Source organism: Microbulbifer mixtoriginis (SeqCode), assembly GCF_052467705.1.
In genome coordinates this window covers 3,108,703-3,162,340 of sequence record NZ_CP174322.1, presented here as the reverse complement: position 1 = coordinate 3,162,340, position 53,638 = coordinate 3,108,703, and the positions used below count along the sequence as shown (strand labels likewise).

Annotated in this window: 70 protein-coding genes, 3 tRNA genes and 2 pseudogenes (2 of these 75 running past the window's edge); 62 read left to right on the top strand and 13 right to left on the bottom strand. The window is 48.5% G+C overall.

Annotated elements, in window-relative coordinates; genetic code table 11:
• Nucleotides 1-51, bottom strand: partial view of a bifunctional methylenetetrahydrofolate dehydrogenase/methenyltetrahydrofolate cyclohydrolase FolD gene (gene folD / locus ACJJIB_RS13905; RefSeq protein ID WP_152453122.1) — the beginning only. Its footprint begins 795 nt before the window's first position; the window shows 51 of its 846 coding nt (coding positions 1-51); its start codon is at nt 49-51; its stop codon lies off the left edge, out of view.
• Nucleotides 52-391: 340 nt separating this feature from the next.
• On the opposite strand from folD, the gene ACJJIB_RS13900 reads away from it, so the two are divergent.
• From ACJJIB_RS13900 to ACJJIB_RS13885, 4 genes are all read left to right on the top strand, one after another.
• Nucleotides 392-468 (top strand) — tRNA-Pro (locus tag ACJJIB_RS13900).
• Between the two features lie 18 nt (nt 469-486).
• A tRNA-Arg gene (locus ACJJIB_RS13895) sits at nt 487-563 on the top strand.
• Between the two features lie 115 nt (nt 564-678).
• Nucleotides 679-754, top strand: a tRNA-His gene (locus ACJJIB_RS13890).
• Nucleotides 755-909: 155 nt separating this feature from the next.
• A complete protein-coding gene (locus ACJJIB_RS13885; protein ID WP_444886507.1) occupies nt 910-1,734 on the top strand; it encodes a hypothetical protein in 825 nt (274 codons plus the stop codon).
• A 1-nt stretch (nt 1,735) separates the two neighbouring features.
• Here ACJJIB_RS13885 and ACJJIB_RS13880 read toward each other — a convergent pair whose 3' ends face one another.
• The 8 genes and pseudogenes from ACJJIB_RS13880 to ACJJIB_RS13845 form a co-directional block, all read right to left on the bottom strand.
• Complete coding sequence (locus tag ACJJIB_RS13880) at nt 1,736-2,737, bottom strand: tyrosine-type recombinase/integrase (protein WP_444886506.1); 1,002 nt, start codon at nt 2,735-2,737, stop codon at nt 1,736-1,738.
• Nucleotides 2,738-2,769: 32 nt separating this feature from the next.
• The gene (locus ACJJIB_RS13875) at nt 2,770-3,009 is read right to left on the bottom strand and encodes a DUF4224 domain-containing protein (protein ID WP_252082084.1); all 240 of its coding nucleotides are present in this window, start codon (nt 3,007-3,009) and stop codon (nt 2,770-2,772) included.
• 77 nt (nt 3,010-3,086) lie between these two features.
• Complete coding sequence (locus ACJJIB_RS13870) at nt 3,087-3,359, bottom strand: hypothetical protein (protein WP_444886505.1); 273 nt, start codon at nt 3,357-3,359, stop codon at nt 3,087-3,089.
• Between the two features lie 89 nt (nt 3,360-3,448).
• On the bottom strand, nt 3,449-3,736 hold the full coding sequence (locus tag ACJJIB_RS13865; RefSeq protein WP_444886504.1) for a phage antirepressor KilAC domain-containing protein: 288 nt from the start codon (nt 3,734-3,736) through the stop codon (nt 3,449-3,451).
• The gene (locus ACJJIB_RS13860; protein ID WP_444884490.1) at nt 3,733-3,897 is read right to left on the bottom strand and encodes a hypothetical protein; all 165 of its coding nucleotides are present in this window, start codon (nt 3,895-3,897) and stop codon (nt 3,733-3,735) included. The genes ACJJIB_RS13865 and ACJJIB_RS13860 overlap by 4 nt, the downstream gene beginning before the upstream one ends.
• 168 nt (nt 3,898-4,065) lie before the next feature.
• Complete coding sequence (locus ACJJIB_RS13855) at nt 4,066-4,368, bottom strand: DUF7673 family protein (RefSeq protein WP_444886503.1); 303 nt, start codon at nt 4,366-4,368, stop codon at nt 4,066-4,068.
• On the bottom strand, nt 4,365-4,550 hold the full coding sequence (locus tag ACJJIB_RS13850) for a hypothetical protein (RefSeq protein ID WP_444886502.1): 186 nt from the start codon (nt 4,548-4,550) through the stop codon (nt 4,365-4,367). The genes ACJJIB_RS13855 and ACJJIB_RS13850 overlap by 4 nt, the downstream gene beginning before the upstream one ends.
• Nucleotides 4,547-4,807 (bottom strand): annotated as a pseudogene (locus ACJJIB_RS13845) (DNA-binding response regulator); the annotation flags it as partial. The gene ACJJIB_RS13850 and the pseudogene ACJJIB_RS13845, both read right to left, overlap by 4 nt.
• Nucleotides 4,808-5,013: 206 nt before the next feature.
• Here ACJJIB_RS13845 and ACJJIB_RS13840 point away from each other — a divergent pair.
• The gene (locus tag ACJJIB_RS13840; protein ID WP_444886501.1) at nt 5,014-5,244 is read left to right on the top strand and encodes a hypothetical protein; all 231 of its coding nucleotides are present in this window, start codon (nt 5,014-5,016) and stop codon (nt 5,242-5,244) included.
• A gap of 279 nt (nt 5,245-5,523) precedes the next feature.
• Here the strand turns inward: ACJJIB_RS13840 and ACJJIB_RS13835 are convergent, their stop codons facing one another.
• On the bottom strand, nt 5,524-5,775 hold the full coding sequence (locus tag ACJJIB_RS13835) for a LexA family protein (protein WP_444886500.1): 252 nt from the start codon (nt 5,773-5,775) through the stop codon (nt 5,524-5,526).
• Between the two features lie 136 nt (nt 5,776-5,911).
• Between ACJJIB_RS13835 and ACJJIB_RS13830 the strand changes: the two genes are divergently transcribed.
• The 38 genes from ACJJIB_RS13830 (at nt 5,912) to ACJJIB_RS13645 (ending at nt 38,601) form a co-directional block, all read left to right on the top strand.
• Nucleotides 5,912-6,625, top strand: a complete 714-nt coding sequence (locus ACJJIB_RS13830) for a helix-turn-helix domain-containing protein (RefSeq protein ID WP_444886499.1) — start codon at nt 5,912-5,914, stop codon at nt 6,623-6,625.
• Nucleotides 6,626-6,651: 26 nt separating this feature from the next.
• Nucleotides 6,652-6,897 carry a hypothetical protein gene (locus tag ACJJIB_RS13825; protein WP_444886498.1) on the top strand — a complete coding sequence of 82 codons (246 nt, stop codon included), beginning with the start codon at nt 6,652-6,654 and terminating at the stop codon, nt 6,895-6,897.
• A 49-nt stretch (nt 6,898-6,946) separates the two neighbouring features.
• Nucleotides 6,947-7,333, top strand: coding sequence for a hypothetical protein (locus ACJJIB_RS13820; RefSeq protein WP_444886497.1), 387 nt, complete (start codon nt 6,947-6,949; stop codon nt 7,331-7,333).
• Between the two features lie 210 nt (nt 7,334-7,543).
• Nucleotides 7,544-8,308 (top strand): substrate-binding periplasmic protein, encoded by a 765-nt coding sequence (locus ACJJIB_RS13815; protein ID WP_444886496.1) that lies wholly within the window; start codon nt 7,544-7,546, stop codon nt 8,306-8,308.
• A 503-nt stretch (nt 8,309-8,811) separates the two neighbouring features.
• Complete coding sequence (locus ACJJIB_RS13810) at nt 8,812-9,540, top strand: hypothetical protein (RefSeq protein ID WP_444886495.1); 729 nt, start codon at nt 8,812-8,814, stop codon at nt 9,538-9,540.
• Nucleotides 9,541-9,613: 73 nt separating this feature from the next.
• Nucleotides 9,614-10,006: a DUF5675 family protein gene (locus tag ACJJIB_RS13805; protein WP_444886494.1), complete on the top strand. Its 393-nt coding sequence runs from the start codon at nt 9,614-9,616 to the stop codon at nt 10,004-10,006.
• Nucleotides 10,006-10,362, top strand: a complete 357-nt coding sequence (locus ACJJIB_RS13800) for a hypothetical protein (protein ID WP_252084500.1) — start codon at nt 10,006-10,008, stop codon at nt 10,360-10,362. Before ACJJIB_RS13805 ends, ACJJIB_RS13800 begins: the two co-directional genes overlap by 1 nt.
• Nucleotides 10,359-10,586: a holin gene (locus ACJJIB_RS13795; protein WP_444886493.1), complete on the top strand. Its 228-nt coding sequence runs from the start codon at nt 10,359-10,361 to the stop codon at nt 10,584-10,586. The genes ACJJIB_RS13800 and ACJJIB_RS13795 overlap by 4 nt, the downstream gene beginning before the upstream one ends.
• Nucleotides 10,576-11,295 carry a hypothetical protein gene (locus ACJJIB_RS13790; protein ID WP_444886492.1) on the top strand — a complete coding sequence of 240 codons (720 nt, stop codon included), beginning with the start codon at nt 10,576-10,578 and terminating at the stop codon, nt 11,293-11,295. The genes ACJJIB_RS13795 and ACJJIB_RS13790 overlap by 11 nt, the downstream gene beginning before the upstream one ends.
• 59 nt (nt 11,296-11,354) lie before the next feature.
• On the top strand, nt 11,355-12,056 hold the full coding sequence (locus tag ACJJIB_RS13785; RefSeq protein WP_444886491.1) for a phage terminase large subunit family protein: 702 nt from the start codon (nt 11,355-11,357) through the stop codon (nt 12,054-12,056).
• 186 nt (nt 12,057-12,242) lie between these two features.
• Nucleotides 12,243-13,352 (top strand): terminase gpA endonuclease subunit, encoded by a 1,110-nt coding sequence (locus tag ACJJIB_RS13780; protein ID WP_444886490.1) that lies wholly within the window; start codon nt 12,243-12,245, stop codon nt 13,350-13,352.
• Complete coding sequence (locus tag ACJJIB_RS13775) at nt 13,353-13,571, top strand: DUF6148 family protein (protein WP_444886489.1); 219 nt, start codon at nt 13,353-13,355, stop codon at nt 13,569-13,571. It begins immediately after the preceding gene.
• On the top strand, nt 13,568-15,058 hold the full coding sequence (locus ACJJIB_RS13770; protein ID WP_444886488.1) for a phage portal protein: 1,491 nt from the start codon (nt 13,568-13,570) through the stop codon (nt 15,056-15,058). Before ACJJIB_RS13775 ends, ACJJIB_RS13770 begins: the two co-directional genes overlap by 4 nt.
• A 3-nt stretch (nt 15,059-15,061) precedes the next feature.
• A complete protein-coding gene (locus ACJJIB_RS13765) occupies nt 15,062-17,185 on the top strand; it encodes a ClpP-like prohead protease/major capsid protein fusion protein (protein WP_444886487.1) in 2,124 nt (707 codons plus the stop codon).
• A gap of 100 nt (nt 17,186-17,285) precedes the next feature.
• On the top strand, nt 17,286-17,657 hold the full coding sequence (locus ACJJIB_RS13760; protein WP_444886486.1) for a capsid cement protein: 372 nt from the start codon (nt 17,286-17,288) through the stop codon (nt 17,655-17,657).
• 7 nt (nt 17,658-17,664) lie between these two features.
• Nucleotides 17,665-17,961, top strand: coding sequence for a head-tail joining protein (locus tag ACJJIB_RS13755; protein ID WP_444886485.1), 297 nt, complete (start codon nt 17,665-17,667; stop codon nt 17,959-17,961).
• 440 nt (nt 17,962-18,401) lie between these two features.
• Nucleotides 18,402-18,953 carry a DUF4365 domain-containing protein gene (locus tag ACJJIB_RS13750; protein ID WP_444886484.1) on the top strand — a complete coding sequence of 184 codons (552 nt, stop codon included), beginning with the start codon at nt 18,402-18,404 and terminating at the stop codon, nt 18,951-18,953.
• Nucleotides 18,950-20,095, top strand: a complete 1,146-nt coding sequence (locus ACJJIB_RS13745; RefSeq protein ID WP_444886483.1) for a hypothetical protein — start codon at nt 18,950-18,952, stop codon at nt 20,093-20,095. Before ACJJIB_RS13750 ends, ACJJIB_RS13745 begins: the two co-directional genes overlap by 4 nt.
• A 189-nt stretch (nt 20,096-20,284) precedes the next feature.
• Complete coding sequence (locus ACJJIB_RS13740) at nt 20,285-20,515, top strand: hypothetical protein (RefSeq protein WP_444886482.1); 231 nt, start codon at nt 20,285-20,287, stop codon at nt 20,513-20,515.
• Between the two features lie 237 nt (nt 20,516-20,752).
• Nucleotides 20,753-21,187 carry a hypothetical protein gene (locus tag ACJJIB_RS13735; RefSeq protein WP_444886481.1) on the top strand — a complete coding sequence of 145 codons (435 nt, stop codon included), beginning with the start codon at nt 20,753-20,755 and terminating at the stop codon, nt 21,185-21,187.
• 29 nt (nt 21,188-21,216) lie between these two features.
• Complete coding sequence (locus ACJJIB_RS13730) at nt 21,217-21,561, top strand: hypothetical protein (protein WP_444886480.1); 345 nt, start codon at nt 21,217-21,219, stop codon at nt 21,559-21,561.
• A gap of 119 nt (nt 21,562-21,680) precedes the next feature.
• A complete protein-coding gene (locus tag ACJJIB_RS13725; protein ID WP_444886479.1) occupies nt 21,681-22,142 on the top strand; it encodes a hypothetical protein in 462 nt (153 codons plus the stop codon).
• 78 nt (nt 22,143-22,220) lie between these two features.
• The gene (gpU, locus tag ACJJIB_RS13720; protein ID WP_444886478.1) at nt 22,221-22,628 is read left to right on the top strand and encodes a phage tail terminator protein; all 408 of its coding nucleotides are present in this window, start codon (nt 22,221-22,223) and stop codon (nt 22,626-22,628) included.
• A gap of 26 nt (nt 22,629-22,654) precedes the next feature.
• Nucleotides 22,655-23,068 (top strand): phage tail tube protein, encoded by a 414-nt coding sequence (locus ACJJIB_RS13715; RefSeq protein WP_444886477.1) that lies wholly within the window; start codon nt 22,655-22,657, stop codon nt 23,066-23,068.
• A 2-nt stretch (nt 23,069-23,070) separates the two neighbouring features.
• A complete protein-coding gene (locus ACJJIB_RS13710; RefSeq protein WP_444886476.1) occupies nt 23,071-23,496 on the top strand; it encodes a phage minor tail protein domain-containing protein in 426 nt (141 codons plus the stop codon).
• The gene (locus tag ACJJIB_RS13705) at nt 23,496-23,762 is read left to right on the top strand and encodes a phage tail assembly protein T (RefSeq protein WP_252084517.1); all 267 of its coding nucleotides are present in this window, start codon (nt 23,496-23,498) and stop codon (nt 23,760-23,762) included. Before ACJJIB_RS13710 ends, ACJJIB_RS13705 begins: the two co-directional genes overlap by 1 nt.
• 3 nt (nt 23,763-23,765) lie before the next feature.
• Nucleotides 23,766-25,982: a hypothetical protein gene (locus ACJJIB_RS13700; protein ID WP_444886475.1), complete on the top strand. Its 2,217-nt coding sequence runs from the start codon at nt 23,766-23,768 to the stop codon at nt 25,980-25,982.
• Between the two features lie 2 nt (nt 25,983-25,984).
• Nucleotides 25,985-26,455 (top strand): hypothetical protein, encoded by a 471-nt coding sequence (locus ACJJIB_RS13695; protein WP_444886474.1) that lies wholly within the window; start codon nt 25,985-25,987, stop codon nt 26,453-26,455.
• 2 nt (nt 26,456-26,457) lie between these two features.
• Nucleotides 26,458-30,015, top strand: a complete 3,558-nt coding sequence (locus ACJJIB_RS13690) for an SGNH/GDSL hydrolase family protein (protein ID WP_444886473.1) — start codon at nt 26,458-26,460, stop codon at nt 30,013-30,015.
• The gene (locus tag ACJJIB_RS13685) at nt 30,012-30,509 is read left to right on the top strand and encodes a DUF1833 family protein (protein ID WP_444886472.1); all 498 of its coding nucleotides are present in this window, start codon (nt 30,012-30,014) and stop codon (nt 30,507-30,509) included. Before ACJJIB_RS13690 ends, ACJJIB_RS13685 begins: the two co-directional genes overlap by 4 nt.
• Nucleotides 30,510-30,514: 5 nt before the next feature.
• On the top strand, nt 30,515-30,937 hold the full coding sequence (locus tag ACJJIB_RS13680; protein ID WP_444886471.1) for an NlpC/P60 family protein: 423 nt from the start codon (nt 30,515-30,517) through the stop codon (nt 30,935-30,937).
• Nucleotides 30,900-33,359 (top strand): host specificity factor TipJ family phage tail protein, encoded by a 2,460-nt coding sequence (locus ACJJIB_RS13675; protein WP_444886470.1) that lies wholly within the window; start codon nt 30,900-30,902, stop codon nt 33,357-33,359. The genes ACJJIB_RS13680 and ACJJIB_RS13675 overlap by 38 nt, the downstream gene beginning before the upstream one ends.
• Nucleotides 33,360-33,733: 374 nt before the next feature.
• Nucleotides 33,734-34,138 (top strand): hypothetical protein, encoded by a 405-nt coding sequence (locus ACJJIB_RS13670; protein WP_444886469.1) that lies wholly within the window; start codon nt 33,734-33,736, stop codon nt 34,136-34,138.
• 523 nt (nt 34,139-34,661) lie between these two features.
• Nucleotides 34,662-35,201 carry a class I SAM-dependent methyltransferase gene (locus tag ACJJIB_RS13665; RefSeq protein WP_444886468.1) on the top strand — a complete coding sequence of 180 codons (540 nt, stop codon included), beginning with the start codon at nt 34,662-34,664 and terminating at the stop codon, nt 35,199-35,201.
• Between the two features lie 1,030 nt (nt 35,202-36,231).
• A complete protein-coding gene (locus tag ACJJIB_RS13660) occupies nt 36,232-36,684 on the top strand; it encodes a hypothetical protein (protein WP_444886467.1) in 453 nt (150 codons plus the stop codon).
• Between the two features lie 68 nt (nt 36,685-36,752).
• Entirely contained in the window at nt 36,753-37,055 is a 303-nt protein-coding gene (locus tag ACJJIB_RS13655) for a hypothetical protein (protein WP_444886466.1), read from the top strand.
• Nucleotides 37,056-37,148: 93 nt separating this feature from the next.
• Nucleotides 37,149-37,448: a hypothetical protein gene (locus tag ACJJIB_RS13650; protein WP_252082806.1), complete on the top strand. Its 300-nt coding sequence runs from the start codon at nt 37,149-37,151 to the stop codon at nt 37,446-37,448.
• Nucleotides 37,449-37,554: 106 nt separating this feature from the next.
• Nucleotides 37,555-38,601 carry a leucine-rich repeat domain-containing protein gene (locus tag ACJJIB_RS13645; protein WP_444886465.1) on the top strand — a complete coding sequence of 349 codons (1,047 nt, stop codon included), beginning with the start codon at nt 37,555-37,557 and terminating at the stop codon, nt 38,599-38,601.
• 548 nt (nt 38,602-39,149) lie between these two features.
• On the opposite strand, the gene ACJJIB_RS13640 is transcribed toward ACJJIB_RS13645, so the two are convergent.
• On the bottom strand, nt 39,150-39,431 hold the full coding sequence (locus ACJJIB_RS13640; RefSeq protein ID WP_444886464.1) for a helix-turn-helix domain-containing protein: 282 nt from the start codon (nt 39,429-39,431) through the stop codon (nt 39,150-39,152).
• Nucleotides 39,432-39,497: 66 nt separating this feature from the next.
• Between ACJJIB_RS13640 and ACJJIB_RS13635 the strand changes: the two genes are divergently transcribed.
• The gene (locus tag ACJJIB_RS13635) at nt 39,498-39,887 is read left to right on the top strand and encodes a LexA family protein (protein ID WP_444886463.1); all 390 of its coding nucleotides are present in this window, start codon (nt 39,498-39,500) and stop codon (nt 39,885-39,887) included.
• Nucleotides 39,888-41,141 (top strand): Y-family DNA polymerase, encoded by a 1,254-nt coding sequence (locus tag ACJJIB_RS13630; RefSeq protein WP_444886462.1) that lies wholly within the window; start codon nt 39,888-39,890, stop codon nt 41,139-41,141. It abuts the gene before it with no gap.
• 37 nt (nt 41,142-41,178) lie between these two features.
• Here the strand turns inward: ACJJIB_RS13630 and ACJJIB_RS13625 are convergent, their stop codons facing one another.
• On the bottom strand, nt 41,179-41,517 hold the full coding sequence (locus tag ACJJIB_RS13625; RefSeq protein WP_444886461.1) for a hypothetical protein: 339 nt from the start codon (nt 41,515-41,517) through the stop codon (nt 41,179-41,181).
• 172 nt (nt 41,518-41,689) lie between these two features.
• On the opposite strand from ACJJIB_RS13625, the gene ACJJIB_RS13620 reads away from it, so the two are divergent.
• From ACJJIB_RS13620 to ACJJIB_RS13545, 16 genes and pseudogenes are all read left to right on the top strand, one after another.
• A complete protein-coding gene (locus tag ACJJIB_RS13620) occupies nt 41,690-41,896 on the top strand; it encodes a hypothetical protein (RefSeq protein ID WP_444886460.1) in 207 nt (68 codons plus the stop codon).
• Nucleotides 41,897-41,921: 25 nt separating this feature from the next.
• Nucleotides 41,922-42,059 carry a DUF4113 domain-containing protein gene (locus ACJJIB_RS13615; protein ID WP_444886459.1) on the top strand — a complete coding sequence of 46 codons (138 nt, stop codon included), beginning with the start codon at nt 41,922-41,924 and terminating at the stop codon, nt 42,057-42,059.
• 6 nt (nt 42,060-42,065) lie between these two features.
• On the top strand, nt 42,066-42,968 hold the full coding sequence (locus tag ACJJIB_RS13610; protein WP_444886458.1) for a host specificity factor TipJ family phage tail protein: 903 nt from the start codon (nt 42,066-42,068) through the stop codon (nt 42,966-42,968).
• Nucleotides 42,969-43,865: 897 nt separating this feature from the next.
• Nucleotides 43,866-44,246, top strand: a complete 381-nt coding sequence (locus ACJJIB_RS13605) for a DUF7674 family protein (protein WP_252085139.1) — start codon at nt 43,866-43,868, stop codon at nt 44,244-44,246.
• Nucleotides 44,247-44,345: 99 nt separating this feature from the next.
• The gene (locus ACJJIB_RS13600; protein ID WP_444886457.1) at nt 44,346-44,795 is read left to right on the top strand and encodes a hypothetical protein; all 450 of its coding nucleotides are present in this window, start codon (nt 44,346-44,348) and stop codon (nt 44,793-44,795) included.
• Between the two features lie 96 nt (nt 44,796-44,891).
• Nucleotides 44,892-45,245 carry a transposase gene (locus tag ACJJIB_RS13595; protein ID WP_444886456.1) on the top strand — a complete coding sequence of 118 codons (354 nt, stop codon included), beginning with the start codon at nt 44,892-44,894 and terminating at the stop codon, nt 45,243-45,245.
• Complete coding sequence (locus ACJJIB_RS13590; RefSeq protein ID WP_444886455.1) at nt 45,197-46,084, top strand: IS3 family transposase; 888 nt, start codon at nt 45,197-45,199, stop codon at nt 46,082-46,084. The genes ACJJIB_RS13595 and ACJJIB_RS13590 overlap by 49 nt, the downstream gene beginning before the upstream one ends.
• A 12-nt stretch (nt 46,085-46,096) precedes the next feature.
• Complete coding sequence (locus ACJJIB_RS13585) at nt 46,097-46,621, top strand: hypothetical protein (RefSeq protein WP_444886454.1); 525 nt, start codon at nt 46,097-46,099, stop codon at nt 46,619-46,621.
• 81 nt (nt 46,622-46,702) lie between these two features.
• Entirely contained in the window at nt 46,703-47,014 is a 312-nt protein-coding gene (locus tag ACJJIB_RS13580; RefSeq protein WP_444886453.1) for a hypothetical protein, read from the top strand.
• 89 nt (nt 47,015-47,103) lie between these two features.
• Entirely contained in the window at nt 47,104-47,433 is a 330-nt protein-coding gene (locus ACJJIB_RS13575; protein WP_444886452.1) for a hypothetical protein, read from the top strand.
• 120 nt (nt 47,434-47,553) lie between these two features.
• Nucleotides 47,554-47,895: a hypothetical protein gene (locus tag ACJJIB_RS13570; protein ID WP_444886451.1), complete on the top strand. Its 342-nt coding sequence runs from the start codon at nt 47,554-47,556 to the stop codon at nt 47,893-47,895.
• Between the two features lie 119 nt (nt 47,896-48,014).
• Nucleotides 48,015-48,479 (top strand): hypothetical protein, encoded by a 465-nt coding sequence (locus tag ACJJIB_RS13565; RefSeq protein WP_444886450.1) that lies wholly within the window; start codon nt 48,015-48,017, stop codon nt 48,477-48,479.
• Nucleotides 48,480-48,544: 65 nt separating this feature from the next.
• Nucleotides 48,545-49,390 (top strand): CPBP family intramembrane glutamic endopeptidase, encoded by an 846-nt coding sequence (locus ACJJIB_RS13560; protein WP_444886449.1) that lies wholly within the window; start codon nt 48,545-48,547, stop codon nt 49,388-49,390.
• 78 nt (nt 49,391-49,468) lie between these two features.
• Complete coding sequence (locus ACJJIB_RS13555) at nt 49,469-49,906, top strand: LexA family protein (protein WP_444886448.1); 438 nt, start codon at nt 49,469-49,471, stop codon at nt 49,904-49,906.
• Nucleotides 49,907-50,470 (top strand): annotated as a pseudogene (locus tag ACJJIB_RS13550) (Y-family DNA polymerase). It begins immediately after the preceding gene.
• Nucleotides 50,471-50,710: 240 nt separating this feature from the next.
• A complete protein-coding gene (locus tag ACJJIB_RS13545; RefSeq protein WP_444886447.1) occupies nt 50,711-51,103 on the top strand; it encodes a hypothetical protein in 393 nt (130 codons plus the stop codon).
• 327 nt (nt 51,104-51,430) lie between these two features.
• Here the strand turns inward: ACJJIB_RS13545 and ACJJIB_RS13540 are convergent, their stop codons facing one another.
• Nucleotides 51,431-51,877, bottom strand: a complete 447-nt coding sequence (locus tag ACJJIB_RS13540; RefSeq protein ID WP_444886446.1) for a hypothetical protein — start codon at nt 51,875-51,877, stop codon at nt 51,431-51,433.
• A gap of 1,662 nt (nt 51,878-53,539) precedes the next feature.
• Between ACJJIB_RS13540 and ACJJIB_RS13535 the strand changes: the two genes are divergently transcribed.
• On the top strand, nt 53,540-53,638 hold the beginning of the coding sequence (locus tag ACJJIB_RS13535; RefSeq protein WP_444886445.1) for a glycerophosphodiester phosphodiesterase family protein. The gene runs 732 nt beyond the window's last position; 99 of the gene's 831 nt are visible here — the first part of the coding sequence; its start codon is at nt 53,540-53,542; its stop codon lies beyond the right edge, outside the window.

Here is a 53,638-nt window from a genome sequence, read left to right as displayed (position 1 = left end):
TTCTTCAGTTTTCTGTGCCAGGGCCTTGCCGTCCAGAACCAGTGCAGACATAGATGCTATCTCTAACAATAAAAAATCGATGGCTAATAGACCGGAGTCTGCTCCAGCACCTACTGTATATAGAAGGGCGGAAGCAGGCGATTTTTAAAAACGCTTACTTTTTATCCGGTCGGATTCGCGAAGTGCGCCATTTTCGCACAGGTTGGAAATAATTTCGCCACTTCTGGGCCCAGATAGGCAAAAGGATAAACTTCTTTAAAAATAATAGCTTAGAAGCGTTGACATGGGCCGGGGGTATCATTACTATGCACGCACTTCGCAGCTACAGCGACTTACACAACCACCTACGGGGCGGTTAACAGAGTCAAAGAGGTGCGAATGATTGGAAAAACGGGGCATAGCGCAGTCTGGTAGCGCGCCTGCTTTGGGAGCAGGATGTCGGGGGTTCGAATCCCTCTGCCCCGACCAATTTTCCGGGTTCACCTTGCGCCCGTAGCTCAGCTGGATAGAGCATCCGCCTTCTAAGCGGATGGTCGCAGGTTCGAGTCCTGCCGGGCGTGCCATCTTCACAAGATGGTGCTGGTTTGGCAAAAAGGACTTAGTCTGAAGCCAGATTGGCTGCAAGAGATATCCGGCAATCAGTACTGCCACAAGGTGCTGAAGTATATCACTTTTATGGTGGCCGTAGCTCAGTTGGTAGAGCACAGGATTGTGGCTCCTGAGGTCGCGGGTTCGATCCCCGTCGGCCACCCCAGATTCTTCCTTGTTTATCAAGGACTTAAAACCTCGCCTAGTGCGGGGTTTTTTCGTTTCTGATTCCAGTGTGGTAATTTGGTGTGGTAATTATGGCCTCAATCCATGTTGAGGTTTTATGTTTTTAAGGATGTAAGGCATAGGGGCTGGAGCAATATGGATGTTAAGTTAGATAAAATTAAAAAAGCTCTTGCTGTCGGTTATGAATTCACTGAGCTGCAAGAAAGGTCCAATCAAATAGAACAGAGGCTATCCCAGAGTGATGAGTCAGGCGTGGAGGTGGCTCTCTCTGAATATAGGAGCTGGAAAGGGGCGCTGCAGTGCGATCGCCAAGCCCTGAATGGTGTTGCTGAAGACTTGGAGGCTCTTTCTGTGGAGCCCGGAGTGAATTCTGGTTTGTATCAACAGCTGAAGAGTAGGCAAAATAAAGTGACAAGGGTCATTGATTCATTCTTGCCTATTATCGAGAGGCGAATCGAAAACCTTGAAAGGTTGGGTCGTGATAGATTGGAGCGAAATCAGGCCGAACTCTCGAGACGTGCAGTGCATGCTGCTGAACTTGCAAATACAATTGCTGCTGATAGTTCGACGGCGGCGAAGGTGAGTGCAAGTGCAGCCAAGCAAAGTGCTCAAGTTGCAGGGGATGGCGTCAAGCTTACAAAAAAGATGTTCTGGGCAGCAGTTGTTTCGGCCTTGGTAGCTGTTGGTGCGCTCATAGGTCAGATCTACTCTCAAAATAAAGATGTTTCTGTAAATCTAAACTCCCCTGTGGCCTTACAACCAGTTACCCTCTCTGATGAATCAATAAGTAACCTAACTCACGCAATTGCAGTTGAGTTATCTAAAGCACAAGGTGAGCAGGTCACTTTATCGCCTGAATCAATTGAAGGCTTGAGAGCTGTGTTGAGGCTTGAGCTTGAAAAAGATGTTCGTGTTGAAGTTGTAGAAACCAAAGGGGATGTGGAGCAAAAGGCAAACTAAATTATTTGTCTTTCTTTGGGCGCTTCCGGTCTAGGCTGACAACTTTATCTGCTGTTCGATTATATCGCTCCGCCATAGAGCGGGTTTTGTGTCCTGTAAATTTCTGCACGTCACCGTCAAAATCACTGGCGGCTTTAATTTTCAGATCGTGAAACCGAAAACGCTCCTTAATAATTCCCGCTTCCAAGGCGGCTCGCTGCTCTCTTAGCCAGGTAGCATTAAAGCCCATCCGGGTAAAAGGTCGCCCGGTACGGCTGCGAATAATATGAGCTGTTTGAATTTGTGCATCAACATTGCTCGCAAGTGCGCGTTCCACAGCTTCCCTTAGTGCTGGGCTCCAGAGTTTTATCTGTGCTTTTCCGGTTTTGCTTTGAATAACAAGCAGACCATCTTCTTTCATATCTGCTCGCGTAAGTGCCAATACATCCTGCTGTCGGGCTGCACAAAGATAACTAATCTCCATGGCGCATTGGTGCATAATGTGGCCGCGCTCACCAAGCCATTGCCAAAAGGCTTCATACTCCCAGTCTTCCAAATAGCGACCGCCAGCTTTTTCCTTGAGTGCTTTAACTACCGTTGTTGGGTCTTCGATTTTTACAAACCCTCTTGCCTTACCCCATTTCATCACAATGCCTAGAAAGGTTTTTTCTCGGTTTGCTGCGGTAGGGTGTTCTGCCCCGCGGGCATCCAAAAACATCTGTACCAGTGGTGAAGTGATTGAATCAGGTGTCATCTCTCCAAACACTGTCAATATACGTTGGCTGTAGCGGTAGTAGTCTTTTTGAGTTTGTGGCTTGATGTGCTTGGTGTACTGAGGTGATGCGAAGTACAACTCAATTAGGTCTTTAAGAGTGAATTCTTTCTCGACTAGGCCTGCAAGGTAGCGTTCATATGCCGTCCAAACTTCTGCTTTGCTGGCATCCTGTTTAGCTAAGTGCTTAGTTGGGTAGCCCCTTCGGTTTACTCGAAAGCCATTCTTGTACCGCTCAACATGTGGTGGCATCCATGCATTTTCGGGGTTACGCCTTCTGCCCATCAGCTTGCTGCTCCAAGGTTAAAGCCTGGGGGTAGATTAACACCAGCTAAGTCGGGTTTTGAGGCCCCTCGGGCTAGAATGGCTTGATTAACCATTTCCCAGGTGAGAGCGGGGGATCGATCCTTTTTCAGCACATAGGGAATCCGATTGGCATCGAGAATACGCTTTTGCTCCTCGGCATTCTCGGCGCCAGCGCCCGTTAGTCGGGCTATCTCATGCTTGGTTAGCAAGTTACCCATCGCACATCCCTCGCGTTGTTGTCTTCTACCTAAAAAGCCCGCACTTGGCGGGCTGAGAACACTATTTTTAATTGGGCTCAGGCGTATTGCGGTTCTGCCTGGGGTTTTGATTCTGGGTGAGGGCAGTCTTTGGGTTTATCTTCAATGATTTTCTTATCGACTATGCGATAAATTTTTGCCTTGTCGGTTTTCTTATCGAATATCTGCGCCCAGTCGGTAAATAGGTCATTTTGAGCGATGCGCTGCACTTCTTCGAAGGCCTCCTCTTCTGTGGCGTAGGAGCGCTTGAAATCTTTGATGCCGCCCATTAATAGGTTGTAGGAGCCAGTAAGCAGTGCGTATCTTTTCATTAGATTTTCCCATGTTTAAAAATGGGCTCCATGCCGGCAGCCCAAGGACGGTTACCTCTGACTGAATGCGTCGGGGCGCGGTTAAATTTCTAGCTGGCTTGGGAGATGGAAGTCTTTTCGATCAGATCCCGAATCCACACCATGCCTTTCGATGTCACCTTGGTATTGATATACGGCACCTTCACCGGGCCACGGCTATATTCGGCATTCTCTGCAACCAGTAACCCCTGTTGTACGGCAGCCTTTGTCGGTGAGTTGCGCATAGGTTCACGGCTATGCAAAAGGTCGCTATTTCTTAGTAGCTTCAGCAGGTTGTTTCTACCCATTTCTAAAGTTCGGGCGGCCTGGGTGATGGTGAACAGTTTTTCCTTTTTCACGCTGCCTCCTGGTCCTTCAAATTTTGTTCTGATGGTTGGCCCTGGATGGCTTCGGAGAGTGCGGCGATTTGCTCTTGCATGCCGTTTATTTGTAACTGCTGAGTTTCTACCGTGGCCATTAGGTCTTGAGTGATTTTTAGTAGTTGGGAGAATTCATTCATGGTCCGCCCCTACTATTTTTTTGAACTTCCGCTCCCTGCCAATTGCCGGCTCCCAGTATTTGCAAAGCTGACAATTCCAGCCGCGTAATAACAGCTTCCCGTTGAATACTGGCCCTGCGGGTTTTCCGCAAAGGGCGCAATGTATCCGTGGCAGCTGCTGCGGTTTGTTCATGCTGCACCTTTCCTCTGGGTTTCGAGGTGAGACCACTCGACACAAAGGGTGCGAAATTTTTTTTCGCCCTGTGCGATTACGCTTTGGGGCTCCTTGCCTTGATAGCGAAGTGTCATCACGTTGAGAGCGTGCTGATAGTTCTCCCCATCAAGTAGTGATAACTCGGCAACGGGAACCGTAAAGTCGTTGCTGTTCCAAGCCGAAAGCAACACCTGTGCGGCAATTGCACTAGCACCGGAATATCCGTTGGCTACAGTGAGCAGGGTTTCCACACTCTGGGTTGGGCTGAAAGTATTCATGCTGCATCACCTCCAAAAGGTGGCCAATCATTTTGGTGCAGTGGCCGAGCAAAAGTGGGTTTTGGCTGTACGAACCGGATGAGCGTTTTGCGATCCGCGTTGGCGATATCGGTGCGCTGCTTGAGGCGATCTACGTCGTTTTTGCTCATAGCCGCTGGATGTACAAACACGGTGGTGGTCATGCGATTCCCTCCCGGTTGTTGCGGATGCGAATGGTTCGAACTGTGGGGCGGCGCTGGAAGCGGGTGCGTAATTGGTCTTGAGCATCAACTCCCATGCCGCTGAGTACGCAGGCGAGCAGAGCGAATTGAATCAACCCGTGCTTTACAGCCTTGGCCACTGCGTCTGTGCTGTTGCGGGCGTGGGGTTTATAAAAGCACTCGGCCAGCAGGTTGGTGACGTTCGTTACTGAGCACTGCATGGCTTCGGCAGTCTCTTTGTTGGAGAACCCATGAGCTCTAAGTGTTAGAGCTTCAGCTTGGCGCCAATGGCCTTAGATTGCTGGCTGTGTGCATTTTGATGCCCTGTCCTTGGTTAATAATTGCAGTAGCCGAAAGTAAATTATCTGGCCAATAGTCATAAGTTAATTTCTTAAAAGGTCCTCTCCTTGATATGCTCAGAGAGCGCTTATCACGGAGGATAAGAATGAAAAAAATAAGACATGCAGTAGTAGGAGTTCTGCTAGCGACTGGCCTTGGTGGCTGTACTGCAACGAACCAGACGCCAGTGTTTATTAGTGAGTACTTTGCTTTAGAGCACCTTTCAACAAAGCAAGAGATATTGAGTAAGGCGAGGCAAGCTTTGTTGAGAGATGGGTTTCAGATTTTATCCTCTGATTTAGAGGCTGGTTATATCTCTACAACCCTAAAAAACTAGAAACTTACGCCGGAGCAGGCCAATTGTGGTGCTAACGAGGGCAGAGATTATTTAGAGGATAATTACACCAAGACAGAAGTTGCCTTTAATGTGGTTGTTGATGATAGGGATGTGATTGTTCGTTCAAACATTCAGGGCGAATACTTACCGGGGAAGCCGGCACAGGATCTCACTTTGAACTGTGTTTCTCGCGGTGTTATTGAAGTTGAGATGGTCAAAAAAATTCTATTGTGACTCTCAGCATTCAGAAAGGCCCACTAATGCGGGCTTTTTTTTGTCCTACTCAGGGGTGTAGGAGCCAATAATTACGTCACAAAAGGATATATTTTTGCCTGTAACTTCCATCGGGGAGTAGGTTGGGTTGATGGGGCGTAGATAAATATGGCCCATGTCTTCTGCATAGCTTTTGAAGGTGACCTCACCATTTATTTTGGCGATAACTCGGCAGCCATTGGTCAGAGGTTTGTCGGGGTCGACAAATATTGTTTTCCCCTCTGGATAAGAGCGCTGGGCTGGGTAAGGGCTAGTCATGCTATTGCCATTCACTCGTAATGCGTAAGCGCGGCCTGAGTGAGTACCGGGGCAGGGCAACCAAGCTTCGGCTTCCCCAGGCTCTAATAGATCTACTGCGCTATATGGGAATTTATACAGGAGGTGGGTGTGAGCTTTGAAGCTGCGGCATGGGCCATTAAACGCAGGACCCAGAACACCAGCAGCAAAGCTAGTTTTAATCGCGGTGGCCGATTGCCATAACAGTGACACGGGGCAGTGTGACCAGGGTAATGCCTACCTGGCCGATGTTGCGCAATGCACAAAGCGCTCGGTGATTAATGCCATCGAAGAGTTGGAAGAGCTGGGCTACCTGAGCGCCGAAAAATCCAACGGACGTAGGACCAATTATGACCTCTTTCTACACGTAAACCGGTGCAATGATTTCACCGGTGAAAAATCTTCACCGGTGAAAATAAAACACGAACCGGTGAAATCTGTGCACCCAACCGGTGAAAATGACAACACGTCCTTCTCTATAGAACCAGTAAGAACCAATAAGAAACCAGTAGAGAGAGGCGCAGTTCCAAATCGCGCCAACCCCAAACGCGGCACACGCTTGCCTGGAAACTGGATTCTCACGGACAAATTCCGTACCGAAGCCCAACGCCTCCGCCCAGATCTGATCCCCCGAATCCACGACATTGCCGAAAGCTTCCGCGATTACTGGATATCCCAACCCGGCCAGCGGGGCGTAAAACTCGATTGGCTCGCCACCTGGCGCAACTGGCTAAAACGCGAGAAATACATCACTCCGCAACCTCGGGCGTCAGGGCAGCGGCTAACGCGAAACCTCAGCGCAGTCGAAATCGCAACGGATACCAACTGGTAAAACCCAATCACCAAGGAGAGCTCACCATGTGCACAGTCACCATCCCAGAAGCCATCGAAAGGATTTCCACAACCAACCCCAGCAGCCCCCTAGCCGTATTCCGCACCAAGTACGCTCACCTCGTGGAGGTTGTGTTCGCGAATACGGTGGTTACCCAATTCTGGATAAACCAGGGTCACATAAATTACCTGGGCACCTATCACCGAGACAATTTGCATGCAGCCGAAAGGCGACTTCAGGATTATTTCGAGAGTATGCCGCAGGCTGCTTGATGGGGTGCTTGGCTGGTTTTGGCTTTAAAGATTCGAAGGGGGAGGGGCAATGTCCGAATTAGGTGTACGTGAACTGTTGTGGGAGTGGTCCCGAGCCTACCAGGAGAGAGCAGGAGATTCAGTATCCTGGCCCCGTATGTCCTCCTTTGCTAGGAATATGAAGTCAAATTATCGAGAGAACCCAGAACCGGTGAACGAAGGAAGGGCGGAGGAAACTGATCAAGTTGTTGGTATGTACCTTCGAGCGGTAAAGGGGCGCAATAACCAAGATAAAGCCAGAGTTGAGTTAACAGTATTTTGGCTCCGTTACTTCCGAAGATGGGAATTGCAAGAGGTGGCAAAGGTGGCAAAAAAATCGGTAGCTAGCATTAAGATTCTATGCCAAATCATTGAGTCCAGCATAGAAGTGGGCTACAAGATGCGAGAGAGGCTTTAGCAGGGATGAGGAAAGGCCCTTTCCCTTCCAATTAATTAAGTACAATTTTTTATTATATCAATTTGCTCTGGCCATTGGTGCCTTAATTATTAAGCCTTATTAACAGTTAAGGTCGATTGTGTTCGATATCGTATTTTTACATAGTATCTATGTTTTGGCCTAACCTGCTATTTAAGTATTAAGAATTTCCTGCTATTAAGGAGTTTTACTATGCGAAACAAGACCTTAAAGCTGCTAGTCTTGTTCCCATTGCTGCTTGGGTTACCTTTATTTGCTAATACGTCGGAGTTAAAAGTCGCTATAGCTAATGATGCACCTCCTTATGTTGCTGATAATGCGAAGAGTGGGCTTGAAGTCGAAATAATCCAGCAGGCATTGCCTGGGTATTCAATAAAATTCTTGCAGATGGGTTGGGGGGATATTCAAAATGCTATTAAAAATGGCATAGCAGATGCTGAGACGAATGTGTATGAGCATGGCGAGACGGGTGGCCATTATTTCTCAAATAACTATGTTGGGTTTGTTAATTACGCAATTAGCCGCAAGAGTGAAGATATTAAAATAGATAATGTGAACGATCTTGTAGGGCACCATGTCATTGCCTGGAAGGGGGCTCACCTGGATCTAGGGCCAGAATTTGAGCGCCTTTTCTCGCCTGGAGGGGCAGGTAGCAAAAATTATGTCGAGATACAAGATTCACGAGATCAGGTCCGGGATTTCTGGAAGAACGAAGATTCTATTGCCATTATCGATAAGAGTATTTTTTCTCACTTCTCCATGAATCAGGGGCACTCAATGGATGAGGTGGATACTCACAAGGTCTTTTTACCGGTATCGAAATTTAAAATGGCGTTTAAGGATGAAAAGACCAGAGATGAGTTCAATAAAGGACTGGCCCGTCTTTGTTCTACAGGTGAATATGCAAAGCTTCTTAGGAAACATGGCATTCAGGAAAAGGCAAATATCTGCGAATGAGCTGGTGATCTAGATGCTATTAGAGGCTTTTAGGATTTACTGGTACGCTAATTTCTAATCTGTGCATACATACATACAAACTGTATTTATTGACAGCTAGCCATCAAAAGAATAATCTTGGGCAAGCTGTCGAGCTGTATGCATAGCGACCGATCATCCTTTCTTAAGCCGGCCCCTAAGCCGGTTTTTTTGTGCCTAAAATATCTGGCCGTCCTGATGGTTAGCTCTTTTTATTCTGAATTTATTAAATGTTTAAAAGTTAAAATCCATTAATGGATTAACCGACATTAATGATTGTATACATATTTTGTTCTGCCAGGTTGGTCAGGTTAGTCAGGTTTTTTTTGTGAAGATGTTCTAAATGAGATGATCTGAATCTCATGATTCTTGTTTGTAGTGAAATTAATTTGTAATGTATTGCGCGCCAACCATTTGAAATATTTAAATTGAATGCTAATGAAGGTTGGGTTACTAGTTAAAAAGAATCTCAAGGAAAATTTTGAATGAGAAAGGTAGTTTTGTCATTTGCTTTGGCTGTTGCTTCGGTTTTTGCTACATCTGCTGCATTTGCAGCAACTCCATATAAGTATGACTATTGCACTTCTTTAGGGCTTGGTGGAGATACGAGCAAGGTTAAGGGGGATAGGTACGTTATAGCTGGCTCTACTAAAACCTATGAGCATGAAGGTGGTTCGGCATTCTATAAAGAAACTGCTTTATTTAACACTAAGGAAGGTTATGTTGGTGCTGATGATTACAGTTACCAAGACTTCAAGTGGGTGGCGAAAAAGAATATCAACTTCCCAACCCGTGGCTCAAATTATGTATCGATAGGGATACCGGTTCCGGCTGAGGTTGGCGGTAAAACTAATCTGTGTAAAAACATTAATGTTCAGTCTGCCCCCACTATCTCGGTAAAAGCGTTGAATGCTAATGCTGGAATATATGCAGCAGTAAACAGTTCTTACGATACTTCATACTCCAAGGCAGCTCTTGAGGGAGCGAAGGTTACTTATACTTGGTATTTTTCAAATATGACTTACCCTGGTACTAATTACCAGAAGGTTACTTCAACCCCATACACAACTCTTTATACTGATTTTGGTGGCACCTATATGGTGATGGCTACCATTAATGATGGCGCACATTCAAAGAGTGTAAATTTAGGGCAAGTGCGAGTTGCAGGCGGTGCAACGCCATGTGATCCCTTCTGCACCAATCCAGCGGATTAATTAATTTCGCTACTTTCAAGGAGCCCGCTTTATGCGGGCTTTTTTGTGCCCGAAATCCGGGAGCTAATACCTCATGTTTGAATTAACGCGATTCGCCTATGGGCCTGATGCCACATTGGGGCGGCTGAGAGTGCGTGACTGTGTGTTTCATACGGTAGAGCGCCCGTGGTTGGGGAATCGTCCGTTCGAGAGCTGTATTCCTGAAGGGGTGTATTCCTGTAATCCCTATAACTCACCAAGGTTCCCCAATGTGTGGGAGCTACAGGAAGTCCCTGGCCGCAGAAAAATATTGATCCACACCGCTAATTATTCGGCGGATGTGCAGGGCTGTATTGGTATTGGTTCTGGCCTGGCTCCCGGTGGCTGGTGGGTGATGCAATCCCGCAAGGCAATGCAGCAGCTGCGAGAGCTGCTCCCGCCTGAGTTTGATCTGACAATTACGCACTATGTGCCGGAGTATCCGTGATGGGTATTTGGTCTGGAGTAAAGGGTTTATTTGCTGGCCCAGAATCTGCGGGCAAGGTGCTGGATGCCACTGTGAATACCGTGGATGCGGTGTGGTTTACCAATGAGGAAAAATCCCGTTGGTATCTCAAATACCTAGAAGCCACGCAGCCGCAGAATCGGGCACGACGATTAATTGCCTTTCTGGTGACATTGGTTTGGGCGCTGCTGGTTTTATTTATTGCGGCGGCCATGGCTTTTAAAGCGCCTTTTGTAGCAGACCTGAAGGGCCTGCTGGTGGATGTGGTTGTGCAGCCTTACAGCATCATCATCGGCTTCTATTTCGTGAAGTCGTGGGTGAGTGAGGTTAAGCGGTGAACACTGTAGCTCAAGAGGCAGCGAGGGAAGCCATGGTTCAAAAGATCGCCAGTGCAACCACTACGGTTGCTGCGGGTACAGCGGTAGTCGGTGGGTATGCAGCACAAGAGTTATTGGCGGTGGGTGGTTTCTTGATTGCTTTGAGTGGATTCATTGTGAATTGGTATTACAACCACAAGCGCTCGAAGCTGCAAGAGCAGCAGGGCGGGGACGATGGACGTTAGTGTGAAGCTGGATACTTCAAAGTTTGATCAAGCATCTGCTGAATTAAAAAAGCAATTGCCTTATGCCAGCTCGGTTGCCCTAAATAACGTGGCCTTTCGTATACGGGGAGAAGAGCGCTCAGCGATGGGGCGTGTATTTACAAACCCTGCAAAGTTAACGCTGAACTCTGTATTGGTAAAGAAAGCCACGAAGCGTTCTGGCATTGCCAAAGTCTTTATCCGTGATCAGGTTTCCAACGGAACTGCACCGAGTAAATATCTGGCCCTGTCGATTATGGATGTGAACCGGAACGATAAGCGCTTTGAGCGAGCCCTTCGGCATATGAGTGTCCTGCCTGTTGGTATGTATGTGGTGCATGGTGAAGCGGCGAGATTAAACAAGCATGGGAATATCTCGGTAGGAACCTATAAAAAAATCCTGGCTGAATTGCGGGGCAACCCTGGCTCTACAAGTGGTAGAGGTAGTGCGCAGGGTAAGAAGGGCAAATATTTCGTTGGCAAAGTTAATGGTGTCTTAGGCGTTTGGAAGAGGGCAGGCGGTAAGAGCCGGCCAACGGTTAAGCCCATTCTGATATTCCTCAAGGGGAAGCCAGACTACCGCAAGCGATTCCCATTTATCCGCATTGCCGAAGGCATAGCGCGGCGGCACCTGCCGATTGAACTGGATAAGGCCATGGATCATGCGATTGCGACCGCAAAAAGACGTTGAACGGGTCCTCCTGAGGGGGCCAACACACGGGTGATTCGGACCCCGCTTTTTTAGAGGAGGTGCGCCAGGCCTGGATACCGCAGCCTAAAATCCCGCTGATTGAGTGGTTGCCGGACAATATCAAACTGCCCTCGGAGGATAGCGATAACGCCGGCTATTACCGCAACGATTATGTGCCCTATTTCTTGGGCGTAATGCACGCACTGGATAATCCAGTGTCGTGGATGGTGGTAATGCAGAAGGCCGCGCAGATCGGTTGGACGGTTCTGCTGGCCACCGATATTTGTAAGGTCGCCGTCACCGAACCGGCCCGCATCCTGATGCTGTTTCCCAAGGATGAAAAAGGCCGGCTGTTTATGGATGAAAAGCTGGTGCCGATTATCGAAGGCTCACCAGCGGTGAATCGGGTGATCGATGTCACCACCAGCCGCAAGGGCGGCAGCCGCTCGACGCGTAAGAAATTCCCCGGTGGTGAAGTGCGCACCATTGGCTCCAACTCGATTTCCAATGTGAAATCCACCACGGCCCGCCGGGGCTATGTGGAGGAGCCGGACGATACCAACAAAGACGTTGGTGATCAGGACGATTCCATTCGCCACCTGCGCGAACGCCTCAAGCGCATGCGCAATAAAAAATTAATTATTGGTGGCACACCTGCGGTAGCAGATCTCTCCCAGGTAGAGCACTACACCAAGCTCGGCACCATGCGCGTGCTGCCGGTGACCTGTCACGACTGCGGTGAGTCCCATGTATTGGATTAGGAAAACGTCAGCTGGCTGAAGAAAGAAGAGGGCATACCGCACCCCGTATTCGGCCTACATCAGCCTGATACGGCTATCTATGGCTGCCCGGAATGTGGCAGCGAATGGGATGACTACCGCCGCCAGGCCAATATTCTGCAGACCTGTAAAACGGCGCGAGAAAATGGCGATGACTTTGCCGGCTGGATGAAAACCCAATGCGGTGAAGATTTTGCAGAGGAAGAAATCGAACCGGTAGAAACCTTTATGGAGCTCTCAGAGCTCTATGTGTGTATCCCCGGCACTGGCCTCGCCGATGTGGTGCGGGATTTTCTCGAAGCCGAACACGAAGCCAAAAGCGGCGATGAATCCGCACGTATCGTATTCCAGAACAACAAACTGGGCCGGCCTTACCAGTACGCCGCCAGTCGCTTGCTAGACCACGAAGAGTTGCAGAAAGCCGCAGAGGACTACCCGGAATTATTCTGCCCCGCTGGCGGCCTGCTGGTAACGGTGGGCATCGATGTGCAACACGACCGCCTGGCGATCACTATCCGCGCCTTCGGGCGCAATGAAGAAAGCTGGCAGATGTTCTGGGGCGAGATCGATGGCGATACTGCGGACAAGCGTGATAGCTGCTGGGACGCCCTGGACAAGTTGGTATTCCAGCCTTTTAAGCACGAACGCTTTGGTGAGATCCGCGCAGCCGCGGTAAGCATCGATTCCTCCGATGGGGGCACCAGCAACGCGGTCTATCACTGGGTGAGAACCCGCGATAAGAAACACCGCGGTATCTTGGTGATGGCCATTAAGGGTGACAGTAACGACTTCGGCACCAAGGAAATCTTTTCCCAACCCAGACAGGTGGATTACAACAATCCCAAGCGCCGTACCAAGGCCGACCGCTACGGAGTGCGGGTGTATATCGTGGGTACTCACAAGGCGAAAGACCTGATCGCCAAGCGCTTGCTTGGCACTAGTGCCTATATGCACAGCTGCAAACATGTACGGCAGGACTACTGGGAACAGGTGACTGCCGAAGTGAAAGCCCCCAGTAAAAAAAATAAAGGTCGGGAAACCTGGCAGCAGCGCCCCGGCAGACCCAACGAGGGCACCGATACCGAGGTCTATGCCCTACACGCAGCCCACGCCAAGGGCATGCATAAATACAACGAAAAAAAATGGTCCAGCATTGAATCACAGCTGGGCCAGCGCACCCTGTTTAGCGAACCGGAAATATCACCGGATCAATCTCAGCCAGCCCCGAAAAAACTACACCGGCCAGCACAGCCGGTGGGCTCCCTACTGGATAGTTAAATGTCGAAAACCGCACAAGCCATGGTCGACCTCTATATCGAGGCCGAGCTAGATGTGCTCGCCGGTAAAACCACGGTGATTAACGGCCGCCAATTTACTGCAGAGAACCTGCAGGAAATCCGCGCTGGTCGTCAGGAGTGGGAGCGCCGCGCACAGCAAGAAAAACTCAAGGCTGTCGGCAAACGCCGCGGACCCGCCAACGCGAACTTTTACTCATGAACAAACTGGATTCTGTTATCGGGTTCTTTGCGCCCGAGGCCGCCCTGCGCCGTGTGCAAGCCCGCCGCGCCCTGGAGATCGCCGCCGCCTATGAAGCGGCACGGCCAAGCCGGCTGAGGAAAAACCCCGGTGATAACCGCAGTGGGGATTTAGTCATTGAAGGCAGTGTGGAAACACTGCGCGGCCAAGCCCGGCACCTGGAGCAAAACCACGATTTTGCCTTTGGCATTCTCACCACCCTGGTCAACAACATTGTCGGCCCGCGCGGTATCGATGTGGAATTCCAACCTAAAACCTGGGATGGCGATATTCACGAAGGTCTCGCCAGCCAAATGAATGAGGCTCACAAGGAATGGGCGCGGCGCCCGGAATGCACCCGGCAATTCAGTTGGGGCAAATCTCAGCGGCTGTTGTGCAATACCTGGCTGCGCGATGGCGAAACCCTGTTGCGGCACCTACAGGGCACAGTGCCTGGCTTAAAGCACCGTACCAATGTGCCCTACACCATTGAATGCCTGGAGCCGGACTTCCTTCCGGTGGATTACAACGATCCCAGCAAACGCATAGTGCAGGGTATTGAGAAATCCGCCTGGGGCGAAGCCAAGGCCTTCTGGCTCTATGACGAGCACTCTGGAGCCTCTTTTAACTGGCGGATAAAGCGCAGGCGCCACAGTGCGGAAAATATCGAGCACCTGAAATTTGTGCGCCGTCTGCACCAAACCCGAGGGGTTTCCATCTTTGCCGCAGTAATGAATCGCCTCAACGATATTAAAGACTATGAAGAAAACGAGCGTGTTGCCGCCAAGATTGCCTCGGCCATGGTGGGTTTTATTCAGAAGGGCAGCCCTGATACTTATGAGCATGATGATGCTTGGGATAGTGAAGGAAAGCGTATTCTCGACATCCGTGCCGGTGCCATCTATGACGATCTCCGCCCCGGGGAATCTGTCGGCACCATCCAGAGCAATCGCCCCAGTGGCCTGCTAACCCCATTCTTGGAAACCATGCACCGCATGGCCGCCGCCGGCACCATGGCCAGCTTTAGCAGTATCAGCAAAAACTACAACGGGACTTATAGTGCGCAGCGCCAGGAACTAGTGGAGCAGTGGACCAATTACGAAACCCTCAGCCTGGAATTTTGCGAGGAGATCGTGGAACCGGTCACCCGGCGTTGGGTGCAAATGGGGTTACTGGCAGATGCCTTTCAAGTACCGGCTGATGTCAATCCGGCCACCCTGATGCATGTCGACTTTATTACCCCGGTGATGCCCTGGATTAATCCAGCCCACGAAGCCAGCGCCGATGAAACCCTTCTGGAAAATGTATTGGTCAGCCCACAGCAGACCATCCGTCGCCGTGGCAAAAAACCTGATGACGTTATTAAGCAAACCGCTGCTTGGCAGAGAAAGCTGAAAGAAAACGACATCACCACCCCAAGCAAACGCGCTGCGGTCCCCGTGCAAGAAACTGAATCCGAGAAGGAGTGACTTATGCCTGATCAATCCTGGTACGACATGAAGGCCCAGGCCAATGGCGTAGCTGAAGTTTTTATTTATGACGAGATCGGAGCCTGGGGAATCCCTGCAAGTGTATTTGCTAGGGATCTACGCACACTGGGTAACATCAGCAAGATTAATCTACGTTTCAATTCGCCCGGTGGTAGCGTGTACGACGGTACTGCTATGTATACCTTACTGAAGGAACATCCAGCCGAAATTGAATGCTGGATTGATGGGCTCTGTGCAAGCATGGCAACCATTCTGTTCCTCACAGCAAAGCCTGAAAAAAGGCACATTGCCGCAAACGGCTACTTCATGATCCATAACCCAGCCCGTAGTGCGTCGGGAGATTATCGGGCTATGGAAAAGGCTCGCGATTTACTGGCCAGAGTACGCGATGTGATGGCCCGTGAATATTCTGATGCAACCGGGTTAGATACTGAACGGCTCTTACCATTAATGGATGAGGAGACTTGGTATATCGGCGAGGAAGCGGTAGCTGCTGGATTTGCCAGTGACACCACCGAAGCAATAGAGATGCAGGCCTGCGCCAGCAAATCCTTGGTATCGGCTTTCAAAAACACACCTGAAGCGATCCGCACTCAAAGCGCTGCGGAAGTAACCCACAGCGTATTGGTAAATGGTTCAGGGGATTCCTCTGAACTTACCGCTGCTATCACAAAATATATTTCAGCTTCCAATAATTCATCTACTCAGTCTGCGGTTGCAGACAACCCACACCAGACCAAGGAGGCGCAAGCCATGACTACAACCACCTCCACTACGCCAGCTGCAACCGCTGCGACTGAGGTTACCCCAGAAATGAAAGCGCAGATTGTTGCCGATGCCAGAGCACAATTTGCAGCGGATGAGCAAAAGCGCAAAGACACTATCAAAGCCGTTTTTAAGGGCTTCGAAGCGCACAGCACGGTAATGCAATCCTGCCTGGATGATATGGACTGCACCGCGGAAAAGGCCAAAGACCAGTTGCTCACTGCCCTGGGTAATCAAACTCCAACTCCAGTGCAAAGCTACAGCGTGGTGGTGCAGGAAGGCGAGGGCATCAAACGCATCAAGGCAGACGCTGAAAACGCGATTGCCATGCGCGCCTTTGGCGAGAAGCGCACCGAAGGGAATAGTATGGCCGGCTATACCATGCTGGAAATTGCCCGCATGTTGATGCACGCCCACGGACAGAATTTAGCGGGCCTGGATAAAATGGGCGTGGTTGCCGCAGCGTTTACCCATAGCTCTGGTGACTTCGCGACGGTCCTCGGCAATATTGCTAATAAATCGATGCTGAAGGGGTACTCTGAAGCGGCAGAGGTGTTTCCGCAGTTTACCGCCACTGGAAATTTAAGCGATTTCAAGATAGCTACTCGCACGGATCTTGGCACCTTCCCCTCACTGCGCCAAGTGGCCCCCGGGGCAGAATTTAAATATGTGAGTATCGGCGAGCGCGCCGAGACTGCCGCACTGGCCACTTACGGTGAGCTCTTCTCCATTACTCGCCAGGCGATTATCAATGACGACCTGGGGGCCTTCACCCGAATCCCACAAAAAATGGGTCTCGCTGCTATTCGCACCGTGGGGGATCTGGTGTTCAGTATCCTGATCAACAATCCCAAAATGGCCGATGGCAAGACCTTATTCCATACCGACCATGGCAACCTAGCTACTAAGGCAGGCATTAACACAGCCAGTATCGATGCCGCGCGGGTATTGATGGGCAAACAGAAGGACGGCACCGCTTTCCTAAATATCCGCCCCAAATTCCTGCTGTGTGATATTGCCGACGAGGGTGCCGCAAAGGTTGCGTTGGAGTCAGAGTTTGAAGTTGGAGCTTCTGAGAAATCCAACACTGTACCGAACAGTGTGCGCAATATTGCCAGCGTGATCTCCGATGGTCGCCTCAGCGGGCACAATGGTTGGTACCTCAATGCCGACCCGGTAGCGCATGACACCATCGAAGTGCTTTACCTGGATGGCCAGCAAGCCCCAGTACTGGAACAGCAAAACGGCTGGAATATCGATGGGGTGGAATTCAAAGTCCGCCTCGACGCAGCCGCGAAAGCCTGGGATGCAAAAGGCATGGTGAAAACGCCCAAGACCTAATACCCAGCTTAAACCGAACCAAACCTTAGAGAATCCGAAAAGGGCCGCACATCGCGGCCTTTTTTATTGAGACAGTTTTAACCCAATCGAGAGAAAGACAATGGCTACTAATTTTGTGCAAGACGGGCGCATGCTGGATTACACCAATAGCACCAGCGCGGATTTTACCTCTGGCCAGGTAGTACCGGTCGGCGCAGTGCTGGGTGTAGCGATGGATGATATCGCCGTGGGCACATCTGGTGTGATTGCTATTGATGGCGTCTTCACCGTGCCCAAGGTATCCGGTGCAGTGATAGCCCAGGGCGAATCGCTCACTTGGGATGTATCCGTAGCAGCCTTTGATAACAGCGCCGCAACAGCCGCAACTGGCGATATCACCGGCCCCACCGCCTTTGCCGCAGAGGCTGCCGGCGATGGTGTTACCAGCCTAGCGGTAAAATTTACCGGCGTACCGGGCACAGTGAAGGCTTAGGTGATCCATGGATCTGGACCAAAGAGCTGCAGAGCGCGCGTTCCGCAAATGGGGCAAGCCCGCTACCTATACAGACGGTAGCGGGGCTGAGCCTGTAGATTGCCGTGTGATTAAAGATCAAGAGATCGACGAGTTCGATGAGGATGAGCGCGTGCGGGTGCCGCGTATCGAGTTGAGTCTGTTGGTGAGTGAAGTAGGGGCTTACAACTCAGCAGCGGTGATTACCCTTGGTGGCGTGGAGTATAGGGTGCGCAAGCGGCTGTCGGATGATGGGGTTGTTTGGCGGGTGCTGGTGGATGGGTAGATAGATGGTACATCTACTTATCGTCAGTTTTGGGGAGTTATCAGAATAGCGCTTATTAGGGTCTTCGATTGTTAGAGATGCCCGGGGAATAAAAAAACATACGAAGAAGTTGAATTAATAAAAAAGATTAACCCAGCTTAATCTATCCATTTATACAAATTAGAAATTTATCGGTTTTTAGAATGGAGGCAAAGGTAGGCAAAAGAGTAAAGATGCTGTGTATTTAATAAGCTGGTCTATATCCCATTTTTCTCACTTTTGTACCAACTATGGATAACTGAACGATTCGCATAATTTTTTCCTGCAGTATGAAGCGCAAGCAGTTTAGGAATATAGAGGAGAGTGATATAAAGATGCTGCTTTTGAGTTAACCATTGTGGCTTTAGGTCGCGCATTTTTAGTAGTAAGGTTTCTATCAAATTATTATGCTAAAAAATTTGATGAAGGAGTATCAACCAACCCTGCCCCCAGTAACACAGGGGGGGTTGGATATAGCTGCTGCAAAAGAGCAGTATAGTTATGCTTATGTGAAAGCTATGTGCGCTGCTGCGGGTGTTAACTATAGTGAAATGCGAACAGATAATGAAAGCATTGATATTGAATTGATTGGCTCCGGGTTTTCGGGTAAGTGGAAGAGGCCAAGAGTTCTTGCGCAACTAAAATGTACATCTCGATTCGAATATTTTGATTCGAAAATGCAAAGTATTAGGTACCCACTATCGATCAAGAATTACAACGACCTTCGAGAAACTGACGATCTACCTAAAATACTGATTGTTGTTTTTTGTCCCGTGGCGAGTAATGAATGGGTTCAGTGGAATCCGATTTCATCTCAGCTTAGATTTTCAGGTTACTGGACTAGACTGGTAGGTGAGCCCGAAGTTCCAAATAAGAGTACCATAAGCGTAGAAGTTCCATTTTCTCAGCCGTTTAACAATGTCACATTAATTGACTTATTGAAGAACCTGAGTGAGGGAGGCAGAACCTTATGATTTCTATGGAGGATGTTTCGCTTGCTGACTTAGAGCGCTACCTAACTTCGAAAGGTTGGTTAAAGGTAGATGCTTTAGGAACGTCGTTTGAAATCTGGGTTTTCCCAGGCCTCTCGATGTATGAAATTACTCTGCCAGTCAATGAGGGGCATAAGCGCTTTCGGACGTTGGTTGATGACGCATTATCACAATTATGCTCGAAAGAAAGCCTTGGTTATGAGGAGCTAATACGAAAAATTATATCTCCTACTTTTGACCGTATGCTCGTACGTGTGGTTGCGGGAGATGTGAGTAAAGGTCGTATACCTTTTAACGAGGGCATTGATCTCTATTCATCTACGTTTGATCTATTGAAAGATAGTGCACGCTGCTTGCATAAGTTTAAAGACAAGCAGAAACACATATTGGCGTTCAAAAGTGAAGTTATGATGGGGCAGACCCAGGTAGGAAGTTACATCATCAGTCTAGATTCACCGTTATATGAAATCGGGGATAGTGAAGTATCTGGGATGTTTGACCAAGGAAAATCCTTAGGAAGATTAATCAATGAAAAGACCTTTGATAAGGTCAGATTTATATCAGAGTTTCTTGATGATTGTGAGTTAAATGCTGATGAATCCAAGTTTGATGAGTTTGAACTTCACGAACTTACATCAAAAGGGATTACCAATACGGTATGTGACTCGCTACTCAAGTTGTTTGGTGTAAAATCCCATAGGGATTTAGAGCTTACTTTCGAATGGTCGCCAAAAGAAGATATTGATGAAAGCTACAAGAAGTCGGTGTTTTTGAGTTCGAAGAGTTCTACCAAAATTAGAACTTTAGGTGAACTTCTTAAGAATAGAAGGAAAGAGGCATCAGTTACTTTGGTAGGAAATATCGAAGATCTTCATAGAAGATACAAAGACGAAGATGGTCGTGCCAAATTGAAAACAAAATATAAAAATAGAGAGGTTGGTATAACCTTTGACGTTGCGAAAGAAATTTATGATGAGATCGTTGGGGCTCATTCAAAGAAGTATGCCGTACAGATTACAGGTGAAGTTCATTCATTTCTTTCATCGAAAAAAATGATTGCAAAATTCAATTCAATTGAAGATATACAGATAAAAAAGAATGGTGATCTTGATTATGTTACTTAAAAATAAATACATTGAATATTCCTGCTGTGAAGAGTTACTAAAGGTTTTATGTAAATAAAATAATTATATCCAGTTTATGAGTTCTTGGGATTTCAAAAGGTGAATGTAGAAAAGGCTCTTTCACGCAATAAGCCAAGAAACCCGCACTAGCGGGTTTTTTTACGCCCAAAACTCCTGGAGCACTACCCCATGACCCAACGCATAACAATCCGCGATGCCGTACTAAACAAGCAGAAAACCCTGTCCGGCTACAACTTTCCCTCAGCGGGAACCACTGAAGGCATTGAACGGGAAAAGCTGCCGGCCATCCTTGTCGGCTTTGCTACGGAACAAACAGAACAGGAACTCTCGGGTACTACCCGCCAGCTGGATCTTGTGGTTTCGGTGATGGTGCATAGTCGGGGGATATTTATGAGCTGATGGATTGGGCTGCGGCGGATGTTGAGGGCGTATTCAGTGCGCAAGCGGCTGTCGGATGATGGGGTGGTTTGGCGGGTGTTGGTGGAAGGGTAGGGGGGTGTTTTGTTCGCTCTTCTTAAAATGTTATAAATAAGCTTCCTTGTGTGTATTGGACTCACAATAAGTTGCCAGCCGGTGTGGTGGGCGTTATGTGTGTTCAAGTTTTAAACGTTTTAAATGTGGTAACTTACTGTCGATATGAAAAGTTTTTTTCTTATTCTCATTTCACTCATCATTGTGGGTTGTAATTCTGTCCTTGTAACGTATAAGCCGCCTCAAACTGGTAATTTGACTAAATTAAAATTGCCAAAAGATGACAACGCTTTATACAAACTAGGTGAGCTAAACGAAAAAGGTTGTGCGGTCAACTTTAGAACTGTAAGGGCTGAAAGCTATTCGGATAGCGAAAATGTATATGTTCAAGCTAACAAAAGTATTGTGCTTCACGTGAATAATTCGGGTAGAACAACCTGTAGAGGCACTGAGGCTATGAGCCTAGAGAGTAATAAACACTATGAAGCGGATATATTTCCAGTTCGTCATTTTTGCCTCGTCTCCATCTACGATATTACTGATGGTAAGAAAGGCGAAAAGGTAGAGCCTGAGGATCTTAACGGTTGTGTGAAAGAGTAAAGGTTACTAATCACAGTTCAATATGTTTTATGAAAAAATTTATCAGCAAAGCCTGTAGTTTGATAGCAGCATTGCTTTTATTGGGTGTTTTGTGGGTTCACATTTTGTCTAAGGATGCTTTTTTAGCCAATTTTGACAAATGGTATTTCTACTCAACTGCTGTTTTGATGTTTGGGTGGGTAGTATCTATGGCAGGCCTTTTTGTAAACAAGCACTGGGCGTATTTTTTAGCCATAGCTGTACTGGTTTTACATCAAGTCACGCTAGTTATTTCGGGGGCGTGGCAATTAAACAAAGTGCCAATGCTTGTATTGCCAGTGTTAATTTTGTGGTGGTTTAAAGGCAGTTCACCTTTAATAAGACGTTCAGTCTAGCGATATTTTCTAGACGTTGGGCTGCTTCTGAGTTCCTGGTAAATGGTACTGAAAACCCATTATAAACTGAAGTAGCGATTAGCTTCTTCTGAATGAACTGTTATGCATCTGAGAAAAATATGAAGAGTGTTCTAACAATTTTTTTCGCTTTTTTGTTGGCGAGCTGTGCTACCCAAAACACAGAAAATGCCGACATTTTCGATTTTAAATTTGGGCTTCTTGTTGGTGGTTCAATGAACACACTTGATGTAGTTGAAAACCAATTTATTATTCCACACAGAGTGGCCACGAAACTTCCATATTTTGGTTTCAAAATTAATTCTGGTCACTATGAACTGTACAGTGTGCAAACTATTATTTATTTTCCGTCAGCGCCTAAATCTATATCCGGAAATCTTGAAGGTTCACCGGAGGACTATGCAGAAGGTATCAAATCTCGAGTTAATTTATATCAGGGTCGCTCAGTAGTTGGCTATCGCCTCGAACCCGGCGACCCTTACGGAGACTATAAGTTAGTCGTTTTAGTAAATGGCAGGCCTTGGCAAGAAGTTGATTACAAGATCGTGCCAGAAAGCGCTTAACAAACGAAGCCACTACATCGTAAATACTAAACCCGCTTCGGCGGGTTTTTTATGCCCAAAATTCCTAGAGGCTCTCCAATGACCCAACGCATCACCATCCGCGATGCCGTTTTAAGCAAGCTGCAAACTCTTTCCGATTACACATTCCCACCCCCTGGCACTACAGAAGAAATTGACTCAAAAAAGCTACCAGCCATTGTGGTGGGTTTTACAACTGAAAACACGGACCACGAAATGTATGGCGGTTCAGATCGGCAACTGGATTTAACTGTTGCCGCCGTAGTGAAGAGTCGCGGCGATGTCTATGCCGCACTGGATCAAGCCGCTGAAGAGATCGAGCATGCACTACAGGATGCCACTTTAGATAACACCTGTGACTTATTCCTACTCAGCCAAACCCAGTTTGCCCTGGATCAGGATCACCCGCTGGGCGAGGTTCGATTGACCTATAGGGCTCAATATTCCACCGAACCCTCAGCCCTTTAACTCAACAACTCAATAAGGTCTTAGCTATGGCACAAGGTTATAAAACAAAATTTTCCCGCAGCGATGATGGCACTTCCTATACACCAGTGGCGGGCATGCTGGATATCGACCCCGGTGAGGAGTCACGCGGTTCTGTTGAAATGACGCCGATTGATGGCACCAGTGGGTATATGGACTATGACCCCTCCGGCTTACGTGATGCCGGCGAGGTTTCCATTACTTTGATCTGGAAAGAGACAGATAGCGGCCAGCAGGCACTGCGGGCAGATTACGACTCCGATACCAATAAGTATTACCAGATTGAATATCCTGAAGGTACTAAGGTGGAATTCACCGGCCATATTACCGGCTGGGGTAAGGCGGTGCCCAAGGATGACAAGATCACCCGTACAGTGAAGTTCAAAATCTCCGGTAAACCCACTGTAACCGCAGGCAGCTAACAATGAATTTAGTTCCTACCCCTATTTTAGAATCCGAAACTGTTTTATTTGGCCAGCAGGAAGTGGAGTTATTTGAGCTGAGCGCCTACCACCGCTGTGAATATCTGCAGAAGACTACTGAAGATATTCCATTGCCGCAGGATGAAGAGGTGCCGGAAACTGAGCTGGAAAACTTTGGCCAGCTTTGGGCGTTTCGTGTAGGCGAGGTGAGCAAAAAATTGCTGCTGGTAGCCTATGCCATCTGGATGAAGCCGGATTGCCAGGATTCACTGGAGCAGATCCATCAGGGCTTAATCCGAAGCGTGACCCCCAAGTTGATAGATGTGCTCTATGTACCTGCGGCTAAGTTATCCGGTCTCTATGTGGAGGTTAAAACTGAAGAAGCGGATAGCGAAAACGAAAGCGAGGAAGCCGAAAAAAAAGGCTAGTGCCGGGTTTTCACTTTGCCCGGCAGCTCGCACGGGATTTTAACCGTCCCGACTATTTCAATATGTTGCGCTCCATGAGTTCTACCGAGTTCGACCACTGGTATGAATATCACTCTGAACGCCCTCTAAACACCGAAGTCCAGCAGTGGCAGCTAGCCCACATTGCCGCCGGCACCTTGGGGGGCAAAGTCTCTAACTTCCTACCTCAGCCGCACAAGCCAAAAACCGTGCAGCAACAAATCGCAATCTGGAACTCCATGAGCTGAGCAATGGCAAAACAAACTTCCATGGCCACCATGGTGGCAAACCTGGAGCTGCGCTCCACGCAATACAAACGGGAGATGGCCCAGGCGGCCGCGCGCAATAAGCAGCTCACCCGGGAAATGAAATCCACCAGCGCCGCCGGCAATATGTTCGGTCGCTCTATGCGTGGTGCAGCCCAAGGTGTTGCCGCCATTGATGGTCCCCTAGGTGGGGTGGCCGGTCGCCTCAGTGCTGTTAATGGCCTTGTCACTGGCGGTAGCTTGGCCTGGGCGGGGCTGGGGGTTGCAGTCGCCGGTGCCACAGCGCTGATGTACAAGAGTGTCCGCGCCGCCGAAGAAATGGAGCGGGGCCAGCTCAAGATCGAGGCGTTGTTAAAAGCCACCGGTAATGCCAGTGGCCGCACGGCAGCCGAATTGGATGAGCAGGCCCGTTCGGTTGCTCGCAATACCCTGGCCAGTATTTCCGGCATACGCGATGCACAGGGAGTGCTACTGACATTTAAATCGGTGCAGACCGGTGTATTTGATCAGGCCATTGTGCTGTCGCAAGACCTGGCGGCGGTCATGGGTGGCGATGCCAAGAGTGCGGCACTGCAGCTAGGTAAAGCGCTAGAAGATCCGGCAACCGGATTAACGGCATTAAAGCGTTCTGGGGTTTCTTTTACCGAAGTGGAAAAGGAACAGATCAGGACCATGCAGGAAAGCGGCCGCGTAGCCGAAGCGCAGCGCTTTATTCTCGCCAAGTTGGCCCAGCAGGTGGGCGGCGCCGGTTCTGCCGAGGCGGGCGGCCTAGCAGGCCAAGTCGATACCCTGAGCCAGAACTGGCAAGAGTTCCTGGAAGCCATGGGCAGGACCGAGGAAGCCTCCAAGAGTGTCGGTTTTGTCGCGGATGCGGTGAGCTGGTGGCGCACTGTTTTAATGCCCACTGAGGCGGAGCAGAGCGCGGATAAATATTTCGAGCTGCAAGAGAAATATCTCTATCACCAAAAGCAGCTGCAGAAAGCCACTCGGGAAGGGGGGCAATTCCAGATTAAATTCCAAGGCAACTTGGTTGAAAAATACCGCGCGCAGCTGCAGGAGATGAAAGGCGCCGACCTGAAAGTGGCGATGGCGCAGCGGGAAGAGCGCAAGAAAGCCGCGCAGGCAGCGGCCGAGGTCCGCGCGCAGGCAGAACGGGATCGGGCTGCAGCGGAGCTAAAACTTCAGCAGGAAGCGGGTTCCGCTCAGTTGATACAACTGGACCAATTTCTGGCAGATCGCCAGGGGAAAATCCAGCTCGATCACGAACAGCGCTTGCGTCAGATCGCCTCTCTGCACGTTGGTGAGCAGGATTTAACCCGGCGAGGTTTTGAGTCCCTTGAAGCCCTGCGCCGGGAATATGCCGAGCGGGAAATACAGCGCTATAACGATGCCATTGCTGGTCAGCAATCCAAAGAGCGTGGTGAAGATGGCCTGACCGAAGCCGAGCGCGAGGGTATCGCCGCGCGGGTGGAAACCCTGCAGCAATCCTGGCTCAACGAGATGGAGCAGTTGCAGCTTCAGCAGGATGCAGAAATGCAGCTGCTGGATCAGGCCTATCTCAGCAAGATCATTGCCCGCGATGAATACGAACGCAGCCTAACTCAGCTGGAGAAAAAGCATCAGCAGCAGCGCCAGGCGATTGAGGAGACGGCCGAAAAGGCCAGGCTGAGCAGTTACGTTGGCGGCGCCAAGCAGTTACTGGCTGCGGTTGGCACCCACAATAAAAAGCTGGCGGCACTGCAAATGGGGATGGCTGTCTATACGGCGGGTACTGCCATGGTGCAAAACATTGCCGAAGCGTCGAAGGTCGGCTTCCCGCAAAACATCCCATTTATTATCGGCGCGACCACTCAGGGCATCCAGATAGCCAACCAGTTGAGCAGTATCAAAGAACCTGCCGGCATCGCCCATGGCGGCCTCGACTATGTGCCGAAAGAATCCACCTATCTGCTGGATAAAGGCGAGCGGGTTTTATCCCCAAATCAAAATGCCGATTTAACCAAGGCCCTAAAAGGCGGCACCCTGCAGGGAAATATCACGGTCAACCTAATCGAAGACGCCTCTAAAGCCGGTCAAGTCGAGCGCTCTCAAGGTGCTGGCGAGTCCGATGTGATTGATATTTTTGTGGCCAATATTCGTGAGGGCGGCGACGCGGCTGCCGCTATCGAGTCCACCTATAGTCTTTCCCGCACCGGAAATTAACCATGGCCTTAATTAAATACCCTGCGGAGCTCCCGGCTCCGCAGCTGGACGGCTATGCGCTGAAAAAAGTGGATAACCGCATACGCACCGAAATGGCCAGTGGTCGCGCACGGCAGCGGCGCAGGTTTGCCAGGGTCCCCACTGAGCTTTCCGTTAAATGGAAATTGTTAGCGAGTGAGGCCGCTATTTTCGAGGGCTTTATAACCCACGGGCTTTCCGATGCGCTTGCCTGGTTTAGTGCCGAGGTGCTCACGCCCCAAGGATTACTCCCACACAAGATGCGTTTTATTACCGACCCACTCAGTAACTGTCAGCCAGTTAGTTCGAATACCTGGGAATACAGCGCGCGCATAGAAATAGAAGACCGGATTGTGCTCACCGAAGAGCAGACCGTTGCGGGCCTGCTGGCCCCGAACACCATTCAACAATTTAGCCGGGGCGTGGACCGCGCTGTCGATAGTTATCAGGAGTGATGATGAGCAATTATTTCTCGGAAGTGACTCGTTTACAGAATGATATTAATGCATTGGATGCAATTCTGGCCGGTGGCGAAGACGAAACGGTTTTAGTCAACGGTCAGACCAAAGACACCATTTCCAAAGCGATTAAAGCGCGTTTCGAGCAACTACAGGCGCAGGTGCAAGGCAGACGCGCCTATACCACCAAGGCACTAATGACGGCGGATACTGGGCAGCCCGTCAACACCTTAGCCGAAGTGTGGAACGATTCAGAAGATAACAATGGCCTCTATGGCTGGGACGGCGGAACCTGGGTTAAATCTCCCTATGACATTAAAGCTTATGTCAACGCTCAGCAGCATATAGCCACGGAGGAAAACGCCTCTGCACAAGCGGTGGGTCTGAGTGCTGCCGAGTTGGAATACCCGGTAACCGAAGTGGCTGAGGCTGATTTTCGCCCTATGGTTCCGTCCTGGTTGCCCTCTGTTGGGCTCAAGGGATGGGCGCCAGTATTCCGCGTATCGGTAGCGCGCAATATCTCTGATATTAAATTGCGCCTCACCGGCACCAATGACATGGTGAAGCTGCATGTGCGAGTTATTCGTCGCGCCGTGGACAGTCCCAATACAGGGCCAACGGCAAACAATTACAGCAGTGACTCAGTGCTAGTAAATACCAGTTACGATCTCAGCAGCTATGACGGAGTGGCGTCGGGGGAATGGGAGGAGTTTTCTCTGGGACTCCAATTTACGGCTATTCCGGGCTATTACTATTTCGTCGAATATACCTGTGATACCGCGGCGGCACTGAATGCACCGATTGGGGCGCAATCAGGCTGGACCCGTGCGCCGTTCGAATCGAGTACAGACGCTCAGCTAGCGGGCTTTTACCAGAAAGTGGATGGCAACTGGATAGCGTACAACCCCGGCAACAATAAGTGTCTCGGTCTGGTTGTGCTGACCAGCGGTGCTGAGGCCAATGTCCTGGCGGATGCTGGGCGTAATGGGGTGGCGACACAAAAGATCCGCTCGGCCCTCGGCCTGGGGAATCGTGCCGCCATTAGTGCTGATCCCCTGAATGAAGCAGAGCGGGTCAATATTAACAGCTGGAAGGGGGCCGACTTTACCGGCTGGATGACTTTTCGGGCATTCGATAAAACCGCTTATGTCGATGCGCTCCGCTGCACCCTCAATAATGCCAACTCTACAAACTCTCCAGATGCCAATTTAGATACCCGTTATGTGCGTATAGAAATTTTTGAGGATGCGTCTGGGGTGATGACTCTCAGTAATTTTTATCAGCGCCCGCGTTACTACAAGCGCGAGCATCCGGTGGCACTTTCTTCGGCAGGTGTCGATATAGAGTTGCCCCTGGGCATTACCTTTAAGGAAGGCCGAGAGTATGCCATCACCTTAACCGGGTTGGATATTCATCGGCAGCGCTCAGGGTTGGGAATTGCTGGTGCCATGCATCCCGATATTCTGAGCGGTGATCGCCGTTTGGGCGGTTATCAATTGGATGATCACTCGGAAATGACCTTTGCTCTTCCGAATAGCAACTTTATGCCGCAGATCGAAACGGTTGCGTTAAAGCCCTATGTCACCAAGGAAAAGCTGGATCAGATAACCTCGGGGATGGCGTTAGTCGGCGTGCCGGTTTATGAGCGCCCGCGCGCGGGCCTGGGCTGGCAGCATGAAACCAACGATGGCCGCTTCTTTGACCGCTGGGCCGTGGGTTATCAGCCGCTGGCAACCACTAAAGTGGATGAACTGGAATTCCTCACCAGTGGCATGGCGTCTTTACCGGGATTTAATTTTCGGATTTACCGGCGGCCAGACAGCTTGGATTTAAATAGCACCCCCGGCTCTCTGGAAGAGGACGAAGTATTTTTCGAAAAAGATTTCAAAAATGCCGATTTTGCCGCTCCAGATGATGGTTGGTTTGAGCTATCCATCAATACCGATGACGTGGGAGAGCTGGAGGCCGGCTATCTGTACATTTTTGCCTTTGATACTGAAGCATACCCCGGCTATGGCATCGGCATGGGTCGCTCCACCGATGAATACTCCAATGACGATATCTGGCAGCGGGGTTGGTATGGCGTCAGCAACAGCACCACCTGGAACCCGATAGCCGGCACCTCCAGTATTGGTTTTCGCGTAATGGTGAACCGCTATCAAATGGCGGGGCAAGAGCCGATTGCTCCGACGCATACCGAAGTGCGGGTCGGCCAGTCAAAAGTATCCGGTGTTACGGTGACGCTCACCGGTTTGGAATTACAGCGCCTTAACCTGCCGATCAAATTGACCAGCACAGAGCTGGTGCTCAGACAGCCCATTAAAACTTTTGCAAAAACCGAAACCTATTCCTTGCTTTACGATATCGATGAGCGGTTGTTTTACCATCCGGGGGCCTATCTGCCGTACCGTTTTATTCGCAATGTCTCGATGGTGCGCACCTCTGATAACCAACCCCTGGTGGAGGGTGTGGATTACAGCGTGTGGTATGACGGCGGCAAGGTGCAAGGGCTGCAGGATGTACCGGCCTTTGATGTGGAGATCACCTATGACGGTTACGACTCGCGCTACGACTTGATTGAATACGACCCTTTCACCGGAGCCGTCAGCGTTAAAGAGGGGACCAGTCGCAGCTATGACCCAGAAGAGTATATACCGACCCCAAGCACTGATAAGCGGCCACTTTACTTGGCCTATGTGTATGGCAATAACTGTGAATTGATCCCCCTGTACCCCTGGGAATATGGGCTTTTTGAAGGCAACGAGCGGGAAGTACTCCGGCGCTCCGCGTTCAATCGCCGCGCCCTACAGAAGACTCTGGGCAAATTGCGCAAGGGCAACCCGTTGACCTTTGCAGGGTACGGCGATTCGATCACTGCGCAGGGCGGCGGCACCTGGCAAACCCCGAACGGCACTACCCGCGACACAGAATCCTATTACGGCGATTACCCGCAAGACACTAAGGATCTATGGCCCCGCTATGACCACGGTGACGGCGCGGGCCAGGTGCATCAGCATCTGGGTTGGAACTGGTATCTCAAGGCACAGTTGGAAGAGGCTTTCGGTTCTGCGGTCACCTATGACAACTGGGGCATCGGTGGCACAACCAGTGCGGACCATACCGACCCGGATGGCGTGCGCCATGGGGGCCTGCACCCGGATCGTCTCAACACCATGCTGGCAAGCTCTCCAGACTTGGTGGTGATTGGTTTTGGGATGAATGAAATAGGGCAGAGCAGCACCTCCACCAACGTGGCTGAGATAGCCCGCCATTGCAAGGCGGCTGGGGCCGATGTGATTATTATGGGATGCCCGCGTATCAGCTCTATTGGCGGCCGTGCCAGTTTGGATAGCTGGCGCACCACCAATGATCGCCTGTGGCTAGCTGCTCAGGAAACCGGTAGCGCCTTCGTTTCCACCACTTACCTGGCGGATAACGAGCGCCTCGGTGGCATTGCACTCAGTCCATTATCTATGTGTAACGCCAATCGGTTTAATCACCCCGGCCCCTACGAGTTGCGGAAATACGGCCAGGCATTAGCCGAGCTCTTCCTATGAGTGCGGTATTAGAAACCGTCTACGCCAGCGCCCCGATCGATCAAATTATTCTCCACACCCTAGAACTGAAACACCCGGCATTCGAAGCCGGTGCGATTCGTCTGTGCCAGGGATTTGATGATATGGAGGCCAAACTGGAAGACGGCGAAACCGTAATTTTCACCGCGAGCGGCTTCGGGGTTTCTTTACCGCAGCGCTCTATGCGCGGCCGCCAAGATTTGCAGTTCCAATTGGATAATGTCACCGGTGAAGCGCTGCAAAATATTGATGCTGCATTGGAGGCGGGCGGATCTATCCAGGTGATTTATCGGCAGTTCCTCGAATCCGATCTGTCCGCCCCTGCACAGCAGCCTACGGTGATGACGGCAGTATCGGTCAAAGCTAATGCCCGTTCAGTTTCGGTGATTGCCAGCTTTCACGATCTGGTCAATAAAGCCTGGCCGAATAAATTCTACACCCCGGATTTTGCCCCCGGCCTGAAATACTACGGCTAACTCTTATGTCTTGGATAAACGACTATCTCACCGTTCCCTATGTAGATGGAGGTCGGGGTATGCATGGCTTTGATTGCTGGGGGCTGGTGCGCGATGTATTGCACCGGCAATTTAATACCCCGCTGCTGGAATCCTTTGGCCATGTTTGCCCGGATGACAAGCCGCTACTGACAGACAGCTACTTGCAGGTGGTGCCGGATTTTTTACCGGGCCCCTGTAAACCCGGGGCCGTTGCCTGCGGGTTTCACGGCGACTGTCTGATTCATGTGGGCATAGTCATTAATAACGGCCAGACCCAAGTCCTGCACACCGGGCGGCAATATGGAAAACCGCTATTAACCAGCCCGCGCGCCTTCCGCCGATTGTTCCAACGCTGCGAATATTTTCACTATGAATGCGACTCTAAAAATCTATCCCAGCAAGCTTGAGCGGGATAATTGCGAAACCTGCACGGCTACACCGGGGCAGACGTTTGAACACTGGCTCAAAAACAATGTGCCCAGCTATGCGCCCCGCGAAGTGCCGCTATTTTCGGCAGTGGTAAATGATGCAGAGTTACCAACCGGTGAGTGGGCCAGATACATCATTCAGCCCGGCGACCAGTTTGAATTGGTAGTGGAGGCTAAAGGCCCGGCGGTGATTGTGATGGCCGTGGTCGCGGTCGCCGCTGCGGCTGCCGCCATGTATTTTGCTAATCAGATCCCCGATAACTACAACCAGACCACACCCGATGGTTCCACCATCTACAACCCCAACGCTCAGGGTAATCAGGCGCGGCTGATGGGTGTGGTGCCCGAGATTGCCGGCCGTCATAAAGTCTTTCCCGATTTGCTTAACCAGCCGCGCCGGGAATATATCGGCAACGATCAATATCTGTATTTAATGATGGCGGTGGGCGTTGGTGAGTATGCCGTGGACCCCGAGGAAATCTTTATCGGCAACACACCGGTTAGCCGCTATTTTGGCGATATCGACTACAGCCTGTTTGGCCCTGGTGAGAGCGTTACTAGTCACGAAGCACATCGCAACGTGTATACCTCGCCGGAGGTGGGCAGCAGCGGCGGCCAAACCGGGCTGGAATTGGAGGGGAGTCTCAGCTCTTCAGGTTCCGGTTTCAGCCGCACGCGCTGGAGCATGGCCGGCCACACTCTGAGCTGTTACGAATATGACGCAGAGAGTGGCAGTTATCTTTCATGGCCGTTCCCTTATGGGGCGAATGAAATCATCACTATTAGTGGCAGTGCCAGCAATAACGGTGATTACCGAGTGGTTTCCAAGGGCTCTGTGAATAGCGCCACTATGGAAAAGGTGGACGGCAATGGCGACCCGGATGCGGCCTGGACCGGTTTCACCAGCTCCCAGCATGAGTCCATCACCATCGCCAGTAGTAGCCCTAGCGATACCAGCTATAGTGGCCCTTTTTTCGCCTGTCCCGCCAACGAGCTGACAGGCACAATTTGGCTGGATTTTTTCTTGCCGCAGGGGCTAGGCCGGTTAAAAGATAACGGAGACTTCGAAACTCGCTCTGTCACCATTGAAGTTGATTACCGGGCCGAGGGCAGTAGCAGCTGGACCACCATCAGCCACACTTTCAGCGGCGCCACCAACGACCAGATAGGCTTCACCAAAAAAATTAATCTCAGCAGCCGGATGCGTCCAGAGGTTCGCGCAAAGCGCACCACCCCAGGCACTGACGATACCCGCGTATACGATAAAGTGCAGTGGACTGTACTTAAGGCTGAGCTGGACAGCGCCAGCCGTTATGAAGGCGTGACCACGATTGCAGTTAAAATTCGTGGCACCAATGCACTGGCTGGCAGCGCCGAGAATAAATTCAATCTCATCGCAACCCGCAAACTTCCCGTCTATGAAAATGGCAGCTGGTCTGCGCCTCAACCCACTGAGGATATAGCCCCGTTCTTTGCCTACGTGATTAAGAGCGTCGGCCATACTGATCACCAGATTGGCCTGGAGGAGATGGAAGGGCTCCATAGCCTATGGAGCGCGCGTGGCGATACCTTCTCGGCGGTATTCGATAACAAAACCACCCTGTTCGAAGTCCTGAAAAAAGTGTTAGCGGTGGGCTATGCCGAACCCACTCTGGACTATGGGCAAATCATTCCAGTGCGCGACGGCCCGCGCACGGCATTCGAACACATGTACCAGCCGGACAATATGGTCGGCGAGTTGGAAAGGGATATAAAGCTGTTTGATCCCGACGAGCCGGATGGCATCGAGGTGGAATACTTTGACCCGCAAACCTGGAAGCCGGCCACAGTGCTCTGCACCTTGCCGGGAGACCTGGGCCAGGCACCGAAAAAGGTCCGGGCCTTCGGCATCACCGATAAAACCAAAGCCTGGCGCTTTGGTATGCGGCAAAGGCGCACCCAGCGCTACCGCCGCACCCGCTACAGCTTTAAGACCGAAATGGACGGCCTCAACAGCCGTTATCTGAGCTACTGCGCCCTCGCCGACGATATCCCCGGCTACTCGCAGACGGGCAGGGTGCTGGCAGTAAACGGCCGACTTATCACTCTGGATGCGGAGCTGGAGTGGGGCACAGGTACGCACTTCCTCGCCCTGCGCAAACCAGACGGCACCCTGTCTGGTCTCTATGCGGCAACGCCAACCGATAGCGCCAACGTAGTAGAAATCAACTCTAATCTGGATTTTACGCCCACATTAGATGGAAATATGGAACCGCCGCTGTATATGTTTGGCCAGGCCGAGCGCTGGAGCCACCCGGCACTCATCACCGATATTAAACCCAGCGGCACCGAGCGGGTGAGTATGACCGCTGTGAATTATGATGAGCGGGTTTATGCGGATGATGATGGTAGTCCGGGTTGATTGCAGAGGCGGCACATAGCCTAGCCGGCATAGTTCTATTGCAGCTATGGCGATTCCGAGTGGGTGATACTGGCTTCGGTTTTCAGTAGTGGAGAGGCGTGTCGCCAGTGCGAAGGCCCGAATTATAGAGCCATGGCTTACATCTGCAGAAAGATCCCCCCTAACTTATTGATTTAATTATGGGTAAAATGTGCTCAAGAGCGGGAAGTTGAACCAGACGACTTGAGCCAATGGCTTACTATCTCTGGTTACTATTTAGACGGCAGTTTATAACCTGCTGTAAATAAGGGCTTTTTTTATGGAGCTTGAAGGCTCCATTCCAGAAATAGTGGCCAAATGGATAGTGAGCCACTGGCTCTTTAATAAACTGTTAGTTGCTCAAGGAGATTACAACCATCATCTTATCAGACAACGAAAAGTGGCTATTGGTTGAATTGACTGATTTCGGTAAAACTCTACCAGAGTTAATATCAGAGATTCATTCTGATGCTACGGAAGGTAGCCTCATTGAAAAATATGAGCTGGCAATTGGCCTTGTAAAATCATTGGTGTCAAAGGGCCTGATTTCACTCTGTCAGATTGATAGAGCTTCCAAAGAGCCATACTCTGTTGAGTCTGTAAAGACATTAACCAATGATGATTTGGAAAGCTTCATTAATGATCCATGGAACTGGAGTAGCTCATTTTCAAGAGACAATAAATGGCAGTATGAGTTGGCTCCAACTAACCGAGGGGAGGCCGTGCTAGATGAGATTTTCGGAGTCCAAAAAAGCAACTAACGAGGTGCTGCAGCTGACGGCGTTAGTTGCTCTTAATGAAGATAATGAAACATAAATGCCCACACTGTGATAAAAAGGTGATTTCGAATTGGGGTAAATTCAATTCCAGCGCGTTGCACCCCGCCATTTGTCCAAACTGTGGTGGTTACTCTAAGCAGCACTACGCTGGTACAGCACTTGAGAGCTTACTGGTAACTTTTGGTGTTCCCGTAGTCTTGCTATGGTCTCTCCTCGCTAAAACCTGGTGGCCAGTCTTTGCCTCTGTGTTGGTTGTTATATCTAGCGGTATTCTTAAATTCTTATACGTCCCGATGGTTGCGGTTGACCTACAGGCAGCCAAAAACTATCACTGGTTTGCTTTTGGGTGCTTAGTTATAGTTCTAGCTTGGGTCTCCTATGAGGCACTTGGAAGTTAAGCAACTAACAAATCAATTAACTACGCGCCTTCGGCGCCCGACAGCTTACACTCCGCTTCGCTGCGTTCCAGCTGCGGGTTATTGAGGCGTTATGCACTGAATCTAATATGAAATCTGATTACAAGTGGCTTGACAGCTGGGTAAAAGAGATAAAGGGGAAGTCAGCTCTAGAGCTTGGTGCAGGTACGGGTATAGATACGCAGATTCTTAGATCTATTGCGAGTAAACTGATAGCGACTGACTTGGTGCGAAATGATCCGTTGGATATTGAAGAGCTAGATCATAGCGAGCCATTGCCATATGAGTCGAATAGTTTTGAAGTGGTCGTAGCAAGTCTTTGCTTACATTACTTCGATTGGAATAAAACTGAAGAGATAGTATCCGAACTTTACAGGGTATTAACGCCTGGTGGTATGTTAATAGGCCGAGTAAATTCGAAAAATGATACCAACTACGGAGCAACTGGTTACCCTGAAGTTGAATCGAACCTCTTCATTGTAAATAATCAAGCTAAGCGTTTCTTCGACAAAGCTGACTTAAGTAGGCTCTTCAACAAGAAATGGGATATCTCGTTCATTGTGGAAAAGACTATAGATCGCTATAGCATGCCGAAAACTATTTTGGAGTTTAGGGCTGCCCGTGCATAACAAACGCAAGCAGGTTGCTCTGGCCCTTCGGGCCTCCGCGGGACACCCAACGCTATGCATATTTTGTGCAGATCGCTGCGCTCCCAGTTTTGCACAAAAGGTGCACAGCATTGGTTGCCCCTGTTGCGGGCGTTATGTTTCTATGATGACCCGAATATTTTTTGTATTGGTGACAATCAGTGTTTCAGCGTGTGCCATGCAGCGCGCGCACCACAATGTCGTAATCGTAAGTGAAGCCCCGGAGGGGTGCAGAAAAGTCCACTGGTATTCGGTAAGAGCTAATTCGGAAAATTCTATATCTGAGAAAGCAAAATCAGACGCGTATAGACGTGGAGCAAATACAATATACAGTCCGTCAGGTACTGAGGTTGCGTTGCACTCAAAATATCAAATGGAGCAGTATTTTCAGTCATATGTGTGCCCAAAAACATAACAAAGCCGGGCAGTTGGCTCCGGGCCTACGGCCCTCCGCGGGACAGCTTACCTTGTGCAAATTTTGCACAGGTCGCTGCGCTCCCATTGTCGCGCAAAATGTGCACAAGGTAAGCTGCCCCTGCCGGCGGCGTTATGTGTAGGCCGTTATGAAATCGATAGTTCTACTTCTATTTATAATTTCTAGTAACGCCATGGCATCTGGCGCATGTGTTTGTAAAGGCGATGCGACCGTAATTAGTACTTCTGAAGTAGCGGTCGAGGTTTCTATCTCTGAGGGGGTAGCTTGTGAGGGTAATGGTTGTTGTATAACTGGGAACTCTAATTACTCTGTCTTCTTTGAAAAAGAAAATAGCGTAGAACCTTTTCATCGCTATATGTCAAAATCGGGGGCATACCTGAAAAACATGCCAAAATCATATGAATTCGGTTTCGTCTATTCGTGCAGTACAAGTGAAGAAGGTGGTTTTTCACAGTGGCTTATAGAACCACAGAAATAAAAATACATAACAAGTGCCGGCACGACCGCAAATGCTGCGCATTTTCTGGACCTTCGGTGCTTCGCACCTCCGGCCCGTGCGGCAGGCGTTAACTGCGTATGAAATTCATGCTTGCGTACAACATTGAGGATCACGGATGGGCCAACTCCACGTTACAGTGCAATGGGGAAACCTATGAAATCGATTCGATCTCTTATTTGTCGGATGCTTTCGCAGAGCTTTCTCAAGCTGTTCTCGATTTGCTTAATGGCGTACCGGAATCGGATTGTGGGTTTGACCATGAGCCGGGAAGAACAAAGCTTCGATTTACCGTCGAAGGTGACGACGTTCTAATTCAAGTGTATGAGTTTGATAATGAGCTAATGGATGAGCCTTGGGATAGAGGTAAATGTGCTCAACGTTTCAAAACGCGAATATTAAGACTGAAATCACAGTATCTTGAAGAGGCTGATAGAATTTTGGAAAAGTATGGCGCTAAAGAATACGAAGAGCTCTGGGGGTATCCGTTTCCAATGGATATATACAAAAGAGTAAAAGCAGTTAACAAGTAGCTGCACAGGAAAAACTACTCGCTTCGCTCGCATTTTTCTTGTGAGCTAGGCGTTAGTAGGCATAAGCAATGAGCGAACTTAGTCAAGACACTAAAAATCTTGTTCATTCTCTGTATAAGTCCAGAGAAGCTCTTGAGGTTTGTGACATGCTAGAAATTGAATGTGGAACTGAAGCACTGTCATGTGAAGGCTGGACACCTAAGCAAATGGAGCGCATCCGATACGCTGTATTGAGGCTTGCAACTGAAAAATCGATGAGCTTCGAAGCTATCAATCTTGCTAAAACAGATTGGCGGAATCTTTTAATGGCAGCAGAATTTGGCAATGAAGTAGATGCTCATGAAAAGTGGGCGCACCGACATGCCAACTAACAAGCCGCTGAAATTCGTTCCGTCCACAAAAAGCGTGGCATCCACCGGACTTGCTAACGCTCGCCGTTTAGCTGGGCGTTATGAATAAAAACTATGTCTAATCTCAAAGACCGTCGATGGCGTCGAAAAGGCCTCGATAGAAAAATCGAGACTCCTTCATGGGGGGAGCTTGCTTTTGGGAAAAAGCTTTTCAATTTGCGGCATATGTTACTAGCTGTATTTACTAGTGGCTTCATATCTTTTGCAATGCTATATCAGCTTATAACCTATGGGCATTGGGAGGCCAAAGGAGCTAAAGTAGATGGTGCCGTGGGCTATGGTGTTGCCTTTTTCCTTCTAGTAATTTTCATAGCCCTACTTATTGCAACTATTAAAGACTGGCGGAGAGGCTAATGCATAACAAAAAGCAGCACGATTGCCCACAAAATATGTGGGCTGGACGGCCTACGCTTTGCTTCGGCCGCCCGTGTGCTAGGCGTTAGCCTTCTTAGGAGACAGAATGCCCATAGCTAGAACACTCTCAGTTAATAGGTTGGAAATACAAGATGACATTTCAGAGTCTTGTATTGACGGTGTTGTAAATGATCTAAAAGTGAAAGTAATACAGACTTGCGGTCCTATTACTACTGAGAGCTGGAAACTACTTAATGATCTCCTGATACCTAAACGTCCAGATATTGAGATAAGGATCTATGGTCATTATTCGAAAGTATGCGACCTAAGTACTCTGGCTTATATACCATCTGTTGAAACCTTGTCTATCGATTGTCTAAGAGAAGTAAGTGATCTAGAAAATATCACGCATTTGAAAGCACTAAAGTCATTATCTGTAGGTGTTTATAATCTAGATAACTTTGATTTCCTAGAATCCCTGCCTCAATCAATGGAGGCATTATTTCTCGGCGCTACAAAGTCAAAGAAACCTAAGTTAGATGGCTTGTCAAATCTACCATATCTAAAAGAGTTGTATATCGAGGGGCAAAACAAAAATATTGAAATAGTAGGTGAGCTCGAATTTCTAGAGAAGCTTACTCTAAGGTCTGTTAGTCCAAAGGACATTAGCTTTCTACGAAAACTCAGTAGATTGTGGTCTTTAGATATCAAGCTTGGCGGAATAAAAGATCTTAGTGCGATTGAAAGTTTGGAAAATCTGAAATACTTGGAATTATGGCAGATCAAAGGTCTATCTGATATCTCTGTAATATCAACTCTCACCGGGCTGCAGTATCTATTTCTCCAGTCACTTCGAAACGTAGACGAATTTCCAGATCTAAGTAATCTTACAAAATTAAGAAGGATATATTTGGAAACAATGAAAGGGCTGGAGGATTTAGATGGTTTGTTCAAAGCCCCAGCTTTAGAAGAGTTTATTCATGTATGTGCCCAAAATATGGCTCCAGATCAATACGATCAGTTGTTGGAACTGAAGTCCTTAAAGAAAGCATTGTTCGGCTTCGGTAGTGACAAAAAGAATAAACAGATGGAAAGTATGATGAAGCAGAAAGGCATTGAAGAGTATTCGCATGAACGATTTCTGTTTAATTAGGTATGTCAGGGCTAACAAGACGCTACTGTCGGACAAATTTTCCGCTGCGCTTCAAACTTGCCGCAGGCCGTGACGTTAGCATTCGTATGAGATATAGATGAAGTTTTTGAGAATCGGCACGCTAATCGTAACCGGGTTTTTTTTAGGGTTTACGACTTCCGCCTTTATGGAAGGCAGAGACAGATTACTTTATGAAATGGAAGGGTACAGCAGAGAGGCAAACTTCGTAAATATCCTTTTGGATCGTTACAGCCAAGACTGCGATAAGTTTAATTATGGACAGTACTATGCATTTCAAGACCATGCATTAACACGTTATGAGGGCCTTCTTTCTAAAAGTGCCAAATTCCCATACCTATTGAGAAGTGATGAAATGACTGTGCACTATGATTCCATAATTTTCTATAGAGAAAATTGGGCGAGTACAAATATGGCGTTGGAAAGGTGTTAGAGGGGAAAACAAGACAAAATGCTAACAAGGCGTTGCAGCGCGACGTCCAAAGCTGGTAACTACTTTCGATTACTCGGTGAATATGCAAGCGAAATTCCTATGGTAGCTGTGCATATAGACGAGCTATAAGTGGCGGAAAGGGGATCTGCGCAAAGTGGTGAAGGTTCTCGGCCCCGTACACTTCCGCCAGGGTAATCCCCACCGCCTCACACCAAGCCGGCAGCAGCTTTGCGGGTATCTTCTGCTTGCCTGTTTCCATTTTTGAAACTTGAGATGGCGCCAGCCCCAGCTGCCTAGCCAGCTGTGCGATCGTTTTCCCCTCCTGTTTCCTTGCGTTGCGCAGGCGTTCGCCCAGTGTTCCGGCCTCGTAGTCATCCATTGCTCTTGCCGATTGCTGCCTTCTGGTAATAAACTGTATGAATATACAGTATTCAAGGTTTCCAGAATGAAGCTTTCTCCACTCTATGGCCACGGCGTTGCCTGTGGCTTTCCCTCTCCCGCCGATGACCACAAGGAGGCGGCCCTCAGCCTAGATGAGCATCTGGTCAGCAAGCCGGCGGCGACCTTTATGGCGCGGGCGAATGGGGATTCCATGATGGGGATTGGCATCTTTGATAAGGATCTATTGATTGTCGATCGCTCTCTAACCCCTGCTCATGGTGATGTGGTGGTGGTGGCCCTGGACGGCCAGCTTACCTGCAAGGTGCTGGACCAGCAGCAGGGGCGGCTGCTCTCTGCAAATGATGATTATGCCCCAATCCCCATTTGGGAAGGGCAGGAATTGATTGTGGAGGGGGTGGTTAAAGCTTCGGTGCGTTACCACCGGCCGCGCTGAATGCTGGTATTGGTGGACTGTAATAGCTGTTACGCCAGCTGTGAGCAGATATTCCGGCCGGATCTGCGTGGGCGCCCGGTGGTGGTACTCTCCAATAACGATGGCTTTGTGGTGGCGCGCTCCAAGGAGGCGAAGCTGTTGGGCATCGGCGATCTGGAGCCCTTCTTCAAGGTTCAGCACCTGCTGCGCGCGCACCGGGTGGCGATCTTCTCCAGCAATTACCCGCTGTATGGCGATATCTCCCACCGGGTAATGACCACCCTCCGCGAGTTCAGCCCCAATGTGGAGGTCTACAGCATTGATGAGATGTTTCTAGATCTGCACGGGCTGCAGGAGGATTGGCAGGATTACGGCCGCAAGATCCGCAATACCCTGTGGCGTAACATCCGTATGCCTGTCGGTGTGGGTATCGCCCCCAGTAAGACCCTGGCCAAGCTCGCCAACCGCGCGGCCAAGAAAATTCCTAAGTGTGATGGCGTCTGTGCGTTGGATACGCAGGAGAAATGGCAGTGGATGCAGCGCCGCACAGCTGTGAATGATGTGTGGGGTATAGGCCGTCGCCTTACAAAGCGTCTGGTGGATTTCGGTATAGAGACCGCCTATGACCTGGCGCAGGCCAACCCGAAAATCCTGCGCCGCCGCATCAACGTGAATATTGAGCGAACAATCGAAGAGCTAAACTGTATCCCTTGCCTGGGCTTGGAGGAAGAGCCCCCAGCGAAAAAGCAGATCTATTGCACCCGCTCCTTCGGCGAAAAGCTCACCGACTTAGCGCCCATATTGCAAGCCGCGACCCCCTATGTCAGCAGGGCCGCGGAGAAACTGCGCGCACAGAAATCGATGGTTAAGTCGATTCACGTATTTCTGCACACCTCACCCCATGAACCCAACTACTACAGCCGCAGCCCCGTCGTGCAGACCCCATACCCCACCGACGACACGCGGGTAATCGTGCGGCTGGTGAGAGAAGCCATTGCCGATTTATACCGCCCCGGCTGCCGCTTTATGAAAGCGGGCGTCGGACTAATCGAGATAATCCCCCGCACGCTGGGGCAGGGGGATTTGTTCACCCCAGGGCAATTGCTTAGGGCAGGGCAGACCATGCAGGAGATCGACCGGATCAATAAAAAGTTTGGTCGCGGGACTTTGTTCCTGGGGGCTGAAGGCATCCAGAAAAAATGGAAGATGCGGCAGGCTTTTACATCGCCTGCCTATACCACTCGGTGGGGGGATTTGCCGAGGGTGGTGACTTGAGTTAGTGGAAGATGCGACCCAAGGAAGGGGTGGGGAATTAATAGTCTTGAAAAATATAATTTATCTTAGCATCGCCCGAAGTAGGGCAAGATTCTATGTTAATAGAAACTTCTTTGTTTGCCATAGCACTAGCAAGTAGCATTGAATACCAGTTTTTAGATGCATACTTGCCTGTTGGATCATTCTCATTCATCTCAAAGAAATAGTACTGACTTCCGGAAATACAGGAATCATTTTTTAATCTGAATCGTACTTCTCCTGAAGTGCTTGGAAAAATTCTCTTTATTTCCCCTGTTACGAATTCTGAGGATATAGCATTCATACTCCCTAAAGAAGCTATTGTAGTTGCTGCCCAATAGATAATTGACTTCCTCATTAAAACTCCTAATAAGAATTAATATTTATCTTGCAATCAGGTTTTGCTATCTACTAATTATAATTTAAATAGTTCGTTAGGTCATTTGTTGTTTATTCGTCGGTGTGGGGATCGCAACTAGTAAAATTCAAGCCCAGCCCTACTACTACAGCCGTAGCGCCGTAGCGCCGTAGTGCAGACCCCATATCCCACCGACGATACACGAGTAATCGTGCGGCTGGTGAGAGAAGCCATTGCCGATCTATACCGCCTCGGCTGCCGTTTTATGAAAGCGGGCGTCGGGCTAATCGAGATAATCCCCCGCGCCCTGGGCAGGGTGATTTGTTCACCCCAGGGCAATCGCTCGGGGCAGGGCAGTCTATGCAGACTATGGACCTGACAATAAAAAGTTCGGTTGCGGGACATTGTTTCTCGGGGCAGAAGGTATCCAGAAAAAGTGGAAGATGCGGCAGGCATTTACATCGCCTGCCTATACGACTCGGTGGGGGGGATTTGCTGAGGGCGGTGACTTGAGTGTGGGTTGTTGGGGATTCTGTCTTTAAGGGGGAATGCTTCGCTCAATCATTGGCTTGGAGGAGATGGAAGAACTCCATGCCCTCTGGAGCGCGCGTGGCGATACCTTCTCGGCGGTATTCGATAACAAAACCACCTCGTTCGAGGCATTGAAAAAAGTCCTCGCCGTAGGCTATACAGAACCTACCCTGGTCTATGGCCAGATCATTCCAGTACGCGACGGCCCTCGCACGGCGTTTGAACACATGTATCAGCCGGGCAATATGGTCGGCGAGCTGGAAAGGGATATTAAGCTGTTTGACCCCGACGAGCCGGATGGCATCGTGGTGGAATATTTCGACCCTCAAACCTGGAAACCGGCTACGGTCTTATGCACCCTGCCAGGGGACCTGGGCCAGGCGCCGAAAAAAGTCAGGGCCTTCGGCATCACCGAAAAAACCAAAGCCTGGCGCTTTGGTATGCGGCAAAGGCGCACCCAACGCTACCGTCGCGCTCGCTACAGCTTTAAGACGGAAATGGACGGCCTCAACAGCCGCTATCTGAGCTACTGCGCCCTTGCTGACGATATTCCCGGCTATTCGCAGACGGGCAGGGTGTTGGCGGTAAACGGCCGACTCATCACCTTGGATGCAGAACTGGAGTGGGGCACTGGTACGCACTTCCTCGCCCTGCGCAAACCAGATGGCACCCTGTCCGGGCTCTATACGGCTACGCCAACCAACAGCGCCAACCTCATAGAGATAGGTTCCAATTTGGATTTTACCCCCACACTAGACGGCAGCATGGAACCGCCGCTGTATATGTTCGGCCAAGCCGAGCGCTGGATCCCCCCGGCACTAATCACCGATATTAAATCCAGCGGCACAGAGCGGGGAAGTATGACGGCGGTCAATTACGATGAGCGGGTCTATGCGGATGATGATAATAGGCCGGCTTGATTGCAGAGGTGGCACACAGCCTAGTCGGCATAGTTCGATTGCGGCTATGGCTATTCCGAGTGGGTGATACAGAGCGTGTCGCCGGTGCGAAGGCCCGAATTATAGAGCCATGGCTTACATCTACAGAAAGATCCCCCTAACTTATTGATTTAATTATAGGTAAAATGTGTTCAAGAGCGGGAAGTTGAACCAGACGACTTGAGCCAATGGCTCACCATCTCTGGTTACTATTTAGACAGCAGTTTATAACCTGCTTTAAATAAAGGCTTTTTTGCGGAGCTTGAAGGCTCTATCCCAGAAATAGTAGCTAAATGGATAGTGAGCCTCTGGCTCTTTAATAAACTGTTAGTGGTAAGCAAGAATGAGATTTCAGTGCCCACATTGCAAAAATTTTGGAGTCAATGCTTTTTCAAAGATTGGGGCGCATTCACTTGGTCCTGCACGATGTTCAAGCTGCTGTTGCCACAGCGTTGAGCCAACACTCTGGCAAAAAGCAAAAAAGGCTTTGTGGGCAATAACTGGCCTATCTGCGTTTATTTCAGTGTTTATGGTAAGTGTACTACCGCTTCTTATCTGTTTTTCCGCGAGCGTTATACTCTCTCTATTCACACTATTTACGGTAAAGCTTCAACCAATTACAAACGCAGAAGTACACAATGGCCAGCTAAAGTTTTTAGTCGTGGTGCTCGCAGTGTTAGGGTTAGCGATTTACGGATACATCTTACAGTGATTGCCACTAACAAGCGCAAGCAGGTTGCTCCGGCCCTTGGGGCCTCCGCGGGACGCCCAACGCAGTGCAAATTTTGTGCAGGTCGCTGCGCTCCCAGTTTCGCACAAAATGTGCACAGCATTGGTCGCCCCTGTTGCGGGCGTTAGAACTCCAGACCGAGAAGCGAGATGGATTTAGATACCTTTTGTAGGCAAATTAAGGAAACCTATCCTGAAATATCAGCACATGCTGACAAGTTATATGATGACTATTGGAACAGGTTGGTCCAAACGGAATTCTCTTCATATTCTTGGTTTGAATCACTAGCGAATGCCCTGAATAGCGAAATGAAAAAGAAAGTGGCAGCTGATAATTATCAGGCACTCCTTGAAACCATTAGTTCAGAGTACGAGCACGGTGAAAGTGGAATAATGAAAGCAATTGACGTCGCGTTCGTAGAGAATCTGTTTTGGCAAGTAAATAGCGATAATGCTCGGCCGTACTGGGAAGTAATTCCTAAGAATCTAAAGGGGCTCTATGTCGGGTTTCACGGGCAAGCACCACTCTAACAATCACAGGCACGTTGCTACGGCCCTCTGGGCCTCCGCAGGACGGCCTACGCTGCGCTCCGGCCGCCCGTGCTGTGGGCGTTAGGTGTCAGGGATAGTATGAAGAAAATATCAGGATCAACATTCTATTTTAAGAAGCTTTTTCCAAGTATATGGTTTGGGTTTCTTTCATTCTTTCTAGTCACATCTTTGGCAGCTGGGGCAGCCCAGGAGTCCATAATGTTCTTGGTTGTGCCAGTTATTATGGCTGTCTTTGGCTTTTTCTTCTTCAAAAAGTTACTCTGGGATCTAGCTGATGAAGTCTATGACGAGGGAGACTCATTGCTCTTCCGTAAAGGAGGGCAAGAACAAAGAGTCCTACTCAAAGATATCATTAACATTAGTTACGCCCAGATGAGTTCGCCGGAAAGGGTTGTATTACAAATTCGTTCAGATGGCACTATCGGCAAGGAGCTTGCGTTTAATCCTCCAATGAGGTTTAACCCATTCTCTAGAAACCCCGTTATCACGGAGTTAATCGAGAGAGTAGATCGTGCTAGAAACACCTAACAAATTGCTGCAATTCGTTCCGGGCCTACGGCCCTCCACCGGACGAAACCTTCCCCCATTGAGTAGACGCCTACCTTTTGAATAGGGTAGGAAAAAATGCCGAAAATACTGAGTGAAGAGCGGGTTGTTGAATATTCAACAGAGTTTAAAGTTAGAGTGGTAGCTCTCACTAATCAACTGAAAGTAGATACGACCACTATCGCCAACATTATTGGTTTGCATCCAGTAATGGTGTATAGATGGCGACAGGAAAGTAGAGAAGGCAAGCTGGTCGAGAAGCCCAGTCGTAGAATAAGTATGGCAAAGACAACGAAAACTCAGTCTCAAACTGATGAGAAAGAGATAAGACGTCTAAAAAAGCAGGTTGAGAAATTGCAAAAGGAGAATGATTTCCTAAAAAAGTGGGAAATGTACCTGAAAGATCCAAAGCTGAAAGATTCTCGTTCATAGCTCTTAATCGATCAGACTTTGGTGTCAGGTACTTATGTAGATACTTGAATGTTTCACCCCAAGGGTTTTATAAGTGGCTCAACCGTGATGAGAGCACTCGAGACATAGAAAATAGGCAAATTCTTGGGTATATCGAAGCTATCTACGCGCAGCATGATGGTAATTATGGAAGCCCAAGAATTAGCGCAGAGCTGAAAGCTAATGGTGAACGAATAAATCACAAGCGCGTTGAACGCCTTATGAGAGAGGCTGGAATCGTGGTGAAAGCTGGAAGGATCTATCGTCGACGCCCTTTGCCTGGAAATCCTTGCATTAAGGTTGAAAATTTACAAAGAGAGCATGGTATGCCGATTAAACCAGACTCTCAATGGGCTGGTGATGTAACCTATCTGAAGATCAATGGGCAATGGCAATATTTAGCTGTGATTATTGATCTTTACTCCCGGAAAGTGTTGGGTTGGGAGCTGTCGGACACTCGAACTGTTGAGCTAACACTGTCAGCGCTAAATAAAGCTGTCCGTTGCAGAAATATAGAATCAGATCTAATATTTCACAGCGACAGAGGTTCTGAGTACGGTGCTTATGCATACCAAAACCGACTCAAGGAACTGGGTATTGTGCCGAGCATGAATCGTCCAGGATTTATGAATGATAATGTGTATGTAGAATCATTTTTTCAAACACTGAAAACTGAGAGCTTCAAAGGATTTAATTTTGAATCCGTTGAGGAGCTAAGAACCAACTTATCTTGGTATCTTGATAGGTACTATAACTTTAAAAGAAGACATGGTTCACTTGGGTTCAAAAGCCCAGATGAATATGAAAGAATGGCCGCATAAGATGAATATAAGGTGGCGTCTACTTTAAGGGGGGAGGCTTCGACGCGCAAACTGCGCGCGCCGTTGAGCAAAGCGTTATGTTTCAAAACAATGAATATTCTAGACATAGACGACCTACTTGATAAATGTATTGAAGTAGAAAGCTCGTTAGGTGAGAGGGAAATGTTTTTGTACTCCGTAGCGTATCTTGAGTCTGTAGCCGATATGCAGGGCTGGGACCACTTCTTTACACATTCAATGCATTTGTATGTCCCGCTATGCCAAATTTTAAAGTTGTCAGGTGATTTAGATTCGTTACGTATACTTAAAAATTACGAGAGCCACTTTTCTGCGTTTAATGTACGTTTTGGAGCTAAAGAAATTGACACTTTTCTCTCTATTGCAACCGAAAGCTATTTCGCTTCTTGCCCGGATTGGAGAGAGATGTTTAGTGGGTTGACAGAGCAAAGGTGGAGTTTAATTTCTAAATACTTAGAGAGTATTGGTTTTCAACTAAAAACATTACAAGGCGCTGTTAGCGCCAGGCCTTCGGCCTGACTGCGACCTCCGGTGTTGTCACGCCTCCGGCCCCAAAGCTTGGCATTATGAATTTAAACCATTAAGTCATTAGGAGTGACAATGAAAAAGCTAATGTTCATTTTTTTATGTTTAGTGAGCATATCTACGCAAGCTTTTGATCGGGTGAACGCTAGTATAGATAGGATTTATGCTGAAGATTTTGGCTTTACTTTTTTGGTTGGCAACTTGGATGGAAGTCAACAGTGTGGCGGATCACATTTCACTGTATATAGGGAAGCTAAGCCGCATTTTTCTGAGCTTTATTCTATGGCATTGACGGCTTTTTCTTCCGGGAAGAGAGTAGAAATAGTCATAAATAAATGTGAAGGCAATAGAGCTAGTGTTGACCATATGTCTGTCTACAAAGACTAATATTTTCATAGCATTTCAAGGCTGTCGGACGCTTCGCTCCGCAGCTTGAGGCGTTATGTTTTACGATTTAGCAACCTAAGGAGTAATGAATGAAAAAGATGTTTACCCTGTTAATTTCCTCAATCTGTTTTGCATCAACTTCTGCTGCAACAACATACACAGACTTAGATATTGACAAGATACAAGGGGAAGGGATTAGTGATCCCTATAACACTATCCATGTCAAAAATGATATAACTAACTCGCCATGCTCTAGCACTGACCAAATTGATAGGTTCGCAATTGTAAATGAGGTACAACAGAGTGTTGCAATTGCAGCTCTTATGGCGGGAAAGAAAATAACGATTGATACAACAGGAAGTTGCAATTCAGCGAATATCGAAATAGTTAATTACATTATGATATACGCTGATAAATAGTGAGTGAACATAATAAGTCGCTGCAGTCGGACAAATTACAGTATGCTTTAAGACTACGCTAGCACGCTGTAATTTTCTGCTGAGCGAGGCGTTATACGAAACTAGGTGGTAAGGTAGATTATGAAGAAGTTATTAGCTGTATCTTTTATGATGTTAAGCCAGGCGGTTAGTGCCGATTCGCTTTCATATACAGGGAAAATAAAATCAATATTCCTTGGTTCTATATATGAGAATAAAGTATTCATTGGTGTGGATGGAATTCCTACAGGAAGTAGGCCAGCTGGTTGTGAAGAAAATTCTGATTTTGATTTCGCGCTTGATCTTTCCTCAAGCTACGGAAGAGAATACTACAGTGCGATTTTGGCTGCATATACAGCTCAAAAGACTGTAAGACTGCGATCGTACGATAGTTGTAACCTGCATCCTAGCGTGCCAGATTTTAAAGATATTTGGGTTTTGTAGCGGCGTCTGACAAGCGGTTGAAGATGGATTAGTTTAAGTTGTCATCTTTGCTGCTTGCTCATCAAGGCCGCCAACTTAAATTAACCACTTAACCGAACGTTACATTTCTTAGAGAGATCATGCAAACGTATAGAAATCGACCAGATGTTTTTGAGCTAGTTGTTGGAGAGCGCTTTCTATCGAAAATCTCTATTAAACATCTTGAATATCCATTTGCTATAAGCGAAGAAGAGTATTGCTACTTCAATGATGTTTTGATTGGTGAGATGTTAGGGAAGGCCGAGATTTCTAAATATTACTATGAAGGCCTTCAAACTTCATATAAAGGAAGAATCGTCATTAGTTTGACTCCGATGATCACAAAGAATGAATATCTAGTTTGCCCTGAATATGAAGATTTCAATCAAGCATTAAGTAGTCTACTTAAAGTAGCCAGTGATTATGTCTTGATTTGTGAGGCTGATTGCGAACAATATGAAGTCAAAGAAAACCCAGATTTAGTGAAAATGTTGGGGAAATTAGAAGGCTTTTGTAAAGGTGAGTACTATGATTGCCCAACGTTTATTTATCGAGCCGAAATGTAACAAGGGCATGCAGCGGACCTCCGGCCGTTGCTGCCGGCGTTAGCCGTTGAACACATGGAGGTATGATGAAGGATAGAAACCAAGCATTAGTCTTTATCGTCTTGGTGCTTGCAATTAGTTGGAGCTTGGAGGCGTTCATCATCGCCAGCGGGGGTGTCAGGAATTTCGGCCCGCTTTGGATAGTCACCCTGATGTGCATCCCTGGCTCTCTTTCAATAGTGCTGAGACTCATCCTGAAATCTGGATATGAAGATGTCAGCTTTCGGATCGGAAAGGGACGCTACTACGTCTATGCAGTCGCAATTCCATTCCTATTAGTATTGCTAACGGGTCTGGTATCTGCAGCCATTGATATCCGGCAATTCTCGCTGGTGTCATTGGAGCAACTGATCCAACTCAGCCCTGTTCTTCTGTCCGTCTTAGTGCTTGGCCTGATCGGCGCATTTGGGGAAGAGCTCGGATGGCGCGGATTCCTATTGCCAAAGTTGGTAAGTGGTGGTGTTAAGAACCCCTATCTCGTCAGCGGACTTGTATGGGCGTCCTGGCATCTTCCACTCATTGCTTACGGAGGTTTCTACCAGACAGATTATACGTTGCTCATGGCGTTGATCTATGGCCTCGGTATTATCGCCATGAGCTTTGTATTCAGCGAGCTCAGAATGCGCTCTGGATCAGTCTGGGTTGCCACCATCGCCCACGCTGCTCACAATTTCTTCTTCCAGTTCGCGGCCCCTGTATTGCTTTTAACGGAACCGGGTTCGCGTTCAAAGTTTTGGGATATGGTGGCCAGCGATACTGGTTTGTGTATCGCAGTGTTCTATGCTGTTGCGTACCTCGTTTTTCGTCATGTCGTTCGACGGGGCAAGGCTTTTGATCGGTGTTTATCGCCAAAAGCCCCGATAAATCAGTAGCGGGCCTTGGCGGGGGTAAGCCACCGGGGCCAGTGCCTTTGGTGGTTAGGGTTTGTCGTTCCTGCAAGGAGGTAGACCATGCCTTTGACCGCTCACGTTCAACAACTTCACCACGTTAATAATCTATGTGCCGGCCTGGAATGGGTGGTTGGCTGCCCCAATCAGAATGCGCGCACCGCCTTGCTGCAGCTGATTGGTGAGGAGGCGGCCCTGAGCCTGGATGAGCACATGAACAGCAAGCCGGCGGCGACCTTTATGGCGTGGGCAAATGGGGATCCCATGATGGGGCTCGGTATCTTCGACAAGGATTTGTTGATTGTCGATCGCTCGCTAAAGCCTACCCATGGCGATGTGGTGGTGGCCTTGGATGGGCAGCTGACCTGCAAGGTGCTGGACCAGCAGCAGGGGCGGCTGCTCTCTGCGAATGATGACTACGCGCCGATCCCTATTTGTAAGGGGCAGGAATTGATTGTGGAGGGGGGGAAGGCTTCGGTGCGTTATCACCGGCCGCGCTGAATGCTGGTATTGGTGGACTGCAGTGAGCAGATATTCCGGCCCGATCTGCGCGGGAGCCCGGTGGTGGTGCTCTCCAATAACGATGGCTTTGTGGTGGCGCGCTCCAAGGAGGCGAAGCTGTTGGGCATTGGCGACTTGGAGCCTTTCGTTAAGGTTTAGCACCTGCTGGCCATCTTCTCCAGCAATTATCCCCTGTATGGCGATATCTCCCACCGGGTAATGACCACCCTCCGCGAGTTAGGCCCCAATGTGGAGGTTTACAGCATCAATGAGATGTTTTTGGATTTGCAAGGGCTGCAGGAGGATTGGCAGGGCTACGGCCGCAAGATCCGTAACACGCTCTGTCGTAATATTCGTATGCCTGTCGGAGTGGGTATCGCCCCCAGTAAAACCCTGGCCAAGCTCGCCAACCGCTCGGCCGAGAAGATCCCCAAGTGCGATGGCGTCTATGCATCGGATACTCCCGAGAAATGGCAGTGGGTGCAGCGCCGCACAGCTGTTTTTGTCATATCTATTCCTTCTGAAAGTATCTCCGTGGAAGCCTTGTCTAATTGGTTGATTTAACATTTTTCTGTAGGCTTTAAGTCGGTAAGCCATCCGCACAGAAATGGTCAGATCTTCGCTTTACCGTTTTGAGGGAGTCTTGGAGTTGAAAGGGAATATTTTGAACTCTGTTTTGAAAAAATGCAGCTGGCAAGAAATTGTACTTTTTTGGTGTTAAATCGTCTAATTTTTTTCATTTTTTTGGGTGCGGTCGATTTGGGAATTATGTACACTTGGTTTTATTAGTTTTAGGGAGTGATAATGAAAAATTTAGGCTTAATTGCAACTTTAATGCTTGCTTCAGTTCCAGTTTCAGCAAGTGACTCACTAGATATATGCTTAGTTACGGGGCACCCAGCATCAGATATAAAATACGAAAAGATCCAAAGAATTAAAATAGGTAAAAATTCTTATGGCAGTGTAACTGATGTTTTGCAGGTATTTGCTGATAAGGCTGATGCCTTAGGAGCTAATGCAGTAGTAAATTATGTTGGCTCTCAGCGTTTCGGATTTTGGCCTTGGCGTTTTGTTCGCCCAGTGGTAAGAGGTGAGGCGGTCAAGCTTTATTTTAGTAATGGTCAAACTTGCAGAGATATTGGTGGCGCAACGGTTAGAGAGGTTATTAAAACCAATAAAGAGCCTCATCACATTTAACTATACAATTGTTGTAATCTAAGTTTCGGTTATGGCTATCTTCTACTGTATCTTAGCGCAAAAGGTGTCAGTAGACTCAGACAATTGAGTTGTGTGCTGGGTTTAATTCACTTCAGGACAATAGTTCTGAGTAGGAGTAGCCATATAGACGATGGGTTGAATCAGCAAAAAAATAGCAGTGGCTCTTTGTTTATAGGGGACAATGGTGTCCAGAGAAAATTGAATGTGCGGTAAGTATTTACATTGCCTACTTGAATCGCTAGATGGGAAGATTTCCCTTGGGGAGTGACTTTAGTTTTGCTGGACTGCTCAAGCCACTCACTTTGTTCACACGGTTAGTCTTGATGCAGATATGTATTCGATAAAGATATGACCGTTAACCCTTCCTATAGGGTCATAACCGTTGCACCAATACGAATATCCAATGTGAGGACGGTCGGGCCCATTACCTGCGGCACCTGGAGGGATGTCATCCATATCTATAATAAGAGACCAGGTGCGCTCCCGAGTACCATGCCCCACCGTTCGTGAGCATTTCCACTCAACTGGTGTATATCGACTAGTATCGCCTGAAGCCGTCATAGTTACCTCAAAATCATCCATTGTTAGGTTTAAGCCAGTTGCATCGTTAATTCGCGCTAATGCACGTGCTCTAGCTTTGTCCTCTTTGCCTCTTGCGGCAAACCCAGTGCTTGGTGGATTGTCTTGTAAGTCTTCGTCATGTTCTGTGAGTTGATAAGGTGGAATTTTTGTAGAACCTCTTAAAGCAACCATTCGGAAACTCCTTGATTAAATAATTATTTTAAATGGCAGCCAGAATGCATTTTAGGCTGCCTCGAGAGGGTGCGATATTTGCCCCCAAGATGAATTTAATAACTTATTAGGAGACTTCTCTATCATGCGATACTTCACGATGTTTTCCTGCTTTTCACCTGAATAAGAGGGTAAAAGCTCTTAAATGTAAATTAATATTGTAGATCTACTAATAAATGTTACCCTTCACTTCAGCAGAGCAGCAAAGCTGTTATACAGTCTCCTTACTCCATCGATGACATTCGTAATTGTACGATCGGGAGGTGAAAGATTGTTGCGAATTTTAAACCGTCCAGGATGACTTTCTATGAAAGAAGGAATAGGGCATATCGAGATTACTCCCACCAGGGCAATTGTTCAGAATAAGGGAGGCTATATAGGAGATGGATCGAATCAACAAAATATTCGTCCAGGAGGCGCTTCCAGTTGTAGTAATACACTAAGGAATGATCAAAGGCTCGAATACTGCCTGCCTTGATCTGAGAGCAGCATAGCTCAACCGGGTATTTCTTGATATTCCCGGGCCATTACCAAGGACATTTGTCGTTAATGTGGCATCTGCTTGCTTTGAGAGGGACCATTTGACGATGCATGTGAGCATGCAAATCTATGGTGGTTGCCAGGCAACACCAGTCTTAACCAAGCCCAGATATAGGTAATATCAACGCGCCAAATTTTGATTGGGCTTCCATGCATTAAACTGGCGATCAAGTTCATTTGGCGTGTCTAAGTGCGCAATTATTTCGCTTCTGTATTGATGAGAGTTAGGAATGCTTGCATACCAAACCGGTCTTACACACTTGCCTTCTAACTTTGAATCTCACGATTGATATCCCTGCCGATAAGGTAAATTGACGATTTTGTGGCTTTCTCCTGAGCTATGGCTGCGTTAGAAGGGCTCCGTGACTTGGGAGCGGTGCTGCATTCTAGGTAGTTCAGAGGAGTTTTTCTTCCTTCTATATTCGAAGTGGTATGTCCGATATGCTTCAATCATTTTGCGGGCTAGCTTCAAGCTAATAAGTCTCTCAGCGTGTGCGATTCTTCTTGGTGAGTACCAAGAGGGCGAGCTCCTTTTAAACCTTTTTCTCTCTTACTGGGTTGTCAGTATGGCTTTAAGCTCTTAAATATCTATTACTCAGTTGTTAGCGCTTTATTTGCGGGTAAGTCTCCATACGTTCTGTCTCATATCAAAATGTTGATAGTTTAGTGGCGCTATAATCTATTTCTGACGGATTTCTTAGGCGACATGTTTAATTTTATGTCTCAATTTTGGCGAATATTTTCACCTGAAGTAGTATGGCGGCATTAGGAAATAAAAACTTGTGAGCTGGTACCTATTGTTGGGAGAAGTTGTAGTTGTACTAATTTAACGAGGAGAGTTAAGGTGGGACTGGTTTGGAAAAATTATAACGTTTATGGCAATGATGTGGGTTAGCTGGTAAGGCTTGCTGGAAAATATTTAATTGTTGTTTAACTAATTCTGCTGAATTGGTTCTAAATAAAAGCCTAATTGAACCTTGACAATTGCTTGAAGGGTGATGGTTTTGTTTGGTTTGCGTACGATGAAGATATTTTGACTATTTATTGAAAAGCTTCTCCTTTAACATAAGATGGGTTTGAAATATGAAAATATTTATGCGTGCATTGGCTTTCTGTGTTTTTTGTGTTGGATATTGTAATCAGGCATTTTCTATTGAGATTCTCGCACATAGGGGGGCGTCT

Excerpts from the sequence above, each read along its gene's own strand:
- ACJJIB_RS13885 (WP_444886507.1), top strand. The coding sequence starts at position 910 with ATGGATGTTAAGTTAGATAAAATTAAAAAAGCTCTTGCTGTCGGTTAT.
- ACJJIB_RS13880 (WP_444886506.1), bottom strand. The coding sequence starts at position 2,737 with ATGCCACCACATGTTGAGCGGTACAAGAATGGCTTTCGAGTAAACCGA.
- ACJJIB_RS13875 (WP_252082084.1), bottom strand. The coding sequence starts at position 3,009 with ATGGGTAACTTGCTAACCAAGCATGAGATAGCCCGACTAACGGGCGCT.
- ACJJIB_RS13870 (WP_444886505.1), bottom strand. The coding sequence starts at position 3,359 with ATGAAAAGATACGCACTGCTTACTGGCTCCTACAACCTATTAATGGGC.
- ACJJIB_RS13860 (WP_444884490.1), bottom strand. The coding sequence starts at position 3,897 with ATGAATGAATTCTCCCAACTACTAAAAATCACTCAAGACCTAATGGCC.
- ACJJIB_RS13855 (WP_444886503.1), bottom strand. The coding sequence starts at position 4,368 with ATGAATACTTTCAGCCCAACCCAGAGTGTGGAAACCCTGCTCACTGTA.
- ACJJIB_RS13850 (WP_444886502.1), bottom strand. The coding sequence starts at position 4,550 with ATGACCACCACCGTGTTTGTACATCCAGCGGCTATGAGCAAAAACGAC.
- ACJJIB_RS13840 (WP_444886501.1), top strand. The coding sequence starts at position 5,014 with ATGAAAAAAATAAGACATGCAGTAGTAGGAGTTCTGCTAGCGACTGGC.
- ACJJIB_RS13835 (WP_444886500.1), bottom strand. The coding sequence starts at position 5,775 with ATGACTAGCCCTTACCCAGCCCAGCGCTCTTATCCAGAGGGGAAAACA.
- ACJJIB_RS13825 (WP_444886498.1), top strand. The coding sequence starts at position 6,652 with ATGTGCACAGTCACCATCCCAGAAGCCATCGAAAGGATTTCCACAACC.
- ACJJIB_RS13820 (WP_444886497.1), top strand. The coding sequence starts at position 6,947 with ATGTCCGAATTAGGTGTACGTGAACTGTTGTGGGAGTGGTCCCGAGCC.
- ACJJIB_RS13815 (WP_444886496.1), top strand. The coding sequence starts at position 7,544 with ATGCGAAACAAGACCTTAAAGCTGCTAGTCTTGTTCCCATTGCTGCTT.
- ACJJIB_RS13810 (WP_444886495.1), top strand. The coding sequence starts at position 8,812 with ATGAGAAAGGTAGTTTTGTCATTTGCTTTGGCTGTTGCTTCGGTTTTT.
- ACJJIB_RS13805 (WP_444886494.1), top strand. The coding sequence starts at position 9,614 with ATGTTTGAATTAACGCGATTCGCCTATGGGCCTGATGCCACATTGGGG.
- ACJJIB_RS13800 (WP_252084500.1), top strand. The coding sequence starts at position 10,006 with ATGGGTATTTGGTCTGGAGTAAAGGGTTTATTTGCTGGCCCAGAATCT.
- ACJJIB_RS13790 (WP_444886492.1), top strand. The coding sequence starts at position 10,576 with ATGGACGTTAGTGTGAAGCTGGATACTTCAAAGTTTGATCAAGCATCT.
- ACJJIB_RS13780 (WP_444886490.1), top strand. The coding sequence starts at position 12,243 with ATGAAAACCCAATGCGGTGAAGATTTTGCAGAGGAAGAAATCGAACCG.
- ACJJIB_RS13775 (WP_444886489.1), top strand. The coding sequence starts at position 13,353 with ATGTCGAAAACCGCACAAGCCATGGTCGACCTCTATATCGAGGCCGAG.
- ACJJIB_RS13770 (WP_444886488.1), top strand. The coding sequence starts at position 13,568 with ATGAACAAACTGGATTCTGTTATCGGGTTCTTTGCGCCCGAGGCCGCC.
- ACJJIB_RS13765 (WP_444886487.1), top strand. The coding sequence starts at position 15,062 with ATGCCTGATCAATCCTGGTACGACATGAAGGCCCAGGCCAATGGCGTA.
- ACJJIB_RS13760 (WP_444886486.1), top strand. The coding sequence starts at position 17,286 with ATGGCTACTAATTTTGTGCAAGACGGGCGCATGCTGGATTACACCAAT.
- ACJJIB_RS13755 (WP_444886485.1), top strand. The coding sequence starts at position 17,665 with ATGGATCTGGACCAAAGAGCTGCAGAGCGCGCGTTCCGCAAATGGGGC.
- ACJJIB_RS13750 (WP_444886484.1), top strand. The coding sequence starts at position 18,402 with ATGAAGGAGTATCAACCAACCCTGCCCCCAGTAACACAGGGGGGGTTG.
- ACJJIB_RS13745 (WP_444886483.1), top strand. The coding sequence starts at position 18,950 with ATGATTTCTATGGAGGATGTTTCGCTTGCTGACTTAGAGCGCTACCTA.
- ACJJIB_RS13740 (WP_444886482.1), top strand. The coding sequence starts at position 20,285 with ATGACCCAACGCATAACAATCCGCGATGCCGTACTAAACAAGCAGAAA.
- ACJJIB_RS13735 (WP_444886481.1), top strand. The coding sequence starts at position 20,753 with ATGAAAAGTTTTTTTCTTATTCTCATTTCACTCATCATTGTGGGTTGT.
- ACJJIB_RS13730 (WP_444886480.1), top strand. The coding sequence starts at position 21,217 with ATGAAAAAATTTATCAGCAAAGCCTGTAGTTTGATAGCAGCATTGCTT.
- ACJJIB_RS13725 (WP_444886479.1), top strand. The coding sequence starts at position 21,681 with ATGAAGAGTGTTCTAACAATTTTTTTCGCTTTTTTGTTGGCGAGCTGT.
- gpU (WP_444886478.1), top strand. The coding sequence starts at position 22,221 with ATGACCCAACGCATCACCATCCGCGATGCCGTTTTAAGCAAGCTGCAA.
- ACJJIB_RS13715 (WP_444886477.1), top strand. The coding sequence starts at position 22,655 with ATGGCACAAGGTTATAAAACAAAATTTTCCCGCAGCGATGATGGCACT.
- ACJJIB_RS13710 (WP_444886476.1), top strand. The coding sequence starts at position 23,071 with ATGAATTTAGTTCCTACCCCTATTTTAGAATCCGAAACTGTTTTATTT.
- ACJJIB_RS13700 (WP_444886475.1), top strand. The coding sequence starts at position 23,766 with ATGGCAAAACAAACTTCCATGGCCACCATGGTGGCAAACCTGGAGCTG.
- ACJJIB_RS13695 (WP_444886474.1), top strand. The coding sequence starts at position 25,985 with ATGGCCTTAATTAAATACCCTGCGGAGCTCCCGGCTCCGCAGCTGGAC.
- ACJJIB_RS13690 (WP_444886473.1), top strand. The coding sequence starts at position 26,458 with ATGAGCAATTATTTCTCGGAAGTGACTCGTTTACAGAATGATATTAAT.
- ACJJIB_RS13685 (WP_444886472.1), top strand. The coding sequence starts at position 30,012 with ATGAGTGCGGTATTAGAAACCGTCTACGCCAGCGCCCCGATCGATCAA.
- ACJJIB_RS13680 (WP_444886471.1), top strand. The coding sequence starts at position 30,515 with ATGTCTTGGATAAACGACTATCTCACCGTTCCCTATGTAGATGGAGGT.
- ACJJIB_RS13675 (WP_444886470.1), top strand. The coding sequence starts at position 30,900 with ATGAATGCGACTCTAAAAATCTATCCCAGCAAGCTTGAGCGGGATAAT.
- ACJJIB_RS13665 (WP_444886468.1), top strand. The coding sequence starts at position 34,662 with ATGAAATCTGATTACAAGTGGCTTGACAGCTGGGTAAAAGAGATAAAG.
- ACJJIB_RS13660 (WP_444886467.1), top strand. The coding sequence starts at position 36,232 with ATGAAATTCATGCTTGCGTACAACATTGAGGATCACGGATGGGCCAAC.
- ACJJIB_RS13655 (WP_444886466.1), top strand. The coding sequence starts at position 36,753 with ATGAGCGAACTTAGTCAAGACACTAAAAATCTTGTTCATTCTCTGTAT.
- ACJJIB_RS13650 (WP_252082806.1), top strand. The coding sequence starts at position 37,149 with ATGTCTAATCTCAAAGACCGTCGATGGCGTCGAAAAGGCCTCGATAGA.
- ACJJIB_RS13645 (WP_444886465.1), top strand. The coding sequence starts at position 37,555 with ATGCCCATAGCTAGAACACTCTCAGTTAATAGGTTGGAAATACAAGAT.
- ACJJIB_RS13640 (WP_444886464.1), bottom strand. The coding sequence starts at position 39,431 with ATGGATGACTACGAGGCCGGAACACTGGGCGAACGCCTGCGCAACGCA.
- ACJJIB_RS13635 (WP_444886463.1), top strand. The coding sequence starts at position 39,498 with ATGAAGCTTTCTCCACTCTATGGCCACGGCGTTGCCTGTGGCTTTCCC.
- ACJJIB_RS13630 (WP_444886462.1), top strand. The coding sequence starts at position 39,888 with ATGCTGGTATTGGTGGACTGTAATAGCTGTTACGCCAGCTGTGAGCAG.
- ACJJIB_RS13625 (WP_444886461.1), bottom strand. The coding sequence starts at position 41,517 with ATGAGGAAGTCAATTATCTATTGGGCAGCAACTACAATAGCTTCTTTA.
- ACJJIB_RS13610 (WP_444886458.1), top strand. The coding sequence starts at position 42,066 with ATGCTTCGCTCAATCATTGGCTTGGAGGAGATGGAAGAACTCCATGCC.
- ACJJIB_RS13605 (WP_252085139.1), top strand. The coding sequence starts at position 43,866 with ATGGATTTAGATACCTTTTGTAGGCAAATTAAGGAAACCTATCCTGAA.
- ACJJIB_RS13600 (WP_444886457.1), top strand. The coding sequence starts at position 44,346 with ATGAAGAAAATATCAGGATCAACATTCTATTTTAAGAAGCTTTTTCCA.
- ACJJIB_RS13595 (WP_444886456.1), top strand. The coding sequence starts at position 44,892 with ATGCCGAAAATACTGAGTGAAGAGCGGGTTGTTGAATATTCAACAGAG.
- ACJJIB_RS13580 (WP_444886453.1), top strand. The coding sequence starts at position 46,703 with ATGAAAAAGCTAATGTTCATTTTTTTATGTTTAGTGAGCATATCTACG.
- ACJJIB_RS13575 (WP_444886452.1), top strand. The coding sequence starts at position 47,104 with ATGAAAAAGATGTTTACCCTGTTAATTTCCTCAATCTGTTTTGCATCA.
- ACJJIB_RS13570 (WP_444886451.1), top strand. The coding sequence starts at position 47,554 with ATGAAGAAGTTATTAGCTGTATCTTTTATGATGTTAAGCCAGGCGGTT.
- ACJJIB_RS13565 (WP_444886450.1), top strand. The coding sequence starts at position 48,015 with ATGCAAACGTATAGAAATCGACCAGATGTTTTTGAGCTAGTTGTTGGA.
- ACJJIB_RS13560 (WP_444886449.1), top strand. The coding sequence starts at position 48,545 with ATGAAGGATAGAAACCAAGCATTAGTCTTTATCGTCTTGGTGCTTGCA.
- ACJJIB_RS13555 (WP_444886448.1), top strand. The coding sequence starts at position 49,469 with ATGCCTTTGACCGCTCACGTTCAACAACTTCACCACGTTAATAATCTA.
- ACJJIB_RS13545 (WP_444886447.1), top strand. The coding sequence starts at position 50,711 with ATGAAAAATTTAGGCTTAATTGCAACTTTAATGCTTGCTTCAGTTCCA.
- ACJJIB_RS13540 (WP_444886446.1), bottom strand. The coding sequence starts at position 51,877 with ATGGTTGCTTTAAGAGGTTCTACAAAAATTCCACCTTATCAACTCACA.